At 67.7% G+C, this 57,671-nt stretch carries 49 protein-coding genes and 1 pseudogene (2 of these 50 only partly in view); 23 read left to right on the plus strand and 27 right to left on the minus strand.

Annotated features, from left to right (window positions below; all coding sequences use genetic code 11):
- The 7 genes from LGN19_RS07405 to LGN19_RS07435 form a co-directional block, all read right to left on the minus strand.
- Positions 1–432: the 5' portion of a cytochrome P450 gene (locus tag LGN19_RS07405; protein WP_226213750.1), read on the minus strand. 744 nt of this gene lie to the left of the window's left edge; 432 of the gene's 1,176 nt are visible here — the first part of the coding sequence; the start codon lies at positions 430–432; its stop codon lies off the left edge, out of view.
- Between the two features lie 101 nt (positions 433–533).
- Entirely contained in the window at positions 534–800 is a 267-nt protein-coding gene (locus LGN19_RS07410; RefSeq protein WP_122947699.1) for a YodC family protein, read from the minus strand.
- Positions 801–1,137: 337 nt separating this feature from the next.
- Positions 1,138–1,998 (minus strand): isocitrate lyase/PEP mutase family protein, encoded by an 861-nt coding sequence (locus tag LGN19_RS07415; RefSeq protein WP_174955880.1) that lies wholly within the window; start codon positions 1,996–1,998, stop codon positions 1,138–1,140.
- Between the two features lie 175 nt (positions 1,999–2,173).
- Entirely contained in the window at positions 2,174–3,841 is a 1,668-nt protein-coding gene (locus LGN19_RS07420; RefSeq protein WP_226213752.1) for an ankyrin repeat domain-containing protein, read from the minus strand.
- Positions 3,842–4,033: 192 nt separating this feature from the next.
- Positions 4,034–4,462: a GNAT family N-acetyltransferase gene (locus LGN19_RS07425; protein WP_226213755.1), complete on the minus strand. Its 429-nt coding sequence runs from the start codon at positions 4,460–4,462 to the stop codon at positions 4,034–4,036.
- Between the two features lie 58 nt (positions 4,463–4,520).
- Positions 4,521–5,381, minus strand: coding sequence for a MurR/RpiR family transcriptional regulator (locus LGN19_RS07430; protein WP_122947703.1), 861 nt, complete (start codon positions 5,379–5,381; stop codon positions 4,521–4,523).
- A 55-nt stretch (positions 5,382–5,436) separates the two neighbouring features.
- Positions 5,437–5,790 carry a YgiW/YdeI family stress tolerance OB fold protein gene (locus LGN19_RS07435; RefSeq protein WP_122947704.1) on the minus strand — a complete coding sequence of 118 codons (354 nt, stop codon included), beginning with the start codon at positions 5,788–5,790 and terminating at the stop codon, positions 5,437–5,439.
- A gap of 232 nt (positions 5,791–6,022) precedes the next feature.
- On the opposite strand from LGN19_RS07435, the gene LGN19_RS07440 reads away from it, so the two are divergent.
- Together LGN19_RS07440 and LGN19_RS07445 are read left to right on the plus strand one after the other, a co-directional pair.
- On the plus strand, positions 6,023–6,685 hold the full coding sequence (locus LGN19_RS07440; protein WP_226213757.1) for a response regulator: 663 nt from the start codon (positions 6,023–6,025) through the stop codon (positions 6,683–6,685).
- The gene (locus LGN19_RS07445) at positions 6,682–8,058 is read left to right on the plus strand and encodes an ATP-binding protein (protein WP_226213759.1); all 1,377 of its coding nucleotides are present in this window, start codon (positions 6,682–6,684) and stop codon (positions 8,056–8,058) included. Before LGN19_RS07440 ends, LGN19_RS07445 begins: the two co-directional genes overlap by 4 nt.
- A 145-nt stretch (positions 8,059–8,203) precedes the next feature.
- On the opposite strand, the gene LGN19_RS07450 is transcribed toward LGN19_RS07445, so the two are convergent.
- Positions 8,204–8,821, minus strand: a complete 618-nt coding sequence (locus LGN19_RS07450; protein ID WP_226213761.1) for a hypothetical protein — start codon at positions 8,819–8,821, stop codon at positions 8,204–8,206.
- 65 nt (positions 8,822–8,886) lie between these two features.
- Here LGN19_RS07450 and LGN19_RS07455 point away from each other — a divergent pair, with 65 nt between their 5' ends.
- The 3 genes from LGN19_RS07455 to LGN19_RS07465 all read left to right on the plus strand — a co-directional run bounded on the left by LGN19_RS07455 (position 8,887) and on the right by LGN19_RS07465 (position 10,515).
- Positions 8,887–9,333: a MarR family winged helix-turn-helix transcriptional regulator gene (locus tag LGN19_RS07455; protein WP_226213762.1), complete on the plus strand. Its 447-nt coding sequence runs from the start codon at positions 8,887–8,889 to the stop codon at positions 9,331–9,333.
- A gap of 40 nt (positions 9,334–9,373) precedes the next feature.
- Positions 9,374–9,742 (plus strand): antibiotic biosynthesis monooxygenase family protein, encoded by a 369-nt coding sequence (locus LGN19_RS07460; RefSeq protein ID WP_089441908.1) that lies wholly within the window; start codon positions 9,374–9,376, stop codon positions 9,740–9,742.
- Between the two features lie 572 nt (positions 9,743–10,314).
- Entirely contained in the window at positions 10,315–10,515 is a 201-nt protein-coding gene (locus tag LGN19_RS07465) for a membrane protein (RefSeq protein ID WP_043180118.1), read from the plus strand.
- A 484-nt stretch (positions 10,516–10,999) separates the two neighbouring features.
- Here LGN19_RS07465 and blaPEN-bcc read toward each other — a convergent pair whose 3' ends face one another.
- Entirely contained in the window at positions 11,000–11,920 is a 921-nt protein-coding gene (gene blaPEN-bcc, locus LGN19_RS07470; RefSeq protein WP_226213764.1) for a PEN family class A beta-lactamase, Bcc-type, read from the minus strand.
- A 128-nt stretch (positions 11,921–12,048) separates the two neighbouring features.
- Between blaPEN-bcc and penR the strand changes: the two genes are divergently transcribed.
- Positions 12,049–12,939: a beta-lactamase transcriptional regulator PenR gene (gene penR, locus LGN19_RS07475; RefSeq protein ID WP_226213766.1), complete on the plus strand. Its 891-nt coding sequence runs from the start codon at positions 12,049–12,051 to the stop codon at positions 12,937–12,939.
- 497 nt (positions 12,940–13,436) lie between these two features.
- Here penR and LGN19_RS07480 read toward each other — a convergent pair whose 3' ends face one another.
- The 5 genes from LGN19_RS07480 to LGN19_RS07500 form a co-directional block, all read right to left on the minus strand.
- Positions 13,437–13,688: a hypothetical protein gene (locus LGN19_RS07480; protein WP_011354368.1), complete on the minus strand. Its 252-nt coding sequence runs from the start codon at positions 13,686–13,688 to the stop codon at positions 13,437–13,439.
- A gap of 107 nt (positions 13,689–13,795) precedes the next feature.
- The gene (locus tag LGN19_RS07485; RefSeq protein ID WP_226213768.1) at positions 13,796–16,018 is read right to left on the minus strand and encodes an amylo-alpha-1,6-glucosidase; all 2,223 of its coding nucleotides are present in this window, start codon (positions 16,016–16,018) and stop codon (positions 13,796–13,798) included.
- A 152-nt stretch (positions 16,019–16,170) separates the two neighbouring features.
- A complete protein-coding gene (locus LGN19_RS07490) occupies positions 16,171–24,774 on the minus strand; it encodes an autotransporter-associated beta strand repeat-containing protein (RefSeq protein ID WP_226213772.1) in 8,604 nt (2,867 codons plus the stop codon).
- Between the two features lie 583 nt (positions 24,775–25,357).
- On the minus strand, positions 25,358–26,017 hold the full coding sequence (locus LGN19_RS07495) for a YdcF family protein (RefSeq protein ID WP_122947713.1): 660 nt from the start codon (positions 26,015–26,017) through the stop codon (positions 25,358–25,360).
- A gap of 230 nt (positions 26,018–26,247) precedes the next feature.
- Positions 26,248–27,282, minus strand: coding sequence for a rod shape-determining protein (locus LGN19_RS07500; RefSeq protein WP_226213774.1), 1,035 nt, complete (start codon positions 27,280–27,282; stop codon positions 26,248–26,250).
- A 270-nt stretch (positions 27,283–27,552) separates the two neighbouring features.
- Between LGN19_RS07500 and LGN19_RS07505 the strand changes: the two genes are divergently transcribed.
- The gene (locus LGN19_RS07505; protein ID WP_226213776.1) at positions 27,553–29,952 is read left to right on the plus strand and encodes a patatin-like phospholipase family protein; all 2,400 of its coding nucleotides are present in this window, start codon (positions 27,553–27,555) and stop codon (positions 29,950–29,952) included.
- A 57-nt stretch (positions 29,953–30,009) separates the two neighbouring features.
- On the opposite strand, the gene LGN19_RS07510 is transcribed toward LGN19_RS07505, so the two are convergent.
- The 4 genes and pseudogenes from LGN19_RS07510 to LGN19_RS07525 form a co-directional block, all read right to left on the minus strand.
- Positions 30,010–30,633, minus strand: a complete 624-nt coding sequence (locus LGN19_RS07510; protein WP_174955896.1) for an FMN-dependent NADH-azoreductase — start codon at positions 30,631–30,633, stop codon at positions 30,010–30,012.
- 314 nt (positions 30,634–30,947) lie between these two features.
- Positions 30,948–31,085: pseudogene (locus LGN19_RS07515) on the minus strand (ATP-binding protein); the annotation flags it as partial.
- Positions 31,086–31,109: 24 nt separating this feature from the next.
- The gene (locus LGN19_RS07520) at positions 31,110–32,240 is read right to left on the minus strand and encodes an ATP-binding protein (protein WP_175017155.1); all 1,131 of its coding nucleotides are present in this window, start codon (positions 32,238–32,240) and stop codon (positions 31,110–31,112) included.
- A 64-nt stretch (positions 32,241–32,304) separates the two neighbouring features.
- Complete coding sequence (locus tag LGN19_RS07525) at positions 32,305–33,015, minus strand: response regulator (RefSeq protein WP_069260487.1); 711 nt, start codon at positions 33,013–33,015, stop codon at positions 32,305–32,307.
- 218 nt (positions 33,016–33,233) lie between these two features.
- Here LGN19_RS07525 and LGN19_RS07530 point away from each other — a divergent pair, with 218 nt between their 5' ends.
- From LGN19_RS07530 to LGN19_RS07545, 4 genes are all read left to right on the plus strand, one after another.
- Positions 33,234–34,148 carry a glutaminase gene (locus tag LGN19_RS07530; protein WP_226213777.1) on the plus strand — a complete coding sequence of 305 codons (915 nt, stop codon included), beginning with the start codon at positions 33,234–33,236 and terminating at the stop codon, positions 34,146–34,148.
- A 136-nt stretch (positions 34,149–34,284) separates the two neighbouring features.
- A complete protein-coding gene (locus LGN19_RS07535; RefSeq protein ID WP_226213778.1) occupies positions 34,285–34,659 on the plus strand; it encodes a cytochrome c in 375 nt (124 codons plus the stop codon).
- A 323-nt stretch (positions 34,660–34,982) separates the two neighbouring features.
- On the plus strand, positions 34,983–35,822 hold the full coding sequence (locus LGN19_RS07540; RefSeq protein ID WP_226213779.1) for a hypothetical protein: 840 nt from the start codon (positions 34,983–34,985) through the stop codon (positions 35,820–35,822).
- A 238-nt stretch (positions 35,823–36,060) separates the two neighbouring features.
- On the plus strand, positions 36,061–36,576 hold the full coding sequence (locus LGN19_RS07545) for a hypothetical protein (RefSeq protein WP_226213780.1): 516 nt from the start codon (positions 36,061–36,063) through the stop codon (positions 36,574–36,576).
- Positions 36,577–36,649: 73 nt separating this feature from the next.
- On the opposite strand, the gene LGN19_RS07550 is transcribed toward LGN19_RS07545, so the two are convergent.
- Positions 36,650–37,036 (minus strand): VOC family protein, encoded by a 387-nt coding sequence (locus LGN19_RS07550; protein ID WP_226213781.1) that lies wholly within the window; start codon positions 37,034–37,036, stop codon positions 36,650–36,652.
- 298 nt (positions 37,037–37,334) lie between these two features.
- On the opposite strand from LGN19_RS07550, the gene LGN19_RS07555 reads away from it, so the two are divergent.
- Positions 37,335–37,973: an isochorismatase family cysteine hydrolase gene (locus LGN19_RS07555; protein WP_175035360.1), complete on the plus strand. Its 639-nt coding sequence runs from the start codon at positions 37,335–37,337 to the stop codon at positions 37,971–37,973.
- A gap of 75 nt (positions 37,974–38,048) precedes the next feature.
- Positions 38,049–39,002: a fatty acid desaturase family protein gene (locus LGN19_RS07560; RefSeq protein ID WP_226213783.1), complete on the plus strand. Its 954-nt coding sequence runs from the start codon at positions 38,049–38,051 to the stop codon at positions 39,000–39,002.
- Between the two features lie 21 nt (positions 39,003–39,023).
- Here the strand turns inward: LGN19_RS07560 and LGN19_RS07565 are convergent, their stop codons facing one another.
- The 3 genes from LGN19_RS07565 to LGN19_RS07575 are packed head-to-tail and all read right to left on the minus strand — an operon-like array spanning position 39,024 to position 42,701.
- Positions 39,024–40,160, minus strand: a complete 1,137-nt coding sequence (locus LGN19_RS07565) for an aromatic ring-hydroxylating oxygenase subunit alpha (RefSeq protein ID WP_226213784.1) — start codon at positions 40,158–40,160, stop codon at positions 39,024–39,026.
- 4 nt (positions 40,161–40,164) lie between these two features.
- The gene (locus LGN19_RS07570) at positions 40,165–41,763 is read right to left on the minus strand and encodes a GH3 auxin-responsive promoter family protein (RefSeq protein ID WP_226213785.1); all 1,599 of its coding nucleotides are present in this window, start codon (positions 41,761–41,763) and stop codon (positions 40,165–40,167) included.
- Positions 41,763–42,701 (minus strand): fatty acid desaturase, encoded by a 939-nt coding sequence (locus LGN19_RS07575; RefSeq protein ID WP_226213786.1) that lies wholly within the window; start codon positions 42,699–42,701, stop codon positions 41,763–41,765. Before LGN19_RS07575 ends, LGN19_RS07570 begins: the two co-directional genes overlap by 1 nt.
- 95 nt (positions 42,702–42,796) lie before the next feature.
- On the opposite strand from LGN19_RS07575, the gene LGN19_RS07580 reads away from it, so the two are divergent.
- The gene (locus tag LGN19_RS07580; protein ID WP_226213789.1) at positions 42,797–43,684 is read left to right on the plus strand and encodes a metal-dependent hydrolase; all 888 of its coding nucleotides are present in this window, start codon (positions 42,797–42,799) and stop codon (positions 43,682–43,684) included.
- Positions 43,681–44,580, plus strand: coding sequence for a hypothetical protein (locus LGN19_RS07585; RefSeq protein WP_226213790.1), 900 nt, complete (start codon positions 43,681–43,683; stop codon positions 44,578–44,580). Before LGN19_RS07580 ends, LGN19_RS07585 begins: the two co-directional genes overlap by 4 nt.
- Here LGN19_RS07585 and LGN19_RS07590 read toward each other — a convergent pair.
- Positions 44,568–45,683 carry a hypothetical protein gene (locus LGN19_RS07590; RefSeq protein ID WP_226213792.1) on the minus strand — a complete coding sequence of 372 codons (1,116 nt, stop codon included), beginning with the start codon at positions 45,681–45,683 and terminating at the stop codon, positions 44,568–44,570. The genes LGN19_RS07585 and LGN19_RS07590 overlap by 13 nt on opposite strands.
- 9 nt (positions 45,684–45,692) lie before the next feature.
- Positions 45,693–46,403 carry a hypothetical protein gene (locus LGN19_RS07595; protein WP_226213793.1) on the minus strand — a complete coding sequence of 237 codons (711 nt, stop codon included), beginning with the start codon at positions 46,401–46,403 and terminating at the stop codon, positions 45,693–45,695.
- A 61-nt stretch (positions 46,404–46,464) separates the two neighbouring features.
- Here LGN19_RS07595 and LGN19_RS07600 point away from each other — a divergent pair, with 61 nt between their 5' ends.
- Complete coding sequence (locus tag LGN19_RS07600; RefSeq protein ID WP_226213794.1) at positions 46,465–47,925, plus strand: fatty acid desaturase; 1,461 nt, start codon at positions 46,465–46,467, stop codon at positions 47,923–47,925.
- Positions 47,926–47,973: 48 nt separating this feature from the next.
- On the opposite strand, the gene LGN19_RS07605 is transcribed toward LGN19_RS07600, so the two are convergent.
- The 3 genes from LGN19_RS07605 to LGN19_RS07615 form a co-directional block, all read right to left on the minus strand.
- Positions 47,974–48,705: a ribonuclease T2 gene (locus tag LGN19_RS07605; protein ID WP_226213795.1), complete on the minus strand. Its 732-nt coding sequence runs from the start codon at positions 48,703–48,705 to the stop codon at positions 47,974–47,976.
- Between the two features lie 203 nt (positions 48,706–48,908).
- The gene (locus LGN19_RS07610) at positions 48,909–49,487 is read right to left on the minus strand and encodes a hypothetical protein (RefSeq protein ID WP_226213796.1); all 579 of its coding nucleotides are present in this window, start codon (positions 49,485–49,487) and stop codon (positions 48,909–48,911) included.
- Between the two features lie 96 nt (positions 49,488–49,583).
- Positions 49,584–50,987, minus strand: coding sequence for an HdeD family acid-resistance protein (locus tag LGN19_RS07615; RefSeq protein ID WP_226213797.1), 1,404 nt, complete (start codon positions 50,985–50,987; stop codon positions 49,584–49,586).
- A gap of 171 nt (positions 50,988–51,158) precedes the next feature.
- Here LGN19_RS07615 and LGN19_RS07620 point away from each other — a divergent pair, with 171 nt between their 5' ends.
- The 7 genes from LGN19_RS07620 to LGN19_RS07650 form a co-directional block, all read left to right on the plus strand.
- Positions 51,159–51,974 (plus strand): hypothetical protein, encoded by an 816-nt coding sequence (locus LGN19_RS07620; protein WP_226213798.1) that lies wholly within the window; start codon positions 51,159–51,161, stop codon positions 51,972–51,974.
- Between the two features lie 53 nt (positions 51,975–52,027).
- On the plus strand, positions 52,028–52,594 hold the full coding sequence (locus LGN19_RS07625; RefSeq protein ID WP_122947730.1) for a helix-turn-helix domain-containing protein: 567 nt from the start codon (positions 52,028–52,030) through the stop codon (positions 52,592–52,594).
- 129 nt (positions 52,595–52,723) lie between these two features.
- Positions 52,724–52,951, plus strand: coding sequence for a hypothetical protein (locus LGN19_RS07630; RefSeq protein WP_122947731.1), 228 nt, complete (start codon positions 52,724–52,726; stop codon positions 52,949–52,951).
- A gap of 154 nt (positions 52,952–53,105) precedes the next feature.
- Positions 53,106–53,687, plus strand: a complete 582-nt coding sequence (locus LGN19_RS07635) for an HD domain-containing protein (RefSeq protein WP_226213800.1) — start codon at positions 53,106–53,108, stop codon at positions 53,685–53,687.
- A gap of 480 nt (positions 53,688–54,167) precedes the next feature.
- On the plus strand, positions 54,168–55,361 hold the full coding sequence (locus LGN19_RS07640; protein ID WP_226213804.1) for an efflux RND transporter periplasmic adaptor subunit: 1,194 nt from the start codon (positions 54,168–54,170) through the stop codon (positions 55,359–55,361).
- 2 nt (positions 55,362–55,363) lie between these two features.
- Positions 55,364–57,445: a MacB family efflux pump subunit gene (locus LGN19_RS07645; RefSeq protein ID WP_226213807.1), complete on the plus strand. Its 2,082-nt coding sequence runs from the start codon at positions 55,364–55,366 to the stop codon at positions 57,443–57,445.
- Between the two features lie 13 nt (positions 57,446–57,458).
- A protein-coding gene (locus LGN19_RS07650) for an efflux transporter outer membrane subunit (protein ID WP_226213810.1) crosses the window boundary here: on the plus strand, positions 57,459–57,671 show its beginning. Its footprint extends 1,161 nt past the window's final position; the window shows 213 of its 1,374 coding nt (coding positions 1–213); its start codon is at positions 57,459–57,461; its stop codon lies off the right edge, out of view.

The following is a 57,671-nucleotide window of genomic DNA, read 5'->3' on the forward strand; positions in this document are numbered from 1 at the left end:
CAGATCGGCAACCGCGCAGACGGGCACCGTCATGCACCACGCATTCAGCGCGCCGGCATCGCCCGGCGCCGGCAAACGCCGCGCGGCAAGCTGCGCGGCACGGTCGCGCAGCGCAGCCGTGTCGATCGGCGCGAACGCGGTGCGCAGCGCCTGCTTCGGCACATCGTGCCGCAACGCGCCGTCGTTCATCCGGACCAGCTCACCGAACAGCGCGCCGGCCGTCGTGCCGCGCAACGCGGGCGGCACGGGTGCGTCCAGCGGGCGTACGCGGCAGGCCGGATGGCCGAGCACGGCCGTCACGGCGGCCGCGCGGCTCGCGACCCACAGGCCGAGCGTGGCGTCGAACGCGAGCGGCGGCCCGTCGACGAGCGCCGCATAGTAGGGATAGGGATCGCGGTGCGTGACCGCTGCGATGGGATCGGTCGGGTTCATGCGGACAGTATCGGCGCAGCGCGCCGCCGGAAGTTTCGGGCTGGCATGAAATGTCGCGGCGCGGGCACCGCGCGTGGCCGCATCGCGACGACAGCGGAACGTCAGGCAGCCGACCGGTAGCGATGCGACTGCATGCGCATGCGTACGCGCCCGGCCGAAATGGCGCGCGGCTCGGGCACCACCGTGTCGTGATGGAACATTTCCTGCCGGAATTCGCCGTTTTCGTCGAACCACTGGCAGATCAGCCAGTCGCCGTCGTCGAACACGACCGGCCCGGCATAGGTGACGGTCATGCGCGGCCCGCCCGTCTTCAGCGTCACGACATCGCCGACGCGAAACCTGACGCGTTGATTTTCTCGGATCGTCATCGCTCTCTCAGCATTTTTATATATCGATATTTTCAGCGGCACACCGACCGTTCTTGCGAAGGTGCCGCAGATTATCAATCAAAAAATCGGCCGGCAACTCCCGCGTAAAAAAACTCAGTGGCGGGGAAAATGCAACAATGCGCGGCATCGATGCGCACGGCGGGCGCCCGCTCGCCCGATCCGGCGCGAATTGCGCGCCAGCCCCGGTCAAACGGGCGGAATGCGGAGAATAGACGATGTATTTTGCGTCGTCACCGACGTTTAATTCGGACGCGAAATCGATTGATTATTGTCAATCAATGTTTCGGCTGGAAACGATCCCACGGTTTATTTGCGCTCATTCCCCGAACAAAACCGGTGAATTATCGGGCGACGCAAACCAGCGGTTGATATCGCGCCCGGGCACGGCCGCTTGCGTGAACGTAAACGTGCCGTCCTGCGCCATCTCCTTCGCGGCGCGCAGGAACGCGCCGAGCGCCGCCCGCGCCAGCGCGCCGCCGACGCTCACGCGCTTCACGCCGAGCGCCGCCAGTGCGTCGAGGCTCAGCAAGCCGCCCTGCAACCCCATCACGACGTTCACGGGCGCGCCGACCGCCTGCGTCACCGCCGCGATCTCGTCCGCATCGGTGATGCCCGGCGCATACAGCACGTCGGCGCCCGCATCGCGATAGGCAACGAGCCGCGCGATCGTATCGGCGAGGTCGGGGCGGCCATGCAGGTAGTTTTCGCAGCGCGCGGTCAGCGTGAACGGAAACGGCAGCGCGCGCGCCGCGTCGACGGCCGCCGCGATGCGCTCGATCGCCGCTTCGCGCGCGTAGATCGGCGCGTCGGCGCGGCCCGTCGCGTCCTCGATCGAGCCGCCGACCGCGCCGGCCTCGGCCGCGAGCCGGATCGTTTCGGCCACCGTGTCGGGCGCGTCGCCGAAGCCGTTCTCGAGATCGGCGCTGACGGGCAGGCCGCCCGCGGCGACGATCTCGGCGATGTGATCGAGCATCGCGTCGCGGTCGATCGCATTGTCGGGCTGACCTTTCGAAAACGCGTAGCCGGCACTCGTGGTCGCGAGCGCCTCGAAGCCGGCCATCGCGAGCAGGCGCGCGGTGCCGGCGTCCCACGGGTTCGGGATGATGAAGGCGCCGGCGCGCGCATGCAGGGCGCGGAACGCTTCGGCTTGGCGGGCTTGCAGGTCGGAACGGGTCATCGTGGACTCCGGAAGGAAGTTGACGGCTGAGCTTACGCCGGTCGCGCACACGACGTTTCAGTGTTCATCGAAATGTCGTCGCGCGACAGGAAAAAACCGGTGCGCCGACTGCGTGCCGGCAACCGGCAACGAGCGGGCGAGCGCCGCCGCCCGTCCGTTGCCGGCCCGTCGTCGCTTACTGCGCGGCGGGTGGACCGCCGTCGATGCCGAGCAACACGTCGGTGACGGCCTCGGAGAAACGCATCGCACGACCGTCGATCAGCACGCCGTCCGGATTCGACGGGTCCCGCGCGGCTTGCGGCACGCCGTGCGCGAGTAGCAGCCGCGCGCAAGCCTCCCAGTCGGACGCGCCGACATGCTCCGGTTCGTTGACGGATGCCCAGGACAAGGTGCCGAGCGCGTCGCTCCCGAACCCGTGCAGGTCGCGCCAGTTCGCGCCGTGCGCGAGCAGGAACGCCAGCAAGCCCGCATCGCCGCGGAACACCGCATGATTCAGCGCGCTCGCGTCCCAGTCGCCGCCGCGCGCCGCGATCGGCCAGCCCAGTTCGACCATGACCTTCACCGCGTCGCCCGAACCCCACGCGGCGGCGTCCGGCAGCAGCCGCAGCCGCTCGCCCGGCAGCGCGCCGGGCAGGTCGGGATGCCGCATCTGGATGCGCCGCGCAGCGTCGGCATCGGCGCGCGCGCAGGCCGCCACGAACGCGTCTGCCGCGTCGAGCGGCTCGTCCGCGCCGGCCGCCCGCAACAGCGCCGCGACGTCGGACAGCCCGGCCTGCATCGCCAGCCGGTACGCACTGACGCCTGTCGGGGTCCGCGCGCGCGGATCGGCACCGGCGGCCAGCAGCGCGGCGACATGGCGTGCCGAGCAGCGCACGCCGATCGCCCGCAACAATGGCGCGCCCCAGGTCTCCGCCAGCCCCGCGCCAGGCGGCTCGTTCGGGTCGCCGCCATGCGCGAGCAGCAGTTCGAGCGCGTCCGCGTCGCGCATGTCGAACGCGCGCCGCAACGCATTCGTGCCGCCTACCCGCGCGCCGTGTTCGAGCAGCACGCGCGTGCAGGCCGGATTTTCCACCGAGTGATACAGCGATTCGCCATCGTTCGGATCGGCGCCGGCTTCCAGCAGCATGGCGGTAAGCACGGGATCGCGATTGACGCCCGCCGCCCCGTACAGCGCCGACAGCGGCTCCGCTTCGTCGGGTGCGGCGAGCGAAGCCGGCGGAAAGCGGTTGCCGATCCGCTGGTTCGGATCGGCCCCGGCATCGAGCAGAAGACGCGCGCAGGCGCACAGCCTGGCGGCAAACCCGGGAATCTGCCCGAGCCGCGAATGCGTGACGGCGACCAGCGGCGGCAGCTTCAGCGCGCCGCCGGCGCGCGCGATCCAGCCGGGATCGGTGGCCAGTGCCGCCTTCACCGCGTCGAGATCGCCGGCCGCGCATGCGACGGTCGGATCGCCGGCAACGAGATCGGGATGGTCGAGCAGCAGTTGCGCGGCGACGCGCGGCCGGGGCGCGTCGTAGCCGCCGGTCACGTCGCCGCCGTACGCCAGGTCGAGCCAGCGCCGGATCAGTTGCGACCGCTGTTGCCCCGCCAGCGCATGCGTTTCGACGAACGCGCCGAGATCGGCCCATGAAGCAAAGCCGTACTCGCGCGCAATGCAGGATTGCGCGTCGTGCAGCCGGAGTCCGAGCGCGAGCGCTTCGTCGTGCGTGCGGTTCGCGGCAGCAGGGAGAAACCGGACAAAGCGCGCGACGGCATCGGCGTCACCCTGCCGGTACAGGCGCAACAATGCCTTGGCCTGCTTTTTCAGATGATCGGGATTGGCCCTGGGAGGCAGCTTTTTCATGCGAATCCTCGTGCAGTCATGGCCGAAGGTCCGCAATACCGCCAGCACAAAGGACAGGTGGAAAGCTGAATTTGCTGCGACAGGTGGGTTCAACCCTTTCCGCGGACCCGGAAGCGACCTGCATCGCTGACCGGTATCCTAGGCGACGGCCGGCGACCTCGTCAACCGCGGCGCGCCATGCGGCGGCGGCGCTCAGCCCGCGGCCAACCGCTTGGTCAGGAAAATGCGCGAGTGTCCGGCTGGATAATCCGGCAGTTCGCCGAAGCGGACATAGCCGCGTTTCTCGTAGAACGGCCGCGCCTGGAAGTCGAACGTGTCGAGCCACACGCCGTGGCATCCGCGCGCGACGGCTTCCGCCTCGGCCAGATCCATGATGCGCGTGCCCGCGCCCTGGCCGCGCGCGGCCTCGGGCACCACGAGCAGGTCGACATGCAGCCAGCCGTAAGCCGTGCTGCCCCACAGGCCACCGACCACCGCGCCTTCGCCATCGGTCACGACCACGGCCAGCGCACGGAAGTCGTTCGGGCCTGCCTGGCTTTCGTTGAACCGGACGAGCGGCGCGACGATCTGCTTGCGAACGTTCGCGTCGCCTGCGTCCGTCACCTCATATGTGAACGTCATCGGTTGAATCCGCTTGAATCGAAAATAACAAGGAAGTGTTGAAGCCGCACGTACCGCGTCAGACGACGTAAGCGCCCTTCGCGTGCAGTTCCGCTTCCGTGCGTTCGAGCGCGGCGATCGCATCGCTGCCTTCGAGCGCCAGCAACTGCGCGACCAGCGCTTCGGCCATCGCGTGTGCGGCCACCAGCGACGGGAAGAACGACGGGCTGTCGTGCGTGAAGATCAGCTGCGCATCCGCGTGCAGCGCAATCGGCGACACCGCGCTGTCGGTGATCGCGACGATCCGGCTGCCCTGCGCCTTCGCGGCCTGCGCGACGCGCGTCGCTTCCTGCGAATACGGCGCGAAGCTGACGACGACGGTCACGCTCTGCTTCGCGATCGTCCGCAGCTCCATCTCGAGCGAACCGGCGACGCCGTTGAGCAGCGACACGGTCGGACGGAACAGCCGGTAGCCGTACACGAAACCGAATGCGACCGGATAGCACGAGCGAAACCCCGCGACATGCACGTGCGACGCCTTGCGGATCAGTTTCGCGGCATCGGCGAGCGCGTGCTCGTTCTGCGCGGCCGTGGCCGACAGGTTGTGTTGTTGCGCGGCGAGCAGGTCGTGCGCGAGCGACGCCTTCGCGTCGGGCCGCACGAGCGAGCGCGCCCGCTGCGTGAGCGGCTCGGGGCGCGTGCGCACGCGCGCGACGCACAGGTCGCGCAGCTCGTTCCAGCCGGGGAAGCCGAATTGCTGCGCGAGCCGCACGAGCGACGCGGGCTGCACTTGCGCGCGCTGCGCGACCTTGCGCATCGACGAGGTGGCGACTTCGTCGGGATGATCGAGCAGGAAGGCAGCGCCCGCCTGGAATTGCGGGCTCAGCTCGGAAAATTGCGTCCGGATCCGGGACGCGAGTTCGTCGAAATTGGCGGCCATCTTGGTGGGAACGGGAACCGGTCGTCCATGGTATCACCGGCCCCGCGCGCACCGGTCAGCGCAGCACTTCGACGTGATCGGCGTCCACCTTCACGCTGCCCGACCATTTGCGCTCGAATTCACCGGTCACCTTCACGTCGTTCTTGTCGGTGACGGGCTGGCCGGCCGCCCACAGCTTGTGGTCGATCTCGACGCGGATCGTGCCGGTCGCATCGGCGAATTCGTAATCCTCGCCGCCGACATGCTTGACGATGCGGCCCTGCAACTGCACGTGCTGGTCGTCCTTGCCGTTCGCGAGCAGTTCCTTCACTGTCGTCGTGGTCAACGTGGACGGCCCCGTGTATTGCGCGTAGACGGCGGCGGGCAGCGTGGCGAGCGCGACTGTCAGGATTCTGGCCAGGTATTTCATGATCTCGTTCCTCTTTTTCGATGTGACGCCGCGCCCCGTTGAACGCGACGGCGCCAGATTACGGACCGTAAGATTAAGCAAACCTGAAGGTCGCGCCGAGGCGACACGGTGCCGCATTGGACGAGTACGAAGGCGCGACGCGTGCCGCCCGCATTTAAGGTCCACCTAAGACACGGGCGCTTATCATGGGAACCCCGGGTGCCACGGCACCCCGTTGAAGAGACACCAATTCATGCGCGTATTGCTCGTCGAGGACGATCCGCTGATCGGCAGCGGGCTCGAACAGGGCCTCAAACAGGAAGGCTTCGCGGTCGACTGGGTGAAGGACGGCGACGCCGCGTCGCTCGCGCTGCGCGCGACCGGCTACGGCCTGCTGCTGCTCGATCTCGGGCTGCCGAACCGCGACGGCCTGTCGGTGCTCGCCGCGCTGCGCCGCCGCGACGAAAACCTGCCCGCGATCATCATCACCGCGCGCGACGGCGTGCCCGACCGCATCGCGGGCCTCGACAGCGGCGCGGACGACTATCTCGTCAAGCCGTTCGAGCTCGACGAGCTGCTCGCCCGCATCCGCGCGGTCACCCGCCGCCACGCGGGCCGCGCGCAGACGACGCTCGTGATCGGCCCGCTGCGGCTCGACCCCGTCAAGCACGTCGTCTGGCTCAATGACGATGAAGTGCCGCTGTCGCCGAAGGAGTTCGTGCTGCTGCACGAGCTGATGCGCGACCCGGGTGCAGTGATTTCGCGCGAGCAGTTCGAGGAGCGGCTGTACAGCTGGGGCGAGGAAATCGAGAGCAACGCCGTGCAGGTGCATATCCACAACCTGCGCAAGAAACTCGGCCACGACATGATCCGCACGGTACGCGGCGTCGGCTACCGGATCGGTGACGGCGCATGACGCACATGCAACGCGCGGTCGCACGCTGGCGCAGCGCGTCGCTGCGGCGGCGCCTGCTGATGTGGCTGATGCCGGCCGCGTGCGTGATCGGCCTCGTCGCGAGCGCGGGCACCTACTGGGGCGCACTGCGCGAGCTCGACGACCTGCTCGACGACCAGATGCGCAGCATGTCGAAGCAGATCGTCGTCGGCCCGAACGGCGAGCTGTCGTTCAGCGACCACGCCAACGGCAAGCACGGCTTCGAAGCGAGCGACCCCGACGCCGTGCTGCTGCAGGTCTGGCGCAACGGCACGCTCGTGTATTCGACCGACCGCGATTCGAAACTGCCGCCGCCCGAGCAGAAAGGCATCGCAAGTGTCGACGTCGGCGGCCAGCCGTGGCGCACCTATGTGACCGAGCGCGGCGGCACGACGATCCGGCTCGCGCAGGCACGCCATGCACGCTGGGAAGCGATCGCGGGCATCGCCGTACACCTGCTGTGGCCGGTGTTCTCGATGCTGCCGCTGCTCGCGATCGGCCTGTGGTTCGGCATCGGCGCCGGGCTGCGGCCGCTGCGTTCGATTGCATCCGGCCTCAAACGCAGGAATGCGAACAATCTGGAACCGGTCGACGTCGGCTCGATGCCGAACGAAGTCCGGCCGCTCGCTGAAGCGATCAACGATCTGCTCGCGCGCCTCGACCGCTCGTTCACGCTGCAGCGGCACTTCATCGCCGATGCCGCGCACGAATTGCGCACGCCAATCATGGGGCTGTCGATCCAGTCGCAGTTGCTGCGGCGCGCGTCGACCGCCGAGGAACGCGAGCACATCCTCGCGCAGATCCAGGCGGGCACGACACGCCTCGGCCACCTCGCCGAGCAGCTGCTGACACTCGCGCGCCTCGAACCCGATGCGCAGGCGGCGGCTTCCGCGTCGACGCCCGTCGATCTCGCCGCGCTGTGCCGGTCGGTGGTATCGGATCGCACGCGCGTCGCCGACGCGCACCGGATCGATCTCGGCGCGATCGTGTCGACGCCCGTGATGACGTCGGGCAATGCCGACACGCTGCGCGTGCTGCTGAACAACCTCGTCGACAACGCGATCCGCTATGCGGGCGACGGCGCGCGTGTCGACGTGTCCGCGCGGCTCGACGGCACGACGCCCGTGCTCGAAGTCGCCGACGACGGCCCCGGGATCCCGGAAGCCGAACGCACCGACGTGTGGGAGCGCTTCTATCGCGGCGAGGGCGCGCAGGCCGTCACGTCGTCGGGCAGCGGGCTCGGGCTGTCGATCGTCAAGCGGATCGCCGAACAGCATAGCGCGACGGTCGCGCTTGGCACCACGCGCAGCGGACGCGGGCTGACCGTCACGGTGCGCTTTCCGCCGCCGGCCTGACGCGCGGGCGGCGGGCAGCTTTTCCACAGATTGTGTTGGCAAGCTTGTGGACAACCGTCCATTAACGGCATCAAGCCATTGATCGGAAAGGGTTTGTCGGTCGTGCGCGGCAAATGCGCCAGCCCGGGGCAGCGCCGCGCCCGGATCAGTTGTCGACGACGCTCCGCTCGACCCGCAGGCCGGTCGAGGTTTCGAGGATGCTGGCGTGCTCCCTCACGACGCAAAACAGGCGGCCCGCGGGATAGTCGTCCGGCCTTTGCCGGGTCCGATCCTCGGTGTGAACGATCACGGTACCGTTGAGCGGATGCGCGCCAACGTGTTCACCCATGAAATAGAGCTGACCGTTCAGCTGGTAGTAGCCATTCCCGAGGTACCAGAACGAATCGCTCCCCGTCGCGATCCGGTCGGCGCCCAGGTAGATCCCGTCGCCTTTCCTGACGATCGGGTAGAACAGCAAGCCGATTTTCGATTCGATGATCGTGTAGTGATTGGCGCGGATGTCGTCGATCACCTTGTCGCGCAGTTCGTCTTTCATGCGTTCGGTCTTGCCGAAGTACGCGGTCTCGTACCTGGCCGGGATGCACGCATGCGCGAGCATGCCACATGCCAGCGCCACCAACGGCACGGCGATCTTGTTCCAGATCGCGCTCACTGATTTCTCTCCAGGTTCCTTATTGTTGGCCTGCAATCCGACACGGCAAATGTTACCGGTGCCGGATCGCGTTGCCAGTTTACCCACCCGGCCACGTTCAGCGACGTTCATTCGTCTAATTGACAACCAGTTGTCTATTACGTAAAGTAGTTGTCAATTCATCCCGCATCCCGAACATGACGAAATCCGCGAAGTTGACCACCGTCGCGCTGTCCGTATTCCGGTTGAACGGCCTGCTGATCGAATGGGGCAACACCTTTGCCGGGCCGCACGGCCTGACCAGTGCGCGCTGGCAGGTGCTGGGCGCCATCTCGCTGGCGCCGGAATCCCCGAACATCCCGCAGATCGCCGACGCGATGGGCATCACGCGGCAGGCGGTGCTGAAACAGATCAACGTGCTGACCGACGAAGGGCTGGTGCAATCGCTGCCCAATCCGGCGCACAAGCGCTCCCCTTTGTACACGCTGACGCCTCGCGGCGAGGCGGCCTATCAGGCCGTGGTCACGCAGTGGCAGCAGCATGTCCGCGACATCGCCGGCGACTTCAGTTCGGCTGACCTGGACGCGGCGATCCGCGTCCTGTCGGCGATGTCCAGCGCGCATGGCGCCGATGCGCCGACGTGAGCGCTCAAGCGCCCCCTCCCCCTCACCCGAAGGAGTTCACATGCCTCATTTCAAGCCGATGGATCCGGCCTTTCCGATCCAGCAACAGATCGCGATCGACGCGGAGCCGGTCGTCCTCGTCAACGTGTTCACGTTGGCCGCCGCCGACGAAGCGGACTTTCTCGCCGTGTGGAAGGACGATGCCGAATTCATGAAACGGCAGCCGGGATTCATCTCGACCCAACTGCATCGCGCGCTCGGTGACAGTCCGACTTACCTGAACTACGCGATCTGGGAATCGACCGAAGCGTTTCGCGCGGCCTTCACCCATCCGGAGTTCGTCGCCAAGCTGTCGGCCTATCCGTCGTCCGCCGTCGCGAGCCCGCACCTGTTCCAGAAAGTCGGCGTGGCCGGTATCTGCACTGCATGAGTGCACGCGCGAAGCGGGGCAACGCGTGGCATTCGCGGGTGTGCTGCGTGTCGCTCGCACACCCGGAGTTCTCCACAGAAAATGTTGGCAAGCTTGTGGATATCCTGCGCACCGCACCGCTAAGCCCTTGATCCGATGGACTTTGGCACGCGTGATGCAGACGAAGCCCCGTCGAGGGCCATCACGTATGCCGCGTCGCCGCACTTCGCGTCACGACGCCACGCCGATGCACGTCGACGTCGGCGCACACGTGCCCGCCAGGCGCGACGCCACTTACCCACAGATTTTGTTGGCAAGCTTGTGGATATCCTGCGCAAGCCTGCGCTAACCCGTTGATCGGCCTACGGTTCATGCGCGGCGTCACGGTTGCGGCACCCTGCGCTCCGGGCAGGCGCGCAGGCGGACGATCCCGCGCAACAGCAGCACGCTGCTGTCGCCTTGACGCTCGCGCCCGTCACGCGTCAAGATCACGCGAGCCGCATGCGGCCGCGCATCGCCGGCTGCGCGCGACGGCTCAACGGCCCGGCCGTTCCGCCGGTGCCGCACCACGACACATCACTCCGAGGAAGACCATGGAACACTTCACCGCGTTGCAGTGGGTCGTCTCACTCGTGCTCGTCGCCGTCGTCATCTATCCGTATGTCCGCATCGTGCGGCGTACCGGTCATTCGGGCTGGTGGATCCTGACGATGTTCGTCCCGGTCCTGAACTTCATCATGTTGTGGGTGTTCGCGTTCGCGCGCTGGCCCACCGTCGACGATCGGCAGCCCTGACCGTCGCCATCGCGGCCGCATGGCTTGTCCACAGATTTTGTTGGCAAGCATGTGGATAGCCTGCGCATACCCCGGGCAAGCGCTTGATCCGAAAGACTTTGTCCGCGCCGCTTCAAATGCGGCACGCGGCCGGGAAAATGCCGCTCACCCACCCGTTCGCCAGGTGACGGGGCGCCTTCCGCGCATGCGCACCGGCTTGTCCACAGATTTTGTTGGCAAGCATGTGGATAGCCTGCGCATACGCCGGGCAAGCGCTTGATCCGAAAGACTTTGTCCGCGCCGCTTCAAATGCGGCACGGCGGCTTGCGCCACGCCGGACGCGGCCGCGCGCGAGCTTGTCCACAATTTTTGTTGGCAAGCATGTGGATATCCTGAGCATGCGTGACCTAAGTCGTTGATCGCACAACGTTTGCTCACGCGGGTCACGGCTGCGGCACGGCGTGCATGCGGATCGCGTCACGCACGCCACGCCGTACCGCCCTGCTCAACCGAACGCCGTGGCCACGACGCTCGCGACGCCCGCGATCACGTCGTCCTTCGCGCTCGCGTCGGCGCTCGCCTGCGTGTAGTACACGACCAGCACGATCGGCGCACGCGACGGCGACCACACGACACCCGCGTCGTTGGTCGTCCCGTAGTCGCCGGTGCCCGTCTTGTCGGCGACCGTCCATCCCGCCGGCACGCCGGCACGGATCCGCTTGCCGCCCACCTTGTTGCCGCGCATCCACGTGACGAGCTGCGCACGCTGCGCGGCCGGCAGCGCATCGCCGACCATCAGCGCGCGCATGCTCGCGGCCATCGCGGACGGCGTCGTCGTGTCGCGCTGGTCGCCCGGCAGCGCGGTATTCAGTTCGGTCTCCCATCGATCGAGGCGGAATGCGCGGTCGCCGATCGAGCGCGCGTAGGCCGTTACCGCCGACGGGCCGCCGAGCAGCTTCATCAGCAGGTTCGCCGCCGAGTTGTCGCTGTACTGGATCGCGGCCTCGCACAGCGCGGCGACCGTCATGCCGTCGTCGACATGCTTCTCCGACACCGGCGAATACTTGACGAGGTCGGCCTTGGTATACGTCACGCGCTGTTGCAGCAACGCCGGGCGCTTGATGCTCTGCGCCAGCACCGCCGCGCTCAGCATCGCCTTGAACGTGCTGCAGAACGGGAAGCGCTCGTCGGCACGATGCACCAGGCGCCGGCCGCTCGCGGTGTCGATGGCGCATACGCCGAGGCGGCCACCCGCGTCGCGTTCGAGGCGGGCAAACGTCGCAGCGGCCGCTACCGCGGTCACGTCCGGCGTGGCGGCCTCGTCCGGCGCGGCTGCCTGCGTCGATGCGCACGCGCCGACGGTCAAGGCGAGCGGCACCGTCGCGGCAGCCAACAGCAGGGTTCGACGTCTGGATGAGTAAGTCATGTCGGTTGTCTCGTGGTGGAATGGAGGCGAAATGGTGTTGAGCACGCCAGGCCGGCGAGACAGCACTATCGACACTTTACGGTTACCTGACAAGCAACGATAATTGAGCGCTGACAAAAGAAATTCTTATGACCAAGCTCCGCCCTCATCTTCCGCTCAATGCGCTGCGCGCGTTCGAATCGTCGGCGCGCCACCTGAACTTCACGCGCGCCGGCCTCGAGCTGAGCGTGACCCAGGCCGCAGTCAGCCAGCAGGTGCGCTCGCTCGAGGAGCGGCTCGGCTGCACGCTGTTCACGCGGCTGCCGCGCGGCCTCGGGCTCACCGACGAAGGGCGCGCGCTGCTGCCGGTGCTGAGCGACGCGTTCAGCCGCATCGAGACGGTGCTCAAGCAGTTCGACGGCGGGCGCTTCCACGAGGTGCTGTCGCTCGGCGTCGTCGGCACCTTTGCCATAGGCTGGCTAATGCCGCGCTTGAAGCAGTTCGGCGATACGCACCCATTTGTCGAGCTGCGGCTGCGAACCAACAACAACGTCGTCGATCTCGCCGCCGAGGGCCTCGACTTCGCGATCCGTTTCGGGGAAGGCAACTGGCCGACGACGCGCAACGAGCGCCTGCTCGACGCGCCGCTCACCGCGCTGTGCGCGCCGGATATCGCGCGGCGCCTCGCGCAGCCGGCCGATCTCGCGAACGAAACGCTGCTGCGCTCGTACCGCACCGACGAATGGCTCGGCTGGTTCGAGGCCGCGCAGCTCGCACCGTGGGCGGTCAACGGGCCCGTGTTCGATTCGTCGCGGCTGATGGTCGAGGCCGCGATGCAGGGCGCGGGCGTCGCTCTCGCGCCGGCGTGCATGTTCGCGCGCGAACTGCGGCTCGGCCTGCTCGCGCGGCCGCTCGACATCGACGTGTGCGCCGGCGGCTACTGGCTCACCTCGCTGAAGTCGAAGCCGCTCACGCCGGCAATGACGCTCTTTCGCGACTGGATCGTGGCCGAAGCGGCCGAGGCCGAGCAGGCCGAATGACACGGCCCCGCTTGTCCACAGAAAGTGTTGGCAAGGATGTGGATATCCTGGGTACCCGGGACCTAAGCCCTTGATCGCGCACGAATTAGCGCGCCGACGCAGACATCGGGCAGCCCGTGTGCACGGGCTTCGCACGCCGGCCTCCAGCGGCCCGATCCTCAACTGTCACGACGCAATCGATTGCGAGTTATCCACAGAATATGTTGGCAAGCCTGTGGATATCCTTCCAATGCGGCGCGTAACACCCTGATACAAAAGGGGATTCAATACAGGAACCTTGCAAGGTCAACCGTGTGGCAGCGCAAGCGCTTTTGCACGGCACGCGCCGTGCACCCGGTCGGAGGCCGGCCGGTTCTCCACAGATTGTGTTGGCAAGCTTGTGGATATCCTGCGCATCGGCCGCCTAACTCATTGAGCGCACGGGGTTTTATGCTGCTTCTGCAGAATCGGGCAGCGCCGGCGCAGCCCGTGCGGCAAGCGCCGGCGCCCTCCGCGCATCAATGCCGGTCAAGCCCGCCGCGCAATTCGCTCGCCTTGTCGCGCAGCGCCTCGTAGCCCGAGCGTGCATGCTCGGGCAGGTCGGGATCGCCGATCAGCGCGCCGAGCGTTTCGATCAGGCTGAACAGGATGCCCTTCGCCGCGCCGACCGCGATGCTCTGCGATTCGATCGACTTGTGCAGGTGGTCGACCGCCGCTTCCAGATTCTCGAGCTTGTGCTCGCTGTCGTCGGGCCGGTTGTCGGTCGTCATCGTCTACCTCCGCCATCGTTCAAGGGTCATGTCACGATTCTATGCCGCTGCGCGCGAACGTGGCGCGACATCGCGCAACGTTCCCTCAACGTACATGCCGCGCCGCGCTACAGCACCGCGACCACCTTCACGCGGCCCGGCTGCTCCGCCGATGCAACCACCTGGCCGTCGACGCGGCGGAACGTGAGCGACACGGTTTCGTCGCCGACGCGCAGCGCGTCGATCCGCAGCCAGTCGACGCCTTCCGGCAGCGCCGGGCGCTCGACCCGCACCTCGTGGCGCGACGCGTCGATGCTCACGCCGAGGCAGGCCTGCAGCATCATGAACGGCGCACCGGCCGCCCACGCTTGCGGCAGGCAGGCCACCGGATACGCGGTCGGCGGTTCGCCGCGCCGGCGCGGGAACCCGCAGAACAGTTCGGGCAGGCGCATCTCGAAGCTCACCGCCGCCTCGAACAGCGCGCGCAGCAGGTTCACCGCGGCCGTCTTGTCGCCGTAGCGCGCCAGCCCGCGTGCGATCAGCGCATTGTCGTGCGGCCACACCGAGCCGTTGTGATACGCCATCGGATTGAAGCGCGGCTGGCCGGCAGCGAGCGTGCGGATGCCCCAGCCCGTCTGGAACAGCGTCGAGCCGAGTACGCCGGCGACCGCCGCGCCACGCTCGGCGTCGGGCAGCCCGAACGCGAGCAGGTGGCCCGCGTTCGATGCGAACACGCGGCACAGGTCGCCATGGCCGTCTAGCGCGATGCCATAGAAATCGCCTTCCGGCATCCAGAACAGCGCGTCGACCTGCTCGCGCAGCGTCTTCGCACGCAACGCGTAGCGCGTCGCGTCGGCCGCGTGGCCGCGCCGGTGCGAGCACATCGACATCGCATCGAGTGCCGCGCACGCATACGCCTGCACTTCGACGAGCGCGATCGGCCCGTCCGGGAAGCGGCCGTCCGCGTGGAACACAGAATCGTGGCTGTCCTTCCAGCCCTGGTTCGCGAGGCCGCGCTCCGACGTGCGCTGATAATCGAGCAGTCCGTAAGGATTGCGGTCGCACTTGTCGATCACCCATTGCGCGGCGCGCTCGAGCGCGGGCCACAGCTCGTCGATCAGCGCATCGTCGCCGGTGCGTTCGACATACGCGCCCGCGAGCACGATGAACAGCGGAGTCGTGTCGACACCGCCGTAGTACAGCGCGAACGGCACCTCGCCCGTCGCGGCCATCTCGCTGCGGCGGAACTCGTGCATGATCTTGCCGGGCTCCGCGTCGCGGAACGCGGAAGTCTCGCGCGCCTGGTGCTCGGCCAGGAACCGCAGCACGCCGCGCGCGAGCGACGGCTGCAGCCACAGCATCTGCAGCGACGTGATCACCGCGTCGCGGCCGAACGGCGTCGAGAACCACGGAATGCCCGCATACGGGTACGGCCCCGTGTCGAGCTGGGTCGTGAGCAGCCCGAGATCCGCGAGCGAACGGTCGAGCCATGCGTCGAACAGCGGATTGCCGGTGTTCACGCGCGCCATCGATTCGCGCCGCGCGCGCATTTCGCGGTGCACGCCGACGAGCGCGGTACGCAGCGCGACGCGGCCGCATCCCGGCGCTTCCGCATGCACCGGGCCGAGCGTTGCGTCGACGGTCAGGTAGATCGACACGCAGGCCTGCGCGGCAATCGTCAGCGTGTAGTCGGCACGATCGACCGACAGCGCGTCGGGCGCCGGCGAGAAATGCACGGTCACGTTGCGCTCGACGCTGTCGAGGCCGTCGTAGCGCAGCTGCACCGCGCCCGCGTCGACGCGCGGCGCAACGACCGTGCCGCGCTTCGGGCGCTGCGTGCCGCGCACCTCGAACATGTCCTTGAAATCGGCCGCGAACGACAGCGACAGCGGCACCTCGGCTTCGCTCATGCCGTAGTTCGTCAGCGTCAGCGCTTCGTAAAGCACGTCACCCGCGAGCACGCGCATCCGCTCGATGTGGATCACGCCCTCGGGCGTTTCGTGGCCGCCGAGCGGCGGCAGCGGGCGGTTCGTCAGGTGCGCGGTGAACGACGCGTTATCGGCACTCGTCGCGCCCGACAGCAGCGACGGCGCGCGGCCGCCGAAGGTCAGGCGCCACTTCGACAGCACGCGCATGTCGTCGACGAACAGGCCGTCGTCATGACCGCCGATGTCGCCGAGCGCGTCGCTGACCACGAACGCGTCACCGGATTTCAGGACGTACTGGTTGTTGCGCGCCAGTACCTGCGGATCGGCTTCGGGCGCGATGAATGCGGGGGCCGACGCTGGGGTCGGTGCAGCAGGCGCGACTGGCGGCGCCTGGGTCGTCGTGGCTTCGGCGTGATTCGGCATCGATGCTCCTGTGTCGGGTCGCAACGCGCGGCGCGTCGCGTGTTTCGCACAGGATAGGACAGAACGGGGGACGTGCGCAGCGACGAAAAAGACGCGACACCCTGCGACGTGGTCGTCGCCGCAGGGCATCGCGCGGGCACGTCAGGCGCCGGTCAGAATTTCCACAGGATGTTGCCGAGGATGGCGTTGTCGCGCACGCCGCTGCCGTACTGGCCGCTGTACGTGAGGCCGAGCGTCAGGCGCTTCGTGATGTTCGCGTCGATGCCGGCCTCGAGCACGGCGCTGTCGCGTGCAATCGGCACGCCCGATACCTGGAACGATGTTCCGCCGTTCGCGAACGTGAACGCCGACGACGGCCGAACGTTGCCGAACGCATGCCGCCAGCCGACCGTCCCGCGCGCGGTGAACGTGCCGCTCGCCATCGCGCCGAGCTGCGACGCCGCGCGCAAACCGAGCGTCGAGAAGCCGACGTGGGTCGTCTCGCCGCCGGCACGCAGCGCGGCCGCACCACCGGTTTCCGAATAGCCGTCGGTATGCAGGTTCACATACGCGAGGCCCGCAAACGGTTCGATCGCCACCGGCCCGACCGGCAGCGCGTAGCCGACTTCACCGAACACCTGCGCCGAATTCGCGTCGTAGCCGGCCGAGTCGTGATCGGAGAAGCCCGCGAAGCCCGGGGAACGGTCGCTGTTGATCCGGTACCACGTGTACGACGCGCCGCCGCGCACGCCGAGCGCACCGTACTGCGCGCCGCCGTACAGCGACAGGTAGTAGCTGTTCACCGACGCCGACGAGCTCTGGTCGTTGTCGAGCGAGCTGTGCGTGACACCCGCGGCCAGACCCGCCCGCCACTTGTCGTTGAGCGCCATGTCGGCACCGGCGATGAAGCCGGTCATGCTGCGGTTGATCGTCGACGCGTTGCCGTCGCCGGTGAGCCGGCTGCGGCCGCCGAACGCCTGCCCCCAGACGACCGGCTGGTAAGGCGTACCGCCGTAGCAGCCCTCACGCGAGCCGATCCGGCTCTCCGGCGGCAGCGTCGGGTCGACCGCGCCGGCCGTGTTGTCGCCACACAAGGCTGCGCCGCCCGACGACAGCGCGGCGAGCGGGCCCGATCCGGGCGCGAGGCCCTGGCGGACGCGATCGGTCACCGCGTCGCGCACATAGCGGCTGTCGAGCAGCAGCATGCTCTTCAGGCTCGCCTGCAGTTCGCCGTCGAGCAGCCCGTAGGCGCGGCGCGCGGTCGCCACATCGGTCGTCAGCACCGCGTCGTACAGCGGGTTGCCGGCGCCGAGCCCGCCGAGCGCGGTCGCGACCGAGCGCTGGTTGGGCGTCGTCGCGACGTCGGGCAGCGACGTGCCGTTCTCGACCAGCCGCAGGTACACGTGATTCGGGTCGTAGCTGAGCGTCGGCGCGAGGAACGCGTAGTTCGCATTCACCTGGCTGAACGCGCCCTGCACGCCCGACGCCGCGGTCACGATCGTGTAGGTCGTGCTCGGCTGGTAGCCGCTCTGGTTCGCGAGCACCTGCACGGTGCCGCCGTTCAGCGTCGCCGTGCCGCCCGACGCGAGGCTGCCGCTTTGCTGCGGCGAGGCCGCGACCTGGAACGTCGAACCCGGCTGGAACGTCACGTTGCCGCCGACGTTCAGCGCCGCGCCCGGCTGCGGCGCGGCCGCCGTCGCGCCGCCCTGCACCACGAGGCCGCCGATCGTGCCGGTGCCCGTGACCGTCGCACCGTTCTGCACGGTCACGGTCGACTGGCCGAGCGAACCGTTGACGGCGAGCGTGCCCGCGCTGACCGTGGTCGGGCCGCTCAGCGTGCTGGTGCCCGTCAACGTCAGTTGCCCGCTTCCGGCCTGCGTCAGCGAACCCGCGCCGGACAGCACGCTTGCCATCGTCACGTTGCCGGATTGATTGACGATCAGCGCGCCGTTGTCGACGACATTGCCGGCGACGCTGCCCGACGTGCCGCCGTTGCCGAGTTGCAGCGCGCCACCGGCCGCGATCGTCGTGCCGCCCGTGTAGGTGTTCGCCCCCGTCAGCGTCTGAATACCGGTGCCGGCGATCGTCACGCCGCCCGCCCCGCCGATCGTCTCGCCGAAGCTGCCGTTGCCGCTCCCGTTCAACGTCAGCGCATTGGCGCCGAGATTGACGGTCGCGCCGGCCGCGCCGTTCAACGTGCCGATCGTCTGCGCGCCGGTCGCACCGCTCACGTCGAACGTCGCCCCCGTCCCCGCGAGATTCACCGCGCTACCCGATGCCAGGCTGCCGCCCGCGCCGAGTGCCAGCGTGCTGCCGCCGTTGATGGTCGTGCCGCCGGTGTAGGTGTTCGCGCCCGTCAGTGTTTGCGTGCCCGTGCCGGCGAACGTCACGCCGCCCGTGCCACCGATCGCACCGCCGAATGTGCCGTTGCCGCTGCCGGTCAACGTGAGCGCATTCGTGCCCAGGTTCACGTTCGTGCCGACGCTGCCGCTCAGTGCACCAATCGTCTGTGCGCCCGTCGCGCCACTCACGTTGAACGTCGCGCCCGTGCCGGCGAGATTCACCGCGCTGCCCGACGCGAGGCTGCCACCTGCGCCGAGTGCCAGCGTGCTGCCGCCGTTGATGGTCGTGCCGCCGGTGTAGGTGTTCGCGCCCGTCAACGTTTGCGTGCCGGTGCCGGCGAACGTCACGCCGCCCGCGCCGCCGATCGCGCCGCCGAAGGTGTTGTTGCCGCTGCCGGTCAACGTGAGTGCATTCGTGCCCAGGTTCACGTTCGTGCCCGCCACGCCATTCAATGCGCCGAGTGTCTGTGTGCCCGTCGCGCCGCTCAGGTTGAACGTGGCGCCCGCGCCGGCCAGATTCACCGCGCTGCCCGACGCGAGGCTGCCGCCCGCACCCAGCGCCAGCGTGCTGCCGCCGTTGATCGTCGTGCCGCCGGTGTAGGTGTTCGCGCCCGTCAGTGCTTGCGTGCCCGTGCCCGCGAACGTCACGCCACCCGTGCCGCCAATCGCGCCGCCGAATGTCCCGCCGCTTCCGCTCAACGTCAGGGTGTTGCCACCGAGATTCACGTTCGTGCCGGCCGCGCCGTTCAACGCGCCGAGTGTCTGCGCGCCCGTCGCGCCGCCCAGGTTGAACGTCGCGCCCGTGCCAGCGAGATTCACCGCGCTACCCGATGCCAGGCTGCCGCCCGCACCCAGCACCAGCGTGCTGCCACCGTTGATCGTCGTGCCACCCGTGTAGGTGTTCGCACCCGTCAGCGTCTGCGTGCCGGTGCCCGCGAACGTCACAGCGCCCGTGCCGCCGATCGTCCCGCCGAACGTATTGTTACCGCTGCCGTTCAGCGTCAGCGCATTCGCGCCCAGGTTCACGTTCGTGCCGGCCGCGCCGGTCAGCGCACCGAGCGTCTGCGCGCCCGACGCGCCGCTGAGGTTGAACGTCGCGCCGGTGCCGGCCAGATTCACCGCGCTGCCCGATGCGAGGCTGCCGCCCGCACCCAGTGCCAGCGTGCTGCCGGCACCGATCATCGTGCCGCCCGTGTAGGTGTTCGCGCCCGTCAGCGTCTGCGTGCCGGTGCCCGCGAACGCCACGCCGCCGGTGCCGCCGATCACGCCGCCGAATGTGCCGTTGGCGCTGCCGGTCAGCGTCAGCGCATTCGCACCGAGATTCACGTTCGTGCCCGTGACGCCGCTCAGCGTACCGAGTATCTGCATGCCCGTCGCGCCGCTCAGGTTGAACGTCGCACCCACGCCGGCGAGATTCACCGCGCTGCCCGACGCGAGGCTGCCGCCCGCACCCAACGCCAGCGTGCTGCCGCCGTTGATCGTCGTGCCGCCCGTGTACGTGTTCGCACCCGTCAGCGTTTGTATGCCGGTGCCCGCGAACGTCACGCCCCCCGTGCCGCCAATCGCACCGCCAAACGTGCCGCTGGCCGTTCCGCTCAACGTCAGCGCGTTCGCGCCGAGGTTCACGTTCGTGCCGGCCGCGCCGTTCAACGCGCCGATCGTCTGCGCGCCCGATGCACCGCTCAGGTTGAACGTGGCGCCCGTGCCGGCCAGATTCACTGCGCCGCCCGACGCGAGACTGCCGCCCGCACCCAGCGCCAACGTGCTGCCACCGTTGATCGTCGTGCCGCCCGTGTACGTGTTCGCGCCGGTCAGCGTCTGCGTGCCGGTACCCGCGAATGTCACACCACCGGTGCCGCCGATCGCCCCACCGAACGTGCCGTCGGTGCTGCCGTTCAGCGTCAGCGCATTCGCGCCGAGGTTCACGTTCGTGCCGGCGACACCGCTCAGCGTGCCGAGCGTCTGCGCGCCCGATGCACCACTCAGGTTGAAGGTCGCGCCCGTGCCGGCCAGATTCACAGCACCGCCCGACGCGAGGCTGCCGCCCGCGCCCAGTGCCAACGTGTTGCCCGTGTCGATCGTCGTGCCGCCCGTGTACGTGTTCGCACCGGTCAGCGTCTGCGTACCGGTGCCGGCGAACGTCACGCCACCGGTGCCGCCAATTGCCCCGCCGAACGTGCCGCTGGCGGTCCCGCTCAGCGTCAGCCCGTTCGCGCCCAGATCCACGTTCGTACCGGCTGCGCCGTTCAACGCGCCGATCGTCTGCGCGCCCGATGCGCCGCTCAGGTTGAACGTCGCGCCCGCGCCGGCGAGATTCACCGCGCCCGTTGCGGCCAGGCTGCCGCCCGCACCGAGTGCCAGCGTGCTGCCACCGTTGATCGTCGTGCCACCCGTGTACGTGTTCACACCTGTCAGCGTCTGCGTGCCGGTGCCCGCGAACGTCACACCGCCGGTGCCACCGATCACGCCGCCGAACGTGCCGTTGGTGCTGCCGCTCAACGTCAGCGCGTTCGCGCCAAGGTTCACGGCCGAGCCGGCCACCCCGGTCAGCGCGCCGATCGTCTGCGCGCCCGATGCGCCACCCAGGTTGAACGTCGCGCCCGCACCGACGAGGTTCACCGTACCGGTCGACGCGAGGCTGCCGCCCGCGCCGAGCGCCAGCGTGCTGCCACCGTTGATCGTCGTGCCGCCCGTGTACGTGTTCGTGCCGGACAGCGTCTGCGTGCCCGTGCCGGCCACGGTCAGGCCGCCGGTGCCGCCGATCGTGCCGCCGAAATTGCCGCTGGCGGTCCCGCTCAACGTCAGCCCGTTGCCGCCGAGGTTCACGGCCGAGCCGGCGACACCGCTCAGCGCACCGATCGTCTGCGCGCCCGTCGCGCCGCTCAGGTCGAGCGTCGCGCCCGCACCGGCCACGTTCACCGCGCCCGTCGCCGCCAGGCTGCCGCCCGCGCCCAGCGCCAGCGTGCCGCCGTTGATCGTCGTGCCGCCCGTATAGTTGGCCGTGCTCGTCAGCGTCGTCGTCGCCGCGCCGTCCTTCACGAGACCACCCGCGCCAGTGATGCCGCCGTTCAGCGTGAGGGCGTTGCTGCCGCCGAGGGTCAGCGTCGACCCGGTGGCAAGGTTGACTGCATTGTTGACCGACAGGCTCGCGTTCGTGTCGAGCGTCGCCGCGCCGCCGACGTTCAGCGCGCCGCCTCCGAGCGCCCCGCTGTTGCCGAGCACCAGGCCGCCGCTGTTCACGTTCGTGCCGCCCGTATAGACGTTCGCGCCCGTCAGTGTCTGCGTGCCGGTGCCAGCCAGCGTCAGGCTGCCCGCCCCGCCGATCACGCCGCTGAAGGTGCCGCTGGCAGTCCCGCCCAGCGTCAGCCCGTTGCCGCCCATGTTGACGATCGTCCCCGCGACACCCGCCAGCGCACCGATCGTCTGCGCGCTCGTCGCGTTGCTCAGGTCGAGCGCCGCGCCCGCGTTCGCGAGGTTCACCGCGCCGGTCGCCGCCAGGCTACCGCCCGCGCCGACCGCCAGCGTGCCCGCGTTGATCGTCGTGCCGCCTGTGTACGTGTTCGCGCCGGTCAGCGTCGTGGTCGCCGGGCCGTTCTTCACGAGACCGCCCGCGCCGGAAATACCGCCGCCCAGCGTGAGCGCATTGCTACCGCCGAGGGTCAGCGTCGCGCTGTTGGCCAGATTGACCGCGTTGGCGACCGACAGGCTCGCATTCGTGTCGAGCGTTGCCGCGCCTGCGACGTTCAGCGCCCCCGTACCGAGCGCCGCATTGTTGCCAAGCACCACGCTGCTGCCGCCGTTCAGGTTCGTGCCGCCCGTGTAGGTACTCGCGCCGTTCAGCGTCTGCGTGCCGGTGCCGGCCAGCGTCAGGCTTCCAGTGCCGCCGATCGCGCCGCTGAAGGTGCCGCTGGCCGTGCCACCCAGCGTCAGCGCGTTGTTGCCCAGATTGACGTTCGTCCCCGCGACACCCGACAGCGCACCGATCGACTGCGCACGGGTCGCGGCGCTCACGTCGAGCGCGGCACCCGCGCCAGCCAGGTTCACCGCGCCGGCCGCCGACAGGCTGCCGCCCCCGCTGATTGCGAGCGTGCCGGCGTTGATCGTCGTGCCGCCCGTGAAATTGTTCGCGCCCGTCAACGTCGTCGTTGCCGCGCCGTCCTTCACGAGACTGCCCGCGCCGGAGATCACGCCGCTCAGCCCGAGATTGTTGCTGCCGCCGAGCGTCAGCGCGGCGCCCGTCGCGAGGTTGACGGCGTTGTTGACCGTCAGGCTCGTGGTCGTGTCGAGCGTCGCCGCGCCGCCGACGGTCAGCGCGCCCGTGCCGAGCGCTGAGTTGTTGCCGAGCACGAGACCGCCCGCGTTCAGCGTCGTGCCGCCGGTGTAGTTGTTCGCGCCAGACAGCGTCACGGTCGCCGTGCCGTTCTTCACGAGACCGCCGCCGCCGGAGATCGTGCCGTTCAGGCCGAGCGTGTTGCTGCCGGCGAGCGTCAGCGTCGTGCCGGTGCCGACGTTGATGCCGTTCGCGAGCGACACGTTGGTGGTCGCGTCGAGCGATGCCGGGCCGTTGACGTTCACCACGCCACTGCCGAGCGCCGTATTGCTGCCGACGACGAGGTTGCCGCCGTTCAGGTTCGTGCCGCCCGTGTACACGTTCGCGCCGGACAGCGTCTGCGTGCCGGTGCCCGCGAGCGTGACGCCGCCCGAGCCGCCGATCGTGCCCGCGTACGTCGCATTGACGCTGCCGGTCAACGTCAGCGAATTGACGCCGAGGTTCACGTTCGTGCCGGCCGCGCCCGCCAGCGCGCCGACCGTCTGCGCGCCCGCTGCGTTGCTCATGTCGAACGTCGCGCCCGCGCCGGTCAGGTTCACCGTGCCGGCTGCCGCGAGGCTGCCGCCCGCGCCCAGCGCGAGCGTGCCGCTGTTGATCGTCGTGTCGCCGGTGTAGGTGTTCGCGCCGCTCAGCGTCAGCGTCGCCGCACCGTTCTTCACGAGGCCGCCGTTGCCGTTGATGGAGCCGGCCAGCCCGAGATTGTTGCTGCCGCCGACCGTCAGCGTCGTGCCGGTGGCGAGATTGACCGTGTTGTTGAGCGTCGTGTTCGTACTCGTATCGAGCGTGGCCGAGCCGTTGACGTTCAGTGCGCCCGTGCCGAGCGCCGAATTGTTGCCGACCACGATGCCGCCAGCGTTCAGGTTCGTGCCGCCCGTGTAGTTGTTCGCGCCCGCCAGCGTCAGCGTGCCGCTGTCGCTCTTCGTCAACGCGCCGCCGCCCGTCACCGTGCCCGACAGCGTGAGCCCGGTCGAGCCTTGCACCGTCAGTCCGCCCGCGCCAAGGCTCACGTCGTTGCTGACGTTGAGCCCGGCCGTGCCCGCCTGCAGCGCGCCGCCAGTGGCCGTGATGGTGCCCGTGCCGAGCGATGCGTTGTTGCCGATGATCGCGACGCCGCCCGACAAGGTCGCATCCTGCGCGGTCGACGCGCCGTTGATCGTCCAGTTGCCGGTCTCGACGTTCAGGTGATTGAAGTTGATGTAGTTGTTGACCGAGATCGTGCCGTTCGCGGCGCCGCCCTGCTGCAGCACGAGCGTGTTGTTGCCGCCCGCGCCGCCGTCGACCGTGCCCGTCGTCGCGACACCGAGCGTCACCGGGCCGACCGTGATGTTGAACGCGCCCCCGGTGCCGCCCGCCGTGTTGACCGACGAGCCCGTCACCGCGGTGAAGGTGTTCGTACTGTTCGCGCCCATCGACACGCCGCCGTTGATCGTGCCGGCGTTGACGAACGTGTTGCCCGCGCCGGGCGTGCCGTTCGACCCGAGCGACACGCGGCCGGTGATCGTCCCGCTGTTCGTCATGTTGACCGCGGCACCGCCGTACGCGGCGACCACGGGCGAGTCCGCACCGACGAGTGTCGCACCGACCAGCGCGTTCGAGCCGATCGAGCCGGTGTTGTTGATCGTCGTCGTGCCGCCCGTGCCATTCTGGACCGCCAGCGCCATGCCCGTCACGCCGCTGATCGCCACGCCGGTCGAGCCGTTCATCGTGCCGTTGTTGGTCACGTTGGTCATGCTCGCCGCCGCGTTGCCGACCACCGTGCCGCTCGACAGCACACCGAGCCCGAGGCCGAGCAAGGACGGATCGATCGTGCCGTTGTTGGTCAGCGTGACATTGCTACCGGTCAGCGACATCGCGGTGCCGCCGATGCCGAGTTGCACGCCGACGCCAGCGCCGGTGTTGACGGTCACGTTGAGGTTGTTCGCGCTGTTCGAGTAACTCGGCGAAAGCGGGTTCGCGGCGCCGGAGCAGCTCACAATCGAGCCCGCCGTGCTGCAGACCGCATGGGCGGGCAGGATACCGGCGCCGGACAGCGCCAGGAAAACGCCCGTCGGCAACAGGATTCTCGGGAACGGCTCGCCGGCTTTTTTTGAACGCGCAAGATTCATGCTTTTCCTCGTTATTGGAATTGGCATTGCCGTGAAATCGAACGGCCGGCAGCAGAAAATCCGCGGACAAAAGCATCCGCGCCGGCTGTCGCGATGCGACGCCGGCTTATTCATGGACGAATCGTTAATTGCCCCGCAAGGCAGGCGCGAAACTAGTCGAATGACATGTCGATGGCCCCTGTTTTTCTGCAGCGACTTTCTGGTTGATTTGATTACCGCCCTGCTTTTTGTCAGACAAGGCTAGTTCAAAAAAACAGGCTTTTCCAGTCGATCTTTTCCCCGTCGGATCGGGGATTGGCGGGCGTGCATTTTTTACTTATCGGCACACTTCAAACAGGTAAATTCGCGCGCCATTTGTCAGCTTATTTAAATCTTTCTCAAAAAATAACGTAACCGAAGCACCCATGAAAACAAGGTTATAAAATTGATTATCATTCTTGTTTTTGCGGTGCAGTATTTTCACACCCGGAAAATATCGAAACAAGATAATCCCCGGGCATTCGTTAGACTAAATCAAAAAATATCTGGCACTGATCCGATCACGTCGATTTTCGCCGCACGTCGATCGAAAAACCGCACCGCGTTACGAAAACAGGCTCATCAGATAAAGCATCGGCCGGAACGAGACAGGCTTCGCATCGGGATTCACCCACAACCGCACCGCATACACCGCGTAGGCCGGCACTTCGCGCCAGCTCGAATAGATATCGCGCAACTGGAAGCGGCCCGGATACGCGGCGGAGATGTTCGCCCGTGCAATGCCGACGCGCTCGAACGCGAGGCGCACCCGCGCGAGGTGGTAGTACTGGCTGACGATCAGCACGCGCGACAGACGGTGCGCCTGCAGGTACGCGAGCGTGTGTTGCGCAGTCGCCAGCGTGTTGTCGCCCTGGTCGTCGACGGCGATCCGGTCGGCCGGCACGCCACGCGCCACGAGATAGTCGCGCATCGCGGTCGCCTCGTTCAGCCCGGGGCCGTCGATCGCGCCGCTGACGAGGAACGCGGGGCACTGCCCGGTGCGGTAGCAGCGCACGCCGACATCGAGCCTGGCGGCAAGCACGGGCTTCGGCGCGCCGGTCTCGTCGAGCGCGTTGCCGAAGATCACCGCGACATCGGCTGGCTCGCTCGGCATCCGCATCCCGTACGCGACGAGCGCGACGGCCGCGGCAACCCAAAGGCACGCGATGACGGCCAGCAGGCGGCCGGTTCGGGCAAACACGCCCCGTTTGGTGTGGTTTTTCAAGGTTTTCGGTCTCTCAGGTCGTCGGGCGGATCGGCTTGCCCGGCCCCGGACGGGCGCGTAACGCTAGCATGGTGCGCGTTCGGGTGTCCACGCGACGGACCGATGCCGGACGGCAGCCGGCCTTCCGGCAGCTCGACCGGAACAGCGTGCCCGGCGAAGCGGGCACGCAATACGGAGATCGAAAGCGTGTGAATGACCGCGCCGCGATGCACGGCCCGGCACGGCCCGAATCAGTCGACCGGGCACATCGCGAGCCGCCCCATCGCCTCGCCGGCGCCGCGCACCGCGCAAGTGGCCGGCTCGTCGGCGATCCGGGCGACGAGCCCCGTCTCGTCGTACAGCAGGCGCTCGAGATCCGCGAGCAGCGCGCCGCCGCCCGTCAGCACCACGCCGCGATGCGCGATGTCAGTCACGAGTTCGGCCGGCGCATTTTCCAGCACCGACTTCACCGCGCCGATCACCTGCTTGAGCGGCGCGACCAGCGCGTCCGCCACATCGTGGTTGGACAGCTCGATCGAGCGCGGCAGGCCATCGCCGATGCTGCGCCCGACCGCGCGCGTCGATGTGCGCGGCACCGCGCTGGTGGCCGAGCCGATCGTCTTCTTCACGTGCTCGGCCGTCTGCTCGCCGAGCAGCACGCCATACAGGTTGCGGACGTGGTTGACGATCGCCGCGTCGAACTGGTTGCCGCCGACGCGAATCGCCTCGCGGTAGACGATGCCGCCGAGCGCGATCACCGCGACCTCGGTCGTCCCGCCGCCGATATCGACGACCATCGAGCCGACCGGCTCGGTCACCGGCAGGCCCGCGCCGAGCCCGGCCGCCAGCGATTCCTCGATCAGTTCGACCTCCGATACACCCGCCGCGAACGCGGCCTCGCGGAGCGCGCGGCGCTCGACGGGGGTCGCGTCGGACGGCACGCACAGCGTGACCTCGACGCGACGGCCGAAGCGCGAACGCGTGCGCGACATGTCGATGAAGCTGCGAATCATCTGCTCGGCCGCGTGCGCATCGGCGATCACGCCGTGCCGCATCGGCCGCACGGCTTCGAGATGCCCCGGTTCGCGGCCGAGCAGCGCCTTCGCGAGCTCGCCGACGGCCTCGAGCGTCGGCCGCGCATCGGTCGCACCGGCCTTGCGGAAGCAGACGACCGACGGCTGGTTCAGCACCACGCCACGTTCGTGCGTATAGATCCGCGTACTCGCCGTTCCAGGGTCGATCGCAACGGGTTGCGCAAACAACTTTCCGAACAGCGGTGTCGACATATCAAACCTTTGTAAGCGAACGAACCGGGGCAGCCGCACCGCATTTGCGTGGCGCGTCCATGCAGCCCCATCACGGCCTTAGCGGCAAATCGTTTCGATACTTTAGGCAATTCCGATGATTTTTTCGCGACGGAATTGTCAAAAATGCCGGTCCGGACGCCTCCCGCTACGCAACAGCCTCTCGCATGGCGCCTGTAAAACACGGTAATCTCTCGGTCTTGCCTGCTCCCGGCAGGCCTCAGACGCCCGATCTCGCCAGGTATTTCCACCATGACAGCGACCGTTTCCTTCCGCTGGGCGCGGGTGCGCCCGCTTTGCACGACGCTCGTCGCCTTCTGGTGCTGCACGGTCGTCGCGCAACCGCTGCCGGCCGCCGAATCCGCCACCGCCCAGGCCCGCGAAGCCAGCGCGCCGGCGGCCACCCCCGCCGCATCCGGGCACACCTGCGAGGCCGACGGCGGCCCGGCCGGGCGGCCGTCGATCGGTCTCGTGCTGTCCGGCGGCGGCGCGCGCGGCTACGCACACCTCGGGGTCCTGAAGGTACTGGAGGACAACCGCATCCCGATCGACTGCATCGCGGGCACCAGCATGGGCGCCGTGGTGGGTGGCCTGTACGCGAGCGGCATGGCTGCCGGCGAGATGCAGAAGCGGCTGTCGGAGGTCAACCTCGCGGACATCGCGTTCGACGTGACGGACCGCGCGGACCTGCCGCAAACCAGCCGGGAAGACGAACGCCTGTACATCAACGGGCTGACGCTCGGCTTCGGCAAAAACGGCGTGAAGGCGCCGGTCGGTCTCGTCCAGGGCAACCGGCTGCAGGCGCTGCTCGCGAACTGGACGACCGCCGTGCCGACCAACCAGCCGTTCGACCGCCTGCCGATCCCGTACCGCGCGGTGGCGACCGACCTGCAGACAGGCCAGATGGTGGTGCTCGACCACGGCTCGCTGCCGCTCGCGATCCGCGCGAGCATGGCGATGCCTGGCCTGTTCGCGCCCGCCGAGATCAACGGGCGCGCGCTCGTGGACGGCGGGCTCGTCAGCAACCTGCCCGTCGACACCGCGCGGCAGATGGGCGCGAACGTCGTGATCGCGGTGGACATCGGCTCGCAACTGCGCCCGCTCGATGCGCTCGCATCGCCCGCCGACGTGATGCAGCAGATGGTCGGCATCCTGATCCGCCAGAACGTGACCGCGCAGCGCAAGCAGCTCGACGCGCAGGACGTGCTGCTCACGCCGGACCTCGGCTCGCTCGCGTTCACCGACTTCCAGAACGCGAAGCAAGCGATCGCTGCCGGCGCGGCCGCCGCGACCGCGGCGCTGCCGAAACTGCGGCACTTCGCGCTCACGCCGGAACAGTACGCGGCGTACCGGTCGGCCCACGCACAGCCGCTGCCGCCGCCGATCCGGATCACGCGCATCGAGATCCAGACGAGCGGCGGCGTGCCGAAGCGGGTCGTCAGCAACGCATTGCACGTGAAACCCGGCGACATCTACGATCCGCAGGAAGTCAGCCAGGACCTGCTCGGGCTGACGACGGGCGGCAACTTCGAAAGCGTCACGCAGCAGATCGTGAGCCACGGCGACGACAACGTGCTCGAGATCAACGCGCGCGAGAAATACTGGGGACCGAATTTCCTGCTGTTCGGGCTCGGCATGTCGAGCAGTTCGACCGACGAAGGCGGCTTCCGCCTGCATGTCGGCTACCGGCGGCCATGGCTTACCGAATCAGGGCTCGAGTTCCGCGCGGATACGACGATCGGCAGCGACCTGCAGTCGGCGCGCGTCGAACTGCGCCAGCCGCTGTCGGCGGCATACGGTGTCTACCTGTCGCCCTACGCGGAATATCAGCGCCGCTACGCGAACCTGTACGACGACAGCGGCAACGTGAAACTGAACCAGTACCTGATGCAGACCACGCGCGCCGGGCTCGACCTCGGCCTGCCGATCGCGCGGCTCGGCGATTTCCGGATCGGTCTCGGTTACGTGACCGGGCATGGCTCGCCGACCTACAACCTGCCGTTCGACGACGGCACCGGCAGCGGCCAGACGCTGCTGTGGCCAAGCTTCACGTCGCAGGCGCTGATCGCGCGCGCGCGGCTCGTCATCGACCAGCTCGACGATCCGCTGTTCCCGCGCAAGGGCTATTTCACCGAGCTGCGCGTCGAGCGCTCGCTGGTGTCGCGCAACGGGGGCTCGGCGCAGTCGTTCGACGACAGCATCAACAACGCGCCCTACACCGAGATCTACGGCAAGGCGATGGTGGCGCAGCAGTTCGGCCGGCACAGCGTCAGCGCGACGATCGAAGGCGGCAAGAGCATCGGCGGCACCAACCTGATCAACGCGTTCAACTTCACGCTCGGCGGCTTCCAGCATCTGTCCGCGTATGCGGCCGACCAGTTGAACGGCAACGAGCTCGCCTACGCGCAGGTGACCTACATGAACCAGTTGATGACGTTCAACGCGTCGCCGATCAAGGCGCTGTCGGTGGGTGCCAGCGCGGAAGTCGGCAACGTCTGGTCGAGCGGCCAGCAGATCGGCGGCGGCGCCCTCAAGCAGAGCTATACGTTCTTCACGAGCCTGTCGACCGCGTTCGGGCCCGTCTACATCGGCGTGGCGCTCGCGCCCGGCGGCCGTCGCAACTTCTACCTGCAGCTCGGCCGCACGTATTGAGCCGGCGCGGATGCCGCCTCGGCGGCATCCGCGTATCCGTTGCGCCGCACGCCCGGATCAGAACGCCGCGGCCATCGCGACTGCCCGCGCTTGCGCCCGTTCGATGCTGTCGCTTGCGCGCGCACCCCACGTGTGTTCGACGGTCAGGCTTCTGACCTCGCTCACGCCAATGAACCTCAACCAGAATTCGATGTAGTCGGCCTGATGCTGGAACCCGGGATTGTCGGCGCCCGCGCCGGTTTCCCGGCTCTGTCCGCGCACATGGATGACCAGCGCGCGCGGAATCTCCAGCAGCGGCGCGTACGCGTTGCCGTCGAACGTAAACAGCATGTTCCGCTGGCTGACGAGATCGATCAGTTGCTTGAGCTTGTACGGATAGCCGAAATTCCACATCGGCACGCCGACGACGATCCGGTCCGCCTCCTGAAAGCGCTTCACGAGCGACTGGATGCGCCGCCAGATCGACTGTTCCGCCTCATCCATCGGCGCGTTGGCGACGCCCTTGTACTTCGCGCCGATCGCGTCGCTGCCAAAATCCGGCAAGTCTTCTTCCCAGACATTCAGCGTATCGACGTCGATCGGGGCGCCCGTCTCCCGGTACGCATCGACAAAGGCATTGGCGACCGCGATCGAAGCCGACCTGGCGCCGCGAGGAGAAGACACGATATTCAAAAGCCGCATGATGTGTGACCCGGACAGAAATGCATGAACAAGGAGGCAGCCATCGTGGCGGCCCCGGCTTCACTGCTGCGTCACGGGCCGCCCGCCTCGGCTGTCACGGACTGGCCCGCTCATATAGTTGCAATTGCAATCGTAATGCAAAGCGCACACGCGCTGCAAACGAATCGTCATGCGATCGCGGGGTGGGACGGTATCGATACGGGAAAGGTACGGCGGGAAAGGCCGGCGACGCGCTCGAATCCGGCGCGCGCGGCTGTCTGCTGTCTGCTGTCGTGCTGTTGCTGCTGTCGAGGGTTGGCGCGCGTGCGGCGTAGCTAGACCGGCCAGCTGATCTCGAAGCGTGCGCCGCCGAGTTCGACCGGATCGACGACCGCGATCCGGCCGTTGTGCGCGTGCAGTACCTGCCGCGTGATCGACAGGCCGAGGCCATAACCGCCGGTGCGGCGGTCGAGGGTTGGCGCGCGTGCCGCGTATCGCTAGACCGGCCAGCTGATCTCGAAGCGCGCGCCGCCGAGTTCGACCGGATCGACGACCGCGATCCGGCCGTTGTGCGCATGCAGTACCTGCCGCGTGATCGACAGGCCTAGGCCATAGCCGCCGGTGCGGCGGTCGAGGCGCACGAATGCGTCGAAGATGCGTTCGCGCTCGCTTTCCGGCACGCCGGGGCCGTCGTCCTCGACGAAGATCCCGATGTTGCCGTGCACGAGCGAGATCCCGACGACGATCCGCGATTTCGCGTACTTGCTCGCGTTGCGCAACAGGTTGCGCATCGCGTACGACATCAGCCGCCGGTCCATCTTCACGCGCAGGTCCGACGCGATCGCGATGCGCGCGTCGATCGCCCGCTCCGGATACAGCAGCTGCGCATCGTTGACCTGATGCTCGAACCACGCGACGGGGGCCGTCATCTCGAGTTTCGACTGCAGCGAGCTGTATTCGAGCCGCGCATACGTGAGGCTCATGTCGATCAGCTCCTCGAGCTCGGTCACGTCCTGCGCGATGCTCTCGAGCGCCCCCTGGTATTCAGCCGCGGAACCCGGCTCGCGCAGCATTTCGAGCGCGAAACGCACGCGCGCGAGCGGCGTGCGCAACTCGTGCGAGATGCCGTTCGTCAGATCGCGCTGCGCGGCGATCAGCCGTTCCATGCGTATCGCGAGCGCATTCAGCGTCCGCGCGAGCGGGCCGATGATCACGCTGTGCGATTCGCGCGCGCGGGTGTTGAAGCGCCCGCCCGTGAAATCGATCGCGCGCTCGCGCACCATCACGAGATCCGACCACACCGGCCGCATCCACCGGTACGCCGCCAGCGCGGGCGCGGCGAATACGAACACGAGCACGATCCAGATGTCGCCGGGCAGCGAGTCGAACGCATGCCACACGACCTGCGGTGACAATTCGACGCACAGCGCGAGCGCCGGCACGAGCGCGGTCAGCAGCACGAGGCCGAGCAGATGCAGGTAGGTGCGCACGTACAGGCGCGACCAGCTCGGAATGCGGTCGGCGCGCGTGTCGGTCCACGCGCGGCGGAAATGCAGCCAGCGCCATTTGACATAGCGCAGCGTCGGCAGCGGCGGTGCATCGGGGTGCGAACGGGTTCGTCGGATCATCTCGGCTCCCGGCCGGCGGGTGGAAGGCTCGCGCGGAACGTGACGGCGTCGCACGAACGCCGCGTCATTCCCACGCGTGCTTGCTGAATTGATAACCCTTGCTGCGGATCGTCTTGATCCGCTGCGGGTTGCTCGCGTCGTCGCGCAGCTTGCGGCGCAGCTTCGAGATGCGTCCGTCGATCGTGCGGTCGAGGCCGTCGAATTCGACGCCGCGCAACTGCAGCATCAGGTCGTCGCGGCTCACGACTTCGCCCGCATGGCACACGAGCGCCCACAGCAGGTCGAATTCGGCCGACGTCAGGTCGGGCGTGCTGCCGTCGGGCAGCACGACGGAACGGTCGGTGCGATCGATCGAGAACTTGCCGAACGCGTAGCGCTCCGGCTGCGGCGCGGTGCTCTCGGCCACGCGCGCGGGCGCGCGGCGCAGTTGGGCCTTGATCCGCGCGAGCAGGATGCGCGGCTCGACCGGCTTGTGCACGTAGTCGTCCGCGCCGAATTCCAGGCCGAGCAGCTCGTCGAACGGCTCGTCGCGGGCCGTCACCATGATGATCACGCCGTCGTACTGCTTGCGCGCCTCGCGGCAGATTTCAAAGCCGTCCTTGCCCGGCAGGTTCACGTCGAGAATGACGAGATCGGGGCGAATGGACAGGATCGCCGGCACCGCGGCGTCACCATGCAGCACAGTGTCGACTTCATAGTCGTTCTTGCGCAGGTAGCCGGCGATCAGCGTGGACAGGCGGGTGTCGTCTTCGACGAGCAGGATGCGAAAAGACATGGGCAGCGTTCGAATCATCGGGGAAGCCACGGCGGCGCCGGCCGATGCCGGACGCCGGCCAACGGCCGAAACGTACCGCATGATACTGCGCCCGCCGATTGCCTGTTTAGAGGTCTTGAAAATAAGGGCGCGATAACCGCCGTGCTTGACGAATCGGCGCCGGGGCGGTTCCATACGGGCTCGCCTGAAACCGGGCCATGCCCTGCCCGCCTGACTTGATGAATTACCAATCGATCCTCGAACGCATCCACACCGAACTGGCCCCCTGGATCGGCCAGGGGCGGGTCGCCGACTATATTCCCGAGCTCGCGAAAGTGCCCGCCGACAAGTTCGGGATGGCCGTCGTGACGCTCGACGGAAACGTTTGCACGGTCGGCGACGCGCACGAGCGCTTCTCGATCCAGAGTATCTCGAAGCTGTTCGCGTGCACGCTCGCGTTCCAGCTGCTGGGCGACGAACTGTGGGAACGGGTCGGCCGCGAGCCGTCCGGCAACGCGTTCAACTCGCTGGTCCAGCTCGAAAGCGAGCGCGGCAAGCCGCGCAACCCGTTCATCAACGCCGGTGCGCTGGTCGTCACCGACGTGCTGTGCCGCCGCTTCGTGAAGGCCGAGACGGCGCTCGTCGAATTCGTGCGGCGGCTGACCGGCACGAACGACATCGACTACGATTCGCGCGTCGCGCAGTCGGAGCTGCAGCACGCGGAGCGCAACCGCGCGATGGCGCACTTCATGGCGAGCTTCGGCAACATGCAGATGCCGCCCGACACGGTGATCGATGCGTATTGCCGCCAGTGCGCGATCACGATGAACTGCGTCGAGCTCGCGCGCGCCGCGCTGTTCCTCGCGAACGGTGGTGTTGCGCCAGTGACCGGCGAGCGGATCGTCGATTCGAGTTCCGCGAAGCGGCTGTCGGCACTGATGCTGACCTGCGGCACCTACGATGCGGCCGGCGATTTCGTGTACCGCGTCGGGCTGCCGGCTAAAAGCGGTGTCGGCGGCGGGATCGTCGCGGTGCTGCCCGGCGAGATGGCCGTGTGCGTGTGGGCGCCGGGGCTCGATGCGAACGGGAACTCGCTGGCGGGCCAGCTGGCGCTGGAGTGGCTGACGACTTATTCGGGGCGGTCGATTTTTTGAGGTGGCGGGGTTACGCGCGCCTTATCTGGCGGAACGGCGGTAGGTGAATATTAGCGCGCTCAATGGAGAACTCGCCGTTCGGCAGCAATCGACCCCACCGGGACATGCGCCGGCTTACTCAACGAGATCACGAAAAATGAAAATACTCCTCGTCGCTTCATTGGGAATGTCATTGCTGGCTCAAACATCACCAGCCTTCGCGGATAGTGATAACGGGAAGAAGATCTTCCTGGCGAGATGTGCGATGTGCCACGGAGCGGATGCCAGAGGAACCGGACCATTGGCCAACAAAAGCAACCCGCCCACGCCCGACCTTACGACGCCCGCCTTCAAAAAACGACTCAACGATTATCCGGGCGTTATCGTCTCGTCAGTCATACTTCGCCCGAACGGAGACCTGATTCCGAAAACGTTGCGAGAAAATGGTGTAAAACTGCCGCCTCACCCCTGGACGGTCAAAGATTTTCGCGACTTGAATCAATATATGAGCGGATTGATTTTAAGAAATTGAATATTTCGACGCGCGTTTATATTTCCGGAGTACCGGGACGCTGACGCTGGAGGGGTTGACGACTTACTCGGGAAGGTCGATTTTTTGAGGCGATGGTATCGGGTACGACTGATTCGGCCTCAAAAGTGGCGCCATTGGCATGCCAAGAAGGCCGTGGATAAGCAGACCATGCCTGGCGAACGGCCCGGATTACAGTGCTTCCAATAGCAGCCCCGACGCACAAGCCATGCTCGCTGCGCGTATGCCCGACACCAGGATCCGGGCAGTACCGACAGCACATCAACACGGATCGCGGCAGAAACTGATCAAACGGAGACTCGATCATGGCGTTGTACGGAATATCGGGGTTGGCGATCCTGCTTTTTTTGACGCTTGCCGTCACCATACCGATCACGTTGATCGTCGCGGCCTTCGGATTGATCGGTCGCGTTCGCGCACATAAAGCCTGGAGGCGCGGCGTCGTCTTTCTCTGCACCCTGGTGTTCGTGCAGGTTGTCGCGCTGTTCAACAATCGTGCAATTACCGACAGCTATGACCATGCAAAAACCGCCTGGTACACCCATCACCTCACACGGGCAAAGGTATTCGACGGGATGACGTTCCCGCCGGGGTCGACGGTTGTCCTGGCTGAGTATGCGCCACACTCGGTCGATCGCGGAACCGTCCCGCCGAACACACCGCTTCTGGGGCTGACCGTGAGCGGAGACTTCATGGTGTCTCGTATCGACAACAAGACGAGCTACCTTGCCTGGGGAACGCTTGCGAAGCCGGCATCGTTCGACGGAATCGAGTGCGCGCCCGGCCCATTTACGCACGGCCGGGAGCACTCAGCCTTCGACTTTGAAAAGATTGTGGACAACGTGGACTGCACGCTTGCCTCCGGGTTTCGAAACCGCGAGGTCGATCTCCCCGCCGGAACCCGCGTCAAGGCATTCGCAATCGACGGCATCGTCGGCCAGTCGATTTCGGGGAAGCTGCCTCATTCGTGGAAAATTTTCGGCATTGAATGTGACGCAGGGCCATTTGAATTCGACACATTCGAACGATTCACCTGCATCCTGGCCGTCGACCAACGTGTGGGTCACCACGAACTACGCCGCGGGACAGAGATCATGGTATCGAGGGAGCAGGACGGCAGTCTCAAGCTCTTTGGAAATTATTGACGAGGCGGCGAGCAGTACCCGCACGCGGTTCATCTTGCCCGCGTGCCGGCACGCTGGTGCTGGAATGGTTGACGCCCGAATCGAGGCAGCCGTTCTTTTGATCGTGCCGGTACCGCGCACGATTGCCCCGTGGCAACGGCGGCGGCCGGTTGATATCGGCACGCGCTGCGACGCTGAATGAACGAATTGCCCTGCAATGTCCGTCGCTTATGGCCCATTGCGCCCACGGTTACTCACGATGCATTCGAATCTGCTCAAGCTGCCGCCCGGTGTCCACGCCGGCGTGCAGATCCGGCCGCGCTGGCCCTCCCGACACGTCCACGTGGACGCGGATGTCCTGGGCAAGCTGCAGGCGATTCAGGCCGCGTTGCCCGCGGGCATCTGCCTGATCCTGACACGAGGCTACGAACCGCGGGCGTCCGGACTCGGCTTTGCCCGCCGTCAGTTTCGCGCACTGGGAATCGGCGCGTTCCGCCTGCTCTATCCCGCCCGCCGCGACGAGTTGGCCGATATCTTCGGCAGCAACGGACACGATGTCGACGGAACGCACATCGACGTTTCATTCAGCGTGAACGGTCGGCGCGTACGGATGTTGCCGCTCGGCGTATTCACACCACCCTTCTGGCAGCAGCGCCGTGTGCGTCGATGCGCGTCGGCCCTCGCGCAGATCCAGGGCGAGCTGATGCGGCACGGGTTTCAGATTCACCGCAACGCAACAGAAAGCCTGCAGATTCATTGCGATCTGGCGCGTTAGGGGGATCCGCGCCATCAGGCCCGGCACGCGCTCAACAAAACATGCGCCGCTCGACAGCAAACGCCCCTCGCGCTCACTCGGCTTGCGCGAAATTCAGCTCGACGCCGTTGCCGGCCGGATCGCGGAAGAAAAACTGCACCTGGCCGGTGAGCGGAACGTGCGCACGCGTGAATGCCACGTTGGCGTCGGTCAGATGACACGCCATTTCGTCGGCGTCTGCGCAGGAAAACGCGACGTGATCGAACGTATTCGCAACGTTAGACGGGCGCGACTCGCCCGGCCGCGCCTCCGAAAGATGCAGCACGGCCTGCGTGCCCGCATACAACCAGTACCCGAAGCTCTTGAACGGTGGACGAAACCCTTCCTGCAAGCCGACGATGTCGACGTAGAAATCGCGCAGCGAATCGAGTGTCGGTCGATCCGCGCGCAGATTGTAGTGACTGAATCCGGTAACTGGCATGACGTGTAGCTCGTGTTGGCGCAACGTGACTTGAAATGGCATCGCGCCGGGTATTGCCGCTTCAAGCACGATCCGCGCGAGAGCGGCAAGCCGGCAGCGACGGGCAACTGCGGCCGACTATCGACATCGGCATCGCACTACCCCGAACGACCGTGGGTCGATCAAGCGCACACCAGTATATTGCGGCCGCGCGACGCGGCAAAACGCCCCTACGAAAATCGCATCGGCGGCCGACCCGATTTTCCGGTACAAATCGGGAACGCTGAAATTCCCCGCGGGCTATCGGAGACCCTCGTTCATGACTCGGCAACACGCACCGAATATCGCAACGGCAACCCGCACGACTCCCGGCGACAGCCCACACGCGCCGATTCCCGCCATCGTGCCGTCGAGCACCGCGCTGCTCGTCATGCATTACCAGACCGACATCCTCGGCCTCTTTCCGTCCGTCGCGCCCGAGCTGCTCGCCAATACGCGCCGGCTCTGCGATGCGGCGCGGGCCGGCGGCATCGGCGTCTGGTTCGCGAATCTCCGGTTCAGCCCCGGCTATCCGGAAGTCAGCCCGCGCAACAAGAATGGCCAGGGCATCAAGCAGCTCGGCCTTTTCATCAACGACGGCCCGTGCCCGGAACTCGGCAAGCGGCCCGACGAGCCGCTGATCGTCGCGCATCGCGCCAGCGTGTTCTTCGGCACCGATCTGCAGGCGCGGCTGGTTGAGCAAGGTGTCGATTCGCTGATCATGGTCGGCATCGCGTCGACGGGCGTGATGCTGTCGTCGATCGCTCACGCGAGCGATGCGGACTTCCGCCTGTATACGGTCAAGGACTGCTGCTACGACCCGGACCCGGTGGTCCATGAGCACCTGTTCTCCACCGCCTTCGAATCGCGCACGACGGTGCTGTCGCTCGCGGACGCGTTGCGGCTGCTCGTCGTCTGAAGAATCCGGTGTATATTGCCGACCGATACGCCTGCATACGCGCCATCCCGTCGACGGCGCGCCCGACCTCATCGAATGTCCACGCCATCCGCCCTGCCGACGCCTGCCGAACTGAACCGCACGCTGCCGTTCGCAGCTGGCGCACGGCCATGGCGGCTCGTCCGCTATGCGTGCGTCGACTGGCTCGGCATTCTGCTGTGCTGGGCCGCGATCCACTTCATCCCGAATCCGTTCGTCTATGCGACGGCCGTGCTGCTGATCGCGGGCCGGCTGCAGGCATTCGGCGTGATCCTGCACGATGCCTGCCATCTCCCCATGCGGCGCATGACGCTGCCGCTCGCGCTCGTCGAAGCGCTCGCCGGCTGGACGATCGGTTCGTCGATCGCCGCGATGCGCTATCACCACCTGCGCCATCACCGTGCTGTCGGCACCGCCGAGGATCCGTACCTGCACCGGCTGGCCGCGCGTGGCGGCTGGGTGCAGCGCGTGATGATGCTGCGCGGCGCGCTGCTGCCGGTCTGGTGGCCGCTGCGCGCGCTGATGGCGCCGCTCGCACTCGCGTGGCCCGCGTTCCGGCCGTGGTATGCACGCGGCTTCATGCAGGACCGCTCGCGCCAGGACCTGCGCCGTCACCCTGAAGTCATCGCATGCGCGCGCGCCGACCTGCCGCATTGCGCGGGCTATCTGCTCGCGATCGCGGCCGTCGTGCACTGGGATCTGCCGTTCTTCACGTACTACGGACTGCCGTGGATCGTCGGCGGCATCATGAACGCGAACCGCGTGCTGCTCGAACACCAGCACGTCGAGATCGACGAACGCGCGCCGGAATCGATCTGGCACATGACACGCACGATGACGTTCGGCTGGATCGGCAAGCTCGTGCTGTATCCGCGCAATATCGGCTTTCATCAGGTACATCATGCGTATCCGGCGCTTGCGCTCGAGCATCTGCCGGCCGTGCACCGCTACCTCACGGACGGCACCACATTCGCGCCGCCCGCCCCCGGCCAGGCCGGCTCCACGCGCTAGACACCCTGCGCCGCCCGGCGCCTACAGCTCGAACCGCATCACTTTCTCGCCGCATTGCGCGGCCGGCAGCGGCTCGCCGCGCTTCACCGCATCGAGCAGCCGGTCGATCGCGACATGCACGATGTCGGCACGCACGTTGTGCGGACGGAAGCCCGGCGCGTTGTCGAGGCCCTGCCGGTGCGCACGCATGATCCGCACGTCCTGCTGGATCACGAAATGCGTGTACAGGTTCAACAGCGGCCGCAGCGCGCGCAGCATCCAGCGCGGCAGCCGGAAGCGATACGCGATGTACGTATAGACGCGCGAGCGGCGCGCATCGATCGGCGTGATCTGGCTGACGATCAGGAAACCCGAACGTTCGCCCCACAGGTAGTCGCAGCGCGTCACGTTCGGCGCGATGAAGCGGTCGACGTGCGCGAGCGGCACGCGATCGGGGTTCGTGAGCCAGTCGAGACAGAAGCCGATCTTGTCGTCGCCATTGTGATACGTGACGGCGACACTGTCCGGCGTTGTCGCAACCGTCGCTTCCATCGCCTGGCCGCGGCTGCTGCGGAAAATCCCGTCGTGCACGAATACCGTATGCGGCACGTCCATGAAGTTCTGCGCGAGCATCGCGATGTCGCCGTCGAACGTGTTCACCATGAAGTACGACTGCCACGGCGTGACGTCGCAAAACGGCATCCGGAAGATCGCGCGCGCCGACGGATCGCCCGCGCCGAGATACACCCACACGAGCCCGTCGAGCAACTGCACGGGCAGCATGCGCTGCCGGAACGGATAGCGGCCGGGCGTGCCCGTCGGCTGCGTGCCGTCGATGCTCGGCACGTGGACGACCTGCCCTTCGCCGTCGTAGCGCCAGCCGTGATACGGGCACACGAGCGTGTCGCGATCGACCTTGCCCGCCGACAGGCGCGTGCCGCGATGCACGCACTGGTCGATCAGCGCGGCAATACGGCCGTCGCGCTGCCGGAACAGCACGATGCCGGTATCGAGGATCCGCACGCCGAGCGGCTTGTCGCGCGGGAGTTCGCGTTCGGTGCACGCGACGAACCATTGCTCGTGCAGGCCGTCGGCTGGCTGCGCATGCTGGTGCCCGCCCGCCGCATCGCGCGATGGGCAGTCGTGCCCGCATCCGCGTGGTTCGATCATGTCGTTCATCGCGTCATTCATTCGTCATCGCCAGCAGCGCATCGGCCATCGGCAACCGCGTCACGAGTACGCACGGCTTCACGTCGCCCGCGCGGATGCCGGCCCGTTCGGCCGCCTGCTGCTGCAGGTCGCCGAGCCGCGCCGGCGATCGGCCCAGCCGGCGCACCCGCAGTGGGCCGAGCTGGCCGAGGCGGCGTGCGTGCGCGTAGTGGAACGCCTGCATCAGTTCGGCTTCGACGGCTGCACACATTGCGTCGGCTGCATCGGCGCCGATGTCGCCGGCAACGCACAGCATGTAATTCGGCCGCCCTTCTTTCGCCACGCACGGCACGATGCACGCGCCGACTTCGCCGTACTGCCCGCGCGCACGATCCAGCGCTTCGGCCGCAATCTGTTCGTCGAACTTCTCGCCGACGAGATCGACGCTCACCGCCGCGCGCCCGACGAACGCAATACGCGGCGTGCGTGCGGTCATGCCGACCGCGCGGACGCGATCGCCGAGCGCATAGCGATACAGCCCGCCGCCCGTGGTCAGCAGCACCTGCGCGTCGTCGCCGGGCCGCAGCCCATCGACATCGCACACGCTGCCGTCGTCACGCACGAATTCGAGGTAGTGGCTGCCGATCGCGAGCGGGCAGCCGTCGCCCGTGCCGAACGGAATGCTCGCGACGCCTTCCGTCGCGAACAACCCCTTCGGCAGCCATGGCACATGCGGAAACTGCGCGCGCAACGCGTCGGCGTAATGCTTGCTCGGGCCGTCCAGCCAGCAGCTCACGGCGGCCAGGCACGGCCACAGCGCACGGCAATCGCCATCCTCAATCGCGCGGCGCAGCGCCGTGCGGCGGTCGGCCGGCAGCGACGCGTCGATCCATGCGAGATCGCGCGCGGCGTCGGCGTCGTCGCCATCGAACAGCGGGCGCAGCACGCTCGTCAGGAACGTCGGGCTCCATACGCTGATGAACGCGAGCGCCTCGTCCGCGACGAGCGCGCGCAGCGTCTCGCGCCGCCAAGTCGACGCGTCGCCGGTCAGCGGCGGCACGAGCAGCGTCGACGCGAGCGCGGCCGCGGGGCTGTCGCCGAGGTAGTCGAGATCGCTCGCCGAGCCGACCGGAATCCCGTTGGGCGTGACTCCCGGTGCCTGCAGCGGCGGCGACATCGACCAGTACGCGCGCCCTTCGCCAAGCGCCGGACAGCCGCGATACATGTCGGCCAGCCATACGATCATCGCAGCCTGCAGTTCGCGCAGGAACGCGGGCGTATAAGGAATCAGCTTCTGACGCGCGGTGCTGCCGCTCGTGCGTTCGAGGAACACCGGGCGCTCGGCGGTCAGCACCGGTTCCGGCTCCTGCGACATGCGCTCGAGCCACGGCAGGAAATCGGCGGCCGCGTGCACGGGCACGCGTTCACGGAACTGCGCGGGGCTGTCGATCCGGTCGAAGCCGAAGCGGCGCCCGAATGCGGTATCGCGATTCGCGGCGAGCAGCGCCATCAGCCGCCGCGCCTGCGTGTCGCCCGGTGCTTCGAGGCCGGCCTGCCAGCGATCGACGTCCGGCTGCGCGGCGCGCGCGAACGTGCGCCAAGCGTCGGCCGGGCTGCGGACGGAGGCATCCATCAGAAATAGGTCTTGTCGAGTTGCGCGAGATCGTCGGGCAGCCGGCGCGGCGGCGCGAAGATCGTGAGCCAGCCGTACCACAGCGGCCGCGTCTCGCGCAGGTCCGACACCGCGTGCATATCCTGCCAGCGCAATGCGGGGCGGCGATGATGCGTGAGGTTGTAGTTGAAGTTCAGGAGCAGCCAGCGCACCGGCGTCGGCGCGCGCATGTTGTACGTGCCTTCGACGACGTCGAGCGGCGTGCGCATGTGGTACACCCATTGCAGCGACGACCACGAGAATGCGAACGCGACAAACGCGACCAGCACCGCCGACACCGACCAGTCGAGCAGCCAACCGGCCAGCAGCCATGCACCGACCGCGGCGAGCGTTTCGTACCGGATGCGGCGGAAGTCGGCCGTCGTGAATTCCTTGAAAGCAGCCGCGTAGGTGTTGTCGTCGCCGCGCGCGGCGAGCCGCTGCATCGTGCGGCCGGGCACCAGCGCGAGCACGAAGCTGCCGACGAAACTGCCGAGCCAGATGCCGCCGAGGATCGCCGCGTAGTATTCGATGCGCTTGCGCAGCAGCGATTCGTCCGCGGTCGCGAAATCCGCGCGCTCGGCGCGCGTGCGGTTGCGCACGTGATGGCCGAGATGGTTCACGTGGATGAGCGTCGCGGCCGCGCCGAACATCGTGGACGCCCACCACATCATCATATAATTCGCGATCGGCCGGCGATGCCCGAACCCGTGGAAGGTTTCGTGCATCATCGAAAACACGCCCTGCATCACGAGGCAGAACGGCACGAGCACGAGCCACTTGACCGTGCCAGCGCCGGTATGCGAGAGCCACGTGAGCGTGCCGGCCCACACCACGCTCTGCAGCGCGAGCACGAGCAGGTTCGCCCGATCGTAACGTCGGGTCTGCGCGGCAGCGGCTTGCGCGCTCGGTCGGTTCATGGCTCGGAATGGCGGTTGTTTGCACGGGAGGATACAACAGATGCGTCAGCCGCCGGAAACGGCCCGCGCCCCGTCCCTGGCGGGGCGGAACTAGCATGCGGCCGTTTCGCCGCCCGAGCGCCGACAGCACCGCGTCGCGCATGCCGACCCGCGACGTGCGCTTCGCGATCGACGGCCGCATTCCGCGCTTCTGGTATCGCGGCACGTGCCATGTCACGCGCTTCTTCGACGCGTTTTCCGTGATGTTCCCGCTCGGCGAGCGCTTCTTCATCGAAAGCGTGCGGCCGTTTCGCGACCAGGTGGGCGGCGATGCGGCGCTCGCGGCCGACGTCGATGCGTTCGTGCGGCAGGAAGCGTCGCATATCCGCGTGCACCGGCGCTACAACGCGCGCCTCGCATCGCAGCGCGTGCCGGTCGACGCGCTCGAAGCGCTGATCGAAAAGCGCCAGCGCAATGCCGCGCGGCAGGTATCGCCCGTTACGCGGCTCGCGCTGACCGCCTGCCTCGAACACTACACGACGATCCTCGCGCACCGGCTGCTGAGCGACCCGGCGATCCTCGACGGCGCCGACCCGACGATGGCGGCCGTGTGGCGCTGGCATGCGATCGAGGAGACCGAGCACAAGACCGTCGCGTTCGACGTGTTTGCAGCGGCCATGCCGAACGCAGTACGACGCTATGTCGTGCGCTGTGCGGTCATGCTCGGAATCTCCGTCTACTTCGTGATCGACCTGATCTATTTCGTGCACCGCCTCGTCGCGGTCGACGGGCAGACCTGGAACCTGCGCGGCTGGCTGCAACTGCTGCGCTGGCTGTTCGTCGCGCCGGGCATTTTCACGCGCGTGATGCCGATGTGGCTGTTCTGGTTCTCGCCGCGCTTCCATCCGGCTCGCCTCGACAGCGACGCGGCACTGCGCGCGGCACGCGCCGCGCTCGAACCGTACCTGGCCACCGCCGAACGCGAACCGGAGTCGCACGCATGACACGTGCGCCCTGGACGCCCGACGGGTTCGACGACTGGCGCCGCCACTATCCGGCGACGGCATTCGCGCGGGCCTCAGCGAACCTCGACCGGACCGATGCGTTCATCGACGGCTGGACGCGGTGCACCGCCCGCCTACCGCTGACCACGACGGTCGTGCTCGTCGCCGGACTGTATTCGGAATGGCTGCCCGGCTGCAATCGCGCTGCGCGGCAGGCGCTCGGCGCGGCCGGCTATCGCGTGCTGACGGTGCCGGTGCGTTCCGCGCACGGCGTGTTCGATCAGGGCGCGCATATCGGTGCGTACCTGCGCACCCATCTGCCGGCCGGCGGCGAATTCGTCGCGCTCGCGCACAGCAAGGGCGGCATCGACACGCTCGCCGCGCTCGTCGGCGATCCGGCGCTCGCAGCGCGTTGCGCGGGCCTCGCACTGATGCAGCCGCCGTGCGGCCCGTCCGCGATCGTCGATACGATTTTCCGCCACGGCATGCCGCCGCATGTGGCCGCGCCGTGGCCCGACCGCATTGCACGCCGCATGCTGCGCACGCGCTGGGCCGACGCCGGCACGCGCGACATCAGCAGCCGGCGCGATCCGCGCGTCGGCGACATGCTTGCCGCGCTGCCGCGCGACCTGCATCTCGTGCATGGCGTGAGCTGGTCCGTCGAGGCATCCACGCGCTTCGACTCGCATCACGGGCGGCTGAACGGACATCGTCCCGGCTGCGCGCACGACGGGCAGTTCTATCTCGAACACCAGGTGATGGCCGGCATCCCGCAGGTCTGCCTGCCGCGGCTCGACCATGGCCAGCCGGTGCTCGGCGGGCTCGGCTTCGACGCCGGCCGCTTCTGGCTCGCGCTCGCCGATCTGCTGCACGTCACGCGCGCTCAGACCAGGTAGATCTCGAAACCCGGCACGCGGCCGGCCAGCAGGCCGTCGATCGGTGCGGCCGGCTCGCCGGTCGACAGCGTATAGAGATCCATCGGTGTACGCGCCGCGTAGTAGCGCGCGAGCGCCGACCCGAGCGGATCGCCGTCGTACACGCACAACTGCATCAGCGCATGGCGATTGCGCACGCGCAGCCACGCGGCATCGAGCAGCGCAGCGAACACGGACGGATCGCGGTCGCGTACCTGCAGGTGCGTCAGGTAGACGTCGCGCAACGGCTCGCCGGGCGCCGCGATACGCGGGCGGCGCAATGCGGGCGCGAGCGCGTTGAATCCGACACGGATCGCCTCGAGCGCCAACGGCAGCCGTTCGAGCACGATCCGTTTGATCTCGCCGGCATCCCACGGCGCGACGCAGCCGAGCAGGTTGTCGTGCGCATCGAGCGCCAGCAGGAATGCGCCGATGCCGAACGACGGCCACGTGTCGAGCCGGCGCGCAAATTCTTCCGCGGAAAACACCCCGCCGAACGGCTGGCGGCGCGATTCGGCATCGAGAAACGCGCGCAGCGCGTCCGCGTGATGCGGCTGCGCGTCGACGATCCGCACGCCGGGCACGCTGCGCGGTGCCGACGACAGCCCGCGCTGCGCGTAGATCGAGACGTTCTCGTAGCCGTGCCAATGCGAGAAGCGCAGCCGGTTCTCGCGCCGCGAACGCGCCAGCGACTGCACCGCGAGCCGGTTGTCGCGAATCATGCAGCAATACGCATGCTGCACGCCGGCTTCGGCACGTAGCGTCGCGAAGCGTGCGCGCACCGAGTCGGTCCATTCGCGCGACAGACGCCGGTCAGGCATCAACCGAAGATCGCCGAGATAGGCGACCGGCTGCGCACGTTCCCCGAGATAGCCGTCGCGCACGACAAGGCTCGCGAGCCCTTTCAGCGACGCGCGCTCATCCTCCGCGAGCCAGACCTCATGATGCGGCGCGTGACAGCGATGCAGCGCGAAGTAGTCGGGCGCACGGTCGAAGCGCAGCGGCAGGTTGCCCTGCATCGCATGGCGGGACTGGAAATCGAGGATGCGCGCGTTGTCGGCCGCTTGCGCGAGACAGATCCGCATGTGCGCCGCTCACGCGCCGTCGAACAGCCGGCGCGCGAGCGGCCGCAGGTTCGACGTCGACAGTTCGCACAGGCACACGAGTTCGTCGCCCTGTGCGTAGCCGGGGTTGCGCGCGAGGAAGTAGTCGACATCGGCCAGCCGCCGATGCGCGGCCGGTACCTCCGCGAGTGCGGGCGTGAGCCGGCCCTGCGGCGTGTCGAACGACAGCAGGCCGGTGGCGGAATCGTACGCGTGCCCGTAGCGGCTCGCGGCCAGGTAATCCATCAGGTCCTGAGTGGCCGGTGCGGTCAGGTTGTCGGCGCGCGGCGCGTAGTCGCGCGCGAACGCGCGCAGGTAGCGATAGGTGCGATGCCCCTTGCAGATCAGGAACCAGTACAGCGGCACGGCGGGCGCCTGCCGCCACACGTCGCCCGCGTGGCGGATCCACGCGAACGCGAGATGCTGCGTGCCCCAGTGCGTAGGATCGATGATCGTATCGCCGGAAAAGATCACACGGATCGACGCGTCGCGCCAGCGCGTCTCGTACTGCTTGAGCGTCGAGAAGCCCTGGATCGCGCCATCGCTGTCGCGCAGCACGATGCAGTGCGTCTTGTCGCCGAGATCGCGGTCGAACTGCGCACGGACCGTGTCGCAATAGGACGCCGCATACAACGAGAACATCCGGTCGATGTCGTCCGGGCCCAGGGCCGCACGTTCGACGGCAGTGGCACGCAACTCCATCGGCTACTCCTGCAAGGCTGAACAGCTTGCTATGATAGCCCGTTACCCACCCGCTCCCGCCATGTCCAACGCCGTTTCCCGCCAGGATGCAAACGACACGCCGATCGCCCGGCCATGGCTACTGCTCGCCACCTATCTCGTCGTGACGGGCGTGTTCTACACCTTCGTCACTCACCTGCCGCTCGGGCCGGTCACGGTCATTCCGGCTGGCGCGCTCGATCGCGCGGTTCCGTTGCTGCCCGGCACCGTGCCGCTTTACCTCAGCTATCTGTTCGCGATGCCCGCGCTCGTCTGGCTCGGGCGCGGCCGCGCATGGCTGCTGCCGGCGTTCTTCGCCGGCGCGCTCGCGGCCGGCATTTGCCTCGTGTGCCATCTGCTGCATCCGACCGCCGTCGCCTGGCCGCCCGCTCATGACAGCTGGATCGCGTGGCTGCAGCGGATCGATTCACCGCTTGCCGCATCGCCGAGCGGCCACGTCGCGCTGCCGGTTGCGATCGCCATCGTGCTGCTGGCATTGCGGCGGCGATCGGCCGTGCTGTTCGTCGCGTGGAGCGCGCTGCTGATGGTGACGGTCCTGACCACCGGCCAGCATCGCGCCGCCGATGTCGCATGGGGCACCGCGATCGGCATCGCGGCCGGCACGCTGACGCTCGCGTTGCTGCGCGCCAAGGTCGACCTGCGCACGGTCGCGGCCGCGCTGCTCGAATGGGCGTGCATCATCGTTGCGATCCGGATGGCCGTCGCGCTCGGCGCGTGGTACCTGTATGCGCTTGCCGTGCTCGTCGTCGCAACGCGGCAGCATGCGCTGTTCATCCTGTATCACGACGCGGCCCACTATCACCTCACGCGCCGCCGCGGCTTCAACGACTTCCTGATCAACGTCGCGATCGGCTTGCCGGGGCTCGTGCCCGTCGAGTTCTACCGGCCGCTGCATCTCGCGCATCACCGGCATCTCGGCACCACGCAGGACCCGGAGCGCCAGTTCCTCTATCACGACCAGCCGTGGCGGTTCCGGCCGCTCGACGCGTGGCAGCTCGCACGGCAGCTCCTCGGCGACCTGTTCGTGCTGAACATGGTGCGCAACATGGCGGCGTTCCGGCGCGCGGGCGGGCAGAACACGAGGCTCGGCCCGCCGTTCCAGGCGGCCGCGGCAGTGTGGGTGGTCATCGTCGCGCTGTTCGTATGGGCCTGTTCCGCGCGGACGATCCTGCTGGTCGCGACGCTATGGTTCATGCCGCTGCTCACGCTGTCCGTGCTGCTGCAGAAGATCCGCAGCATGGCCGAGCACAGCGGCGGGCCGCACGCGACACCGGGCTGGGGCGACTGGACGTATTCATGGCGCACGGGCTGGATCGGCCGCGTGTTCGTGTGGCCGTATCACATCAACCTTCATCTGCAGCATCACCGGAATCCGGCGGTGCCGTGGCATGCGCTGCCCGATGCGGTCGACGAACGCGAGCCGCAGCTCGACGCACCGGAACTGGCCCGGCTGCTGTGGTCGGGCATCCCGCCGAAGCCGTAACGGGCGACGGCGTGCGCAACGTCGCGCGCGCCACCTCTTCCCTCCTCGTTACTTCGCGATATACACACCCGACGTCGGGCACGTGCCCTGCGTATTACCGTCCGTCACGAGCGATGCGGCGCTCGGGAACTGCGTGGTCGCATTCGTCTTCACCGAAATCCACGCTTCGGTGAAATAGCTGACGCCGTTCGTCTTCGTGCACTTCAGCGACACCGCACTGCGCGTATTGCTGCCGAACGCGCCTTCGAAGGCCGACAGCAACTGGTTGCGCGTGACCGTCTTGCCCGCGTTCGCCTGCAGGAACGTGTTGAACGACGTGTTGCCGAGCCGGCTGATCATCCCGGACGCCTGGTTCCAGTACGCATCGGGCGACGCCGAGTTCGAGCAGGTGCCGTGCTTGAACCATTCGTGCTTGTCGAGGCACGACGCGACGCCCGGCATGTACGTCGACAGCGTGTTGCGGGTCGCGCTGCTGATCGGGTAGGCGTCCATGCTGCACCACTGGTGCGCGTTGTCGAGGTCGATGTCGTTCTGCGGCACGCCGCAGTAGAACGGCTGGTTGCCGTCGTAGTTGTTCGGCCACAGGCCATGCAGCGACAGGCTCGTCGCCGCATACGTGCCGGCGAGGTTCGTGCATTCGGGCGTATCGTGCGACGCGCAGAAGCCGGGCTCCCACGACGCGGCGAGCAACAGGTAGTCGTAGCTGGTCTGCGCGGTGGCGGGCAGTGAAGCGGAAGCGACGGCGAGTGCGGCAGCGGCGCGGGCGAGCGTCTTGAGCATGGCGTTTCCTCGGAAAGGGCTTGCGGTCGCGGGATGCGCCGCAAGATTGTCGACATCTGCCCGAGATTGTTGCCGACGCAACGTGGCACGAATGTGAAGGTGGACGAATGATGTCCTTCGTCACGGGCGCGCGCACGCACCGTCGTGTCGCGCACTGCATCACACGGCCGATGCGTACCGCCCTGCCGGCGGCACGCCGTCGCTCACGATCCGGCGCCCAGCTGCGTGCACGCGCGCGCGGCCGCTACGGGGCCTTCGAGCGCGAGGATCTGCCACACGCCGATGCTGACGCGCTGGCGCGCGGCCGTCGACGCATCGGCCAGCAACGCCTCGACGCGCGGCGCGGCGTCCGGCGCCTGCTGCTTCAGCGCCGCGTGATGCCGCGCACGCGACGCCGGCTCGGACTCGTACACGTCGCACAGGCGCACCATGCCGGCGAGACCGGCAAGGTCGTCGTCCTTGTCGATCGCGCCCGGCTCGACCGGCGCGAGCCCCTTGCGCTCCGCCGCCGGCAGCTTGCTGCGCGCGCCTTCGTCGATCGACGTGGCGGATGCCGGCGGCAGGCCGCCGATCACCGCGACGATCCGGCTGCCCGCGGCGATCATGTCGCCCTGGCACGCGATCTTCTCGGTGGCCGCGACGTTCGAGCAGAACGACACCGACGTCCGGTACACGTCGTTGCTCATGCGCGGCACTTCGTCCGCGCTCGCCTGCGCGAAGCCGGCGCACGTCAGTGCCAGCGCAGCGGGAATCAGGATGCGGAATGCGCTCGTCTTGTTCATTGTTGTTTGCGTATGGGGGTTCTCGTGGCGGGCAACATCGTGCGGCCGCGCGATGGCGGCCGCTGTGACGCCGGGCCCTCGTCCGGCGGCACGCGATCACTTCATCGACGCAGCCTCCGATCCGCCGGGCGACAGCGCTGCGTTGTCTTGCTCGCGCCACGTGCGGCGCGACGCCATGATCGCCTTCACGGCCGAGCGCGCGACCTTCCACCACGCGAACGGCCGCGGGTCGGCAAGCATGCTGAGCGCGCGCGCATAGTCGAGCGTGAGCCCGGGGGTCCACGCCATCGTCACCGCGCGCTTGCGGATCTGCGCGGCGACCCACAACTCGGGCGTGAGCAGCAGCCGCACGAACGCACCCCACCCGGCACGCGCACCCTTCAGCCGCCACACCGCGCCGTCGAGCGCGGCTTCGAGCGCGTTCGACACGGTGCTCGAGCAGTTGCGGTGCGTGAGGTTGTACGTCACGTTCTGCCGGTACGACGACCAGAATGCGTCCAGCTTCGCCGGATCGTAGTTGCGGATCCGCACCCGCACGGTCGACGGGCACCACGCCTTCGATTCGGTCGCGTAGTCGGGCTGGAACAGGCCCGGCACGTCGTTTTCGCGCGTCGCGCGCAGGATGCGCGTGAATTCGTCCGGAGAACGATCGATTTCAACGCCCGGATACAGGCTGATATAGATGCCCTCCGGCGACTCCAGCGCCGCGTGCCCGGTCGAGATCACGCCGTTGACGTCCACCGCCGCGATATAGCGGTCGATCACCGGATAGCGCTGCGCTTCGGCCTTCGACGTGCCGGTCGGCGTCCACACATGCACGGTGAGCGCATGCTCGCCGTCGGCGGGCGGGCCGTCCCATTCGGATTGCGCGAAATGCGGCGCGGCGCGCGCATCGTCGAGATCGGGCGCGAGCGCCGGCGCCGGCGACGTCGCGAACGCCGGATTGCGCGTCAGCCGCCGCACGCGCGCGGCGAGGCTCAGCATGTGCATCCCGCCGAACATCAGCAGCAGGCCGAGGCAGTACGGCACGGTGCCCACGTAGTGGGTCGGGTACGGCTGGTAGAAGAAGATCGCCAGCAGGATCTCGACGACGCCCCACGCGAAGGCGACGTTCCAGCGGCGATAGCGCACCATCCACGCGGACGTGCACTGCAGCAGCCCGTCGACGAGGAACAGCGTGCCGAAGATCATCGACAGCAGGAAATGGCCGTGGTGATGGCCCGCGAACACGAGCCCGGCGGCGACCACGACGGCGATCCCCTTGACGTAGCGCAGGATGCGCTGCCCGCCGACGCCGCTGCCGGCCACCGCGAGTGTCGCGAGCCCTTCGATCAAAAACAGCCACGCAAAGATCTGGATCGGAAAGTGCAGCGCGCCGTCGAGCGCATCGACGAAGATCACGCCGCCCGCGACGATCCACACCCAGCCGAACACGGTAAGCCCGCGCCAGCGGGTGCGCAGATATTCGATACCCAGCAGCAGCAAGACCAGTCGTACCATCGCGCCCTCTCGTCATTTTTTTGGGGAAACGCGCTGGCCACGCGTTTCCTGCCGTTTCAACCGCGCGTCGTGCGACGACCCGGCCAAAATGCGGTAATTCGTACCGGCGCGTCATGCCTCGACATGACCGATGGCGGCCGGTACGCCTCCGCACCGGCCAAATAATAAGATATGGCGGTGACGGTTGAAAGCGTCACGAAAACGTTGTCGGCACGGCACCGACGGGGTCGACCGGCCGCTGCCGAGGCAGCTTTCCCGTTCGACAACGCGCGGCGGATACGCGAGAATCCGGCTTCCGAGGGCGAAAGCCACAGAACCGAACCGCATCAGACGGGACCACAAGAAATGAGCACATCGATCACGCGCCGGCGCCTGCTGGCCGTCGGCATGGCCGCGAGCAGCCTCGCGCTGTCGGGCTGTTTCACCCGGGCGCTCTACGAAAACCGCGACGAGCCCTACACCGAGCACGTTTCCGCTTTCATGATCACGAAAGACGGCAAGAAGCTGGTGGTGCTGGGTGAACGCTATCACTACATCTTCGATCTGCCGGACAAGCTGCGCCCGGTGCTGGCGGCCAGCTATCGCACATCGCTGCATACGTCGTTCAGCAGCTTCCGCGCCGACGGAAGCGACGTGACCGGCCAGTACGACACCGTGCTGTCGAAGGATGCGCCGGACGACGAGCGTCAGGCGGCAACCGCCGACGGCTTCAGGAACTGGCGCGACCGGCTCGAACTCGACGGCAACGTCGTCGGCAAGCGCTATTCCACCGAAGGCTTCACGCTGAAACCGGACGGCACCGCGCAACCGTTTAACGAGCGCTATACGGTCGGCATCGACGAAGCGCCGTCCGCCTTCGCGAAGGGGCTCCGGATCCTGGCCACGCCGGTCACCGTGGCAGCCGACGGCGTGCTCGTGCTGGGCGGGGTCCTGCTGCTGCCGGTCGCGTATTTTTCGCTCAAGGACCGGCCAATCGGCGGGTTCTAGGCCAGCCCCGTCCGTCATGGCACCCGGCCGACACCCGAACGAGGAGCATCGACATGCGTGACCCTTCGCTTCATCCGTCCTCGCTCGGCCCGCAACTCAAGCGCTGGCGCGCGCTGCACCGCGTCAAGCAAAGCCATGCGGCCGACCTGTTCGGCGTCGCGCAATCGACGATCTCCCGCTGGGAAGCCGGCCGCCAGCAGATGTCGCCCGACGAGCGCGCGACGGCCGAGCGGCTGCTCGCCGCGCGTCTCGATTCCGCGGGCGACTACGCGCTCGCGCGGCTCGTCTCGGGCAGCGCGGGCCGCATGCATCTCGTGTGCGACCTCACGCACCGCCTGCTCGCGTCTTCTTCGGCACGCGCGGCCGAATTCTCGCAGCCGCTGTCGATGCTGCTCGGCACGTCGCTGTGGCGCTACGCGAGCCCGGAGATCGTCCGCATGGAAGCCGCGCTCGACACGCTCGGCTGGCATGACCGCGCGGGGCCGCCGAGCGTCGAATTCGACACCGGCGCGAATGCGTCGCAGGTCGTGCCGATCCGCGGCAGCAGGTGCCGGTGGACGCGGATGACGCTGTCGGATGGCTCGGCCGCGCGGCTCGTGGAGACGCTCGAGGATGCGTAATCGCTGGATCGCAACGCGTGGCATACAACCGCCATCCGATTCGGTGACGGCGCAGCGCGCTTCGACGCCTGGCGCCCGCCACGCGGAGGACTTCATCGTGAATGGCAGTCCCGCCGCAGGGAGCGCCGGATGTTGAGGCTCATCGTGCTGGACCTCGTGTTCGGCGTGCTCGCTTTCTACATCGGTGCCGCGATACTGCACGCGCTACGCTCGGGTGTCGCCAACGCCGGCGGTACACGGGTGGCGCGCCGCAGTCGCCCCTATGCATTCGCGCTGGTCCTGATTGTTCAGATCGGCTTCGTCGTCCTGCTGTGCTGGTCCGGAATTGCGCTGACGTTCGGACTTGGGCCGAAGTAAGCGCACGGCAAAGTATTCCCGTCGGCGAGCCCGACCCGGCCCGCGACCGCTTCACGGCATCGCCCCATGCTCGCCCCCAACACGCATATTTCATGCGTGGACGAACCGCGCACCGCCGCATTACGCTTGACGGCTCATCGCAAGGACGCCGACCATGACCCCCGATACGATCCACGCACGGCTCGCTTTCCTGCGCGAGGCCGAACGCCTGAAGGACGTGCTGCGCAGCGGCTACACGTCGTCCGGGCGCACGGAAAGCACGGCCGAGCACAGCTGGCGGCTGTGCCTGATGGCGCTCGTGTTCGCCGACGCGCTGCCCGGCATCGACACGCTGAAACTGCTGAAGCTGTGCATCGTCCACGATCTCGGCGAGGCGCTGCACGGCGACATTCCCGCGATCGAACAGGCCGCGCATCCCGACAAAAGCGCGCACGAACGCGACGACCTGCTGACGCTGACCGCGGCGCTCGATCCCGCGTCGCGCGACGAGATCGTCGCGCTGTGGGACGAATACGAGGCGGCGGATACGCCGGAAGCGCGCGCCGCGAAGGCGCTCGACAAGCTGGAGACGATCCTGCAGCACAACCAGGGCAGCAATCCACCCGATTTCGACTACGCGTTCAATCTCGGCTACGGCCGCCGCTATACCGACGCCGCGCCGCTGTTCAGCGCGATCCGCGACATCGTCGACGCCGACACGCAACGCCGGATCGACTCGGGCGGGCAGCGCGCGTAAGCGCGCGCGATCGGGGGCGCGGCACCGCACGCTCGACACGCTCGCGAACCTGCTGATCGGCAGCGGCTTCACGCTCACCCACCTCGACGAACGGGAGCCGACGCAGGAACAAGTCGATGCGCTGACCGCGCTCGACGACGAACGCGAATGGCCGACGATGGCACGCGTCGCCGCGCAGCGTTAACGCACGTTAACGCAGGCCGCAACACGCACACCGGCCTTCGCCCGCCGCTCTGACAGATTGCAACAATGACACCGCTCGCCCCCGGCTCCAGGGCGGCGTTCGTACAATTCAGCACAATTTCCACACGATTTGGCGTGATTTCCTCCCTTACCATGAGCGGCTGATTCGACCCGGCACGGCCGCGCGATGCGTGCGCGGATGCCGTCGCGGGCACCCTGCCCGGCATGCGACGCCGACCGGATCGTCCCGCCCGGCCGCACGCATCGCCGGCATCGCTTCATCGTCGCCGCACGCTCATGACTCAGAAGACCCCTCGCCGCCGGCGCATCGTGCTGGCTTCCATTGCCATCGTCGCGATCGCCGCCGGCGTCACGCTGAAGGCGTGCGCGCCCGACAAGCATCCGCAATATCTGTCCGCGCCCGTCTCGCGCGGCGATCTCGAGAACGCGGTGCTCGCCACCGGTGCGTTGCAGGCGTTCCGGCAGGTCGACGTCGGCGCCCAGGTGTCGGGGCAGCTGAAGTCGCTGAAGGTCAAGCTCGGCGACAAGGTCACGAAGGGCCAGTGGCTCGCCGAGATCGATCCCGTGATCTCGGAAAACGCGCTGCGCCAGGCCCGCGCCAGCGAAGAAAGCCTGCGCGCGCAGCAGCAATCGACCGCCGCGCAACTGACGCAGGCGGAACTCGCGTTCAAGCGCCAGCAGGCGATGCTGCCCGACGATGCGACCTCGCGCGAATCGTTCGAGGCCGCACGCGCGACGCTCGACGTGCAGCGAGCGACACTCGCGTCGCTCGCCGCGCAGATCCGCTCGGCCCGCATCCAGATCGAAACCGCGCAGGCCAATCTCGGCTACACGCGCATCGTCGCGCCGATCGACGGCGAGGTCGTCGCGGTCGTCACGCAGGAAGGCCAGACCGTGATCGCGCAGCAACAGGCGCCGGTGATCCTGAAGCTCGCCGAGCTCGACACGATGACCGTGAAGGCGCAAGTGTCGGAAGCCGACGTGATCCGCGTAAGTGGCGGCCAGACCGCGTATTTCACGATCCTCGGCGAACCGGACAAGCGCCACTACGGCAAGCTGCGCGCGATCGAGCCGGCACCGCAGAACTACGCCGAAGCGCAGAGCTCGCTCGGCGGTGGTGCGGGCGGCGGCTCGAAGCCGAACTCCGCCGTGTTCTACAACGCACTGTTCGAAGTACCGAATCCCGAGCATCGGCTGCGCATCTCGATGACCGCGCAAGTCAGCATCGTGCTCGGCAACGCACGCAACGCACTGAGCATTCCGGCCGCCGCGCTCGGCGAAAAACGCAAGGACGGCACCTACGCGGTGCGCGTGCTGCGCGCCGACGGCAGCACGGAAACGCGCAATATCCGCATCGGCATCAACAACAACGTGCGCGTCGAAGTGCTGGCCGGCCTGAAGGACGGCGAACGCGTCGTGATCGGCGAAGCGGCCGGTGACGACCACGCGCCGCTGGCGGACGTGGTGTGACGATGAGCCAGCCCCTGCTGAAACTCGCTGCCGTCACACGACGCTTTCCGGCCGGCGACAAGGACGTCGTCGTCCTGAACAACGTCAACCTGTCGATCCACGCGGGCGAGATCGTCGCGATCGTCGGTGCGTCGGGCTCCGGGAAGTCGACGCTGATGAACATCCTCGGCTGCCTCGACCACCCGAGCGAAGGCACCTACACGGTCGGCGGCCGCGACACGCACATGCTCGACAGCGACGAGCTCGCGCAACTGCGCCGCGAACACTTCGGCTTCGTGTTCCAGCGCTATCACCTGCTGCCGCACGTCGACGCGGTCGCGAACCTCGAAATGCCCGCGATCTACGCCGGCACCCCGCGTGCGGAACGGCACGCACGCGCACGCGAACTGCTCGCGCGCCTCGGGCTCGCGGATCGCGCGCACCATCGCCCCGGGCAACTGTCCGGCGGCCAGCAGCAGCGCGTGAGCATCGCGCGCGCACTGATGAACGGCGGCCAGGTGATCCTCGCCGACGAACCGACCGGCGCGCTCGACACGAAAAGCGGCCAGGACGTGATCCGCATCCTGCACGAGCTGAACGCGCTCGGCCATACGATCGTCATCGTCACGCACGACAAGGCCGTTGCGCGCCATGCGCGGCGCATCATCGAGATCAGCGACGGCGAGATCGTCGCGGACCGCCCGAATCGCCACTACGCGGAAGCGCTCGAGGAAGCGCTCGAGGAAGCGGGTGTCGACTCCGCGGAAGCGAGCGAAGCCGCCGCCCGCGCGTCGCACGCCCGCACGTCGCACGCCCGCGATCGCCACGACACGCTACCGCCGCCCGCATCCGTCGACACCGATGCGCATGCCGATACCGGCACGCGCACGCACCGCTTCGCGGCCGGCTCCGGCCGCTTCGCCGAGGCCTGCCGGATGGCATGGATCGCACTCGTGTCGCACCGGCTGCGCACGCTGCTGACGATGCTCGGCATCATCATCGGCATCACGTCGGTCGTGTCGATCGTCGCGATCGGCGAAGGCGCGAAGCGCTACATGCTCGACGAGATCGGCAGCATCGGCACCAACACGATCAACATCTATCCGGGCACCGACTGGGGTGACAGCCGCGCCGACGCGATCCAGACACTCGTGCCCGCGGATGTCGCCGCGCTCGCCGAGCAGCCGTACGTCGACAGCGCGACGCCCGAAACGTCGCGCACGCTGCTGCTGCGCTACCGCAACGTCGACGTGAACGCGCTCGTGAGCGGCGTCGGCGATCGCTTCTTCCAGGCGCGCGGAATGCGCTTCGCGCTGGGCGTCGCGTTCGACGAGGACGCGGTGCGCCGCCAGGTGCAGGTGGCCGTGATCGACCAGAACACGCGCCGCAAGCTGTTCGGCGCGACACGCAACCCGATCGGCGAAGTGATCCTGGTCGACAACGTGCCGTGCGTCGTGATCGGCGTGACGGCCGACAAGAAAAGCGCATTCGGCAGCGTGAAGAGCCTGAACGTGTGGGTGCCGTACACGACCGCGAGCGGGCGCCTGTTCGGGCAGCGCCATCTCGACAGCATCACCGTGCGGGTGCGCGACGGGCAACCGAGCGCCGCCGCCGAAAAGAGCCTAGAGAAGCTGATGACGCAGCGCCACGGCCGCAAGGACTTCTTCACATACAACATGGACAGCGTGGTGAAGACCGTCGAGAAGACCGGCCAGTCGCTCACCTTGCTGCTGTCGCTGATCGCCGTGATCTCGCTCGTCGTCGGCGGGATCGGCGTGATGAACATCATGCTGGTGTCGGTCACCGAGCGCACGCGCGAGATCGGCATCCGGATGGCAGTCGGCGCGCGCCAGTCCGACATCCTGCAGCAGTTTCTCGTCGAGGCCGTGCTCGTCTGCCTGCTCGGCGGCACGATCGGCATCGCGCTGTCGTTCGGGCTCGGCGCGCTGTTCTCGATGTTCGTCGCGCAGTGGAAGATGGTGTTCTCGGCCGGCGCGATCGTGACCGCGTTCGTCTGCTCGACGCTCACCGGTGTGATATTCGGCTTCATGCCCGCGCGCAATGCGTCGCGGCTCGATCCGATCGATGCGCTCGCGCGCGACTGACGCAAGGCCCGCCATGACGCATTCCTCACCGCTTCACCGCCTGGGCGCCTTCGCGTGCGCGGCCGCGCTGCTCGCCGGCTGCGCGGGCGCGCGCCATGAGTCGCTGCCCGCCGTCGCGATGCCGGCGAACTGGGCGGCGCCGGTTGCCGCCAACGCGCCGGCCACGACGCGCGACTGGTGGCGCAGCTTCGGCGATCCGCAACTCGACGCGCTGATCGACGATGCG

Origin of the sequence: Burkholderia sp. AU30198, from assembly GCF_020419825.1 — a bacterium.
GTDB lineage: Bacteria > Pseudomonadota > Gammaproteobacteria > Burkholderiales > Burkholderiaceae > Burkholderia.

Coding starts and splice junctions, on each gene's coding strand:
- LGN19_RS07450 (WP_226213761.1), bottom strand. CDS start 8,821: ATGAACGTCGCTGAACGTGGCCGGGTGGGTAAACTGGCAACGCGATCC.
- LGN19_RS07640 (WP_226213804.1), top strand. CDS start 54,168: ATGACTCAGAAGACCCCTCGCCGCCGGCGCATCGTGCTGGCTTCCATT.
- LGN19_RS07635 (WP_226213800.1), top strand. CDS start 53,106: ATGACCCCCGATACGATCCACGCACGGCTCGCTTTCCTGCGCGAGGCC.
- LGN19_RS07630 (WP_122947731.1), top strand. CDS start 52,724: ATGTTGAGGCTCATCGTGCTGGACCTCGTGTTCGGCGTGCTCGCTTTC.
- LGN19_RS07580 (WP_226213789.1), top strand. CDS start 42,797: ATGCGGCCGTTTCGCCGCCCGAGCGCCGACAGCACCGCGTCGCGCATG.
- LGN19_RS07590 (WP_226213792.1), bottom strand. CDS start 45,683: ATGCGGATCTGTCTCGCGCAAGCGGCCGACAACGCGCGCATCCTCGAT.
- LGN19_RS07530 (WP_226213777.1), top strand. CDS start 33,234: ATGAATTACCAATCGATCCTCGAACGCATCCACACCGAACTGGCCCCC.
- LGN19_RS07600 (WP_226213794.1), top strand. CDS start 46,465: ATGTCCAACGCCGTTTCCCGCCAGGATGCAAACGACACGCCGATCGCC.
- LGN19_RS07455 (WP_226213762.1), top strand. CDS start 8,887: ATGACGAAATCCGCGAAGTTGACCACCGTCGCGCTGTCCGTATTCCGG.
- LGN19_RS07620 (WP_226213798.1), top strand. CDS start 51,159: ATGGCGGTGACGGTTGAAAGCGTCACGAAAACGTTGTCGGCACGGCAC.
- LGN19_RS07505 (WP_226213776.1), top strand. CDS start 27,553: ATGACAGCGACCGTTTCCTTCCGCTGGGCGCGGGTGCGCCCGCTTTGC.
- LGN19_RS07610 (WP_226213796.1), bottom strand. CDS start 49,487: ATGAACAAGACGAGCGCATTCCGCATCCTGATTCCCGCTGCGCTGGCA.
- blaPEN-bcc (WP_226213764.1), bottom strand. CDS start 11,920: ATGACTTACTCATCCAGACGTCGAACCCTGCTGTTGGCTGCCGCGACG.
- LGN19_RS07615 (WP_226213797.1), bottom strand. CDS start 50,987: ATGGTACGACTGGTCTTGCTGCTGCTGGGTATCGAATATCTGCGCACC.
- LGN19_RS07490 (WP_226213772.1), bottom strand. CDS start 24,774: ATGAATCTTGCGCGTTCAAAAAAAGCCGGCGAGCCGTTCCCGAGAATC.
- LGN19_RS07445 (WP_226213759.1), top strand. CDS start 6,682: ATGACGCACATGCAACGCGCGGTCGCACGCTGGCGCAGCGCGTCGCTG.
- LGN19_RS07540 (WP_226213779.1), top strand. CDS start 34,983: ATGGCGTTGTACGGAATATCGGGGTTGGCGATCCTGCTTTTTTTGACG.
- LGN19_RS07555 (WP_175035360.1), top strand. CDS start 37,335: ATGACTCGGCAACACGCACCGAATATCGCAACGGCAACCCGCACGACT.
- LGN19_RS07570 (WP_226213785.1), bottom strand. CDS start 41,763: ATGGATGCCTCCGTCCGCAGCCCGGCCGACGCTTGGCGCACGTTCGCG.
- LGN19_RS07430 (WP_122947703.1), bottom strand. CDS start 5,381: ATGGCCGCCAATTTCGACGAACTCGCGTCCCGGATCCGGACGCAATTT.
- LGN19_RS07560 (WP_226213783.1), top strand. CDS start 38,049: ATGTCCACGCCATCCGCCCTGCCGACGCCTGCCGAACTGAACCGCACG.
- LGN19_RS07410 (WP_122947699.1), bottom strand. CDS start 800: ATGACGATCCGAGAAAATCAACGCGTCAGGTTTCGCGTCGGCGATGTC.
- penR (WP_226213766.1), top strand. CDS start 12,049: ATGACCAAGCTCCGCCCTCATCTTCCGCTCAATGCGCTGCGCGCGTTC.
- LGN19_RS07550 (WP_226213781.1), bottom strand. CDS start 37,036: ATGCCAGTTACCGGATTCAGTCACTACAATCTGCGCGCGGATCGACCG.
- LGN19_RS07525 (WP_069260487.1), bottom strand. CDS start 33,015: ATGTCTTTTCGCATCCTGCTCGTCGAAGACGACACCCGCCTGTCCACG.
- LGN19_RS07435 (WP_122947704.1), bottom strand. CDS start 5,790: ATGAAATACCTGGCCAGAATCCTGACAGTCGCGCTCGCCACGCTGCCC.
- LGN19_RS07520 (WP_175017155.1), bottom strand. CDS start 32,240: ATGATCCGACGAACCCGTTCGCACCCCGATGCACCGCCGCTGCCGACG.
- LGN19_RS07565 (WP_226213784.1), bottom strand. CDS start 40,160: ATGAACGACATGATCGAACCACGCGGATGCGGGCACGACTGCCCATCG.
- LGN19_RS07545 (WP_226213780.1), top strand. CDS start 36,061: ATGCATTCGAATCTGCTCAAGCTGCCGCCCGGTGTCCACGCCGGCGTG.
- LGN19_RS07425 (WP_226213755.1), bottom strand. CDS start 4,462: ATGACGTTCACATATGAGGTGACGGACGCAGGCGACGCGAACGTTCGC.
- LGN19_RS07460 (WP_089441908.1), top strand. CDS start 9,374: ATGCCTCATTTCAAGCCGATGGATCCGGCCTTTCCGATCCAGCAACAG.
- LGN19_RS07485 (WP_226213768.1), bottom strand. CDS start 16,018: ATGCCGAATCACGCCGAAGCCACGACGACCCAGGCGCCGCCAGTCGCG.
- LGN19_RS07535 (WP_226213778.1), top strand. CDS start 34,285: ATGAAAATACTCCTCGTCGCTTCATTGGGAATGTCATTGCTGGCTCAA.
- LGN19_RS07500 (WP_226213774.1), bottom strand. CDS start 27,282: ATGTCGACACCGCTGTTCGGAAAGTTGTTTGCGCAACCCGTTGCGATC.
- LGN19_RS07585 (WP_226213790.1), top strand. CDS start 43,681: ATGACACGTGCGCCCTGGACGCCCGACGGGTTCGACGACTGGCGCCGC.
- LGN19_RS07595 (WP_226213793.1), bottom strand. CDS start 46,403: ATGGAGTTGCGTGCCACTGCCGTCGAACGTGCGGCCCTGGGCCCGGAC.
- LGN19_RS07605 (WP_226213795.1), bottom strand. CDS start 48,705: ATGCTCAAGACGCTCGCCCGCGCCGCTGCCGCACTCGCCGTCGCTTCC.
- LGN19_RS07625 (WP_122947730.1), top strand. CDS start 52,028: ATGCGTGACCCTTCGCTTCATCCGTCCTCGCTCGGCCCGCAACTCAAG.
- LGN19_RS07480 (WP_011354368.1), bottom strand. CDS start 13,688: ATGACGACCGACAACCGGCCCGACGACAGCGAGCACAAGCTCGAGAAT.
- LGN19_RS07645 (WP_226213807.1), top strand. CDS start 55,364: ATGAGCCAGCCCCTGCTGAAACTCGCTGCCGTCACACGACGCTTTCCG.
- LGN19_RS07420 (WP_226213752.1), bottom strand. CDS start 3,841: ATGAAAAAGCTGCCTCCCAGGGCCAATCCCGATCATCTGAAAAAGCAG.
- LGN19_RS07510 (WP_174955896.1), bottom strand. CDS start 30,633: ATGCGGCTTTTGAATATCGTGTCTTCTCCTCGCGGCGCCAGGTCGGCT.
- LGN19_RS07575 (WP_226213786.1), bottom strand. CDS start 42,701: ATGAACCGACCGAGCGCGCAAGCCGCTGCCGCGCAGACCCGACGTTAC.
- LGN19_RS07415 (WP_174955880.1), bottom strand. CDS start 1,998: ATGACCCGTTCCGACCTGCAAGCCCGCCAAGCCGAAGCGTTCCGCGCC.
- LGN19_RS07440 (WP_226213757.1), top strand. CDS start 6,023: ATGCGCGTATTGCTCGTCGAGGACGATCCGCTGATCGGCAGCGGGCTC.
- LGN19_RS07465 (WP_043180118.1), top strand. CDS start 10,315: ATGGAACACTTCACCGCGTTGCAGTGGGTCGTCTCACTCGTGCTCGTC.